This window comes from Lysobacter antibioticus (assembly GCF_000731095.1).
Classification (GTDB): domain Bacteria; phylum Pseudomonadota; class Gammaproteobacteria; order Xanthomonadales; family Xanthomonadaceae; genus Lysobacter; species Lysobacter antibioticus_B.
Genome location: NZ_JMTZ01000003.1, coordinates 57,672 through 109,022 on the forward strand (window position 1 = coordinate 57,672; position 51,351 = coordinate 109,022).

The window sequence follows — 51,351 nt, forward strand, 5'->3', positions numbered from 1 at the left end:
CTCTGCGGGGCGCCAGCGAGTAAGGGATGCGGCGGCCGGCGATGGCCTCGGCCGCGCGTATCACCTGCAGCACGCTGAAGCCCTGGCCGTTGCCGAGATTGAAACGATGCGCGCCCGGCGTGCTGTCGAGCCAACGCAAGGCGCGGATGTGCGCGTCGGCGAGGTCGATCACGTGGATGTAGTCGCGCACGCAGGTACCGTCGACGGTGTCGTAGTCGTCGCCGAACACCTGCAGCGCCTGCGCTTCGCCGAGGGCCGCGCGCAACACGTTCGGGATCAGATGGGTTTCCGGATAATGCGATTCGCCGATGCCGGCATGGGCCGCGGCGCCGGCGGCGTTGAAGTAACGCAGCGACACCGAACGCAAGCCGTAGGCCTGCGCGGCGTCGGCGAGCATGCGCTCGACCATGAGCTTGCTGGCGCCGTAAGGATTGATCGGGTCGGTCCGATGCGCCTCGTCGATCGATACCGAGTCCGGCTCGCCATAGACCGCGGCTGTCGAGGAAAACACCAGGCGACCGACGCCATGACGCTGCATGGCCTGCAACAGATTGAGGCTGCCTACCACGTTGTGCCGGTAGTAGTCGTACGGCGCGGCGACCGATTCGCCGACCAGCGAGCGCGCGGCGAAATGCATCACCGCATCGACCGGACGCTCGAACGCGGCATCCAGCGTTTCGGGTTTGAGCAAGTCGGCGGCGATCCAGCGGCCCCAACGCAAGGCCTCGCGATGACCGGTGCTGAGGTTATCGAGCACGCTGACTTCGAAACCTTGATGAGCGAGCGCGTAAGCCGCGTGCGCACCGATATAACCGGCGCCGCCGCAGACCAGGACGTGACAGGAATCGTGTGAGGGAGCAGTGAACGGAACCGGTGCGACGCCTGGGGGATGAGTCACGAAAGCCTCTGGAAACTGAAGGTTTTTCCTGGCCTGCCCTTGTGGCTCCGAGCATGCCGTGGGAGTATGCGTCGGACTAAAACTGTGATGCAAATCACTTAATTATCTTCATATTTATGAATGAACTGGTCGGATAAGGAATCGAATCGGCCGGCTTCCAAGCTCGCGCGATTCCAGCGCGCGGCTCGTGTAGTTGCAGCCTGCAAGGACGCGTCGTGCTGATTCGCCAGACCCTGCTGTACCTGCCCGCACAACTGCTCGGCCCGCTCGCGCAGTTGGCGGCGATCGTGTTGTGGACGCATTGGCTCGATCCGAACGAGTTCGGCCTGTTCACCCTGGCCCTGGCGATGCAGGAAGCGGTGTATCTGCTGTTCCTGGCTTTCTGGTCGTATTTCCTGCTGCGTTTCCTGCCCGGCGCCGATGCGCTTCTGCGCGAACGCATGGACGTGATCGAGAGTTGGGTGTTCTTCGCCAACGGCGTGCTGCAGGCGGCGGTCCTGCTGATCCTGTTGCGTTATGTCTCGCACGATTGGCCGTCGCCGGCCCTGTGGACGACGTTGTTCGTGTTCACCTTGACTCGCTCCTACTGCACGCACCTGGCCGAGCGCGCCAAGGTCGCCGACGCCATCGGCGTCTACACCGCTTTGCAGAGCGTCGGCCCGGTCGCCGGCCTGGCGATCGGCTGGATCTGGGCCAGCCTGGCGGCGAAAGGCCCGGCTCAGATCGGCCCGCTCGAAGTGCTGGCCTCTTACGCGATCGCGCAAAGCCTGTCCTTGCTGTACGCGGTGTCGCGCCTGCGCATGCGCCTGCAACTGCGCAAGCCGGACCGGACCACCTGGCGCCGCATCTGCCTCTACGGTCTGCCGCTGGCGATCAGCGGCGTGCTCGCGTGGGTGCCCGGCAACGGCATTCGCTTCGTCGTCGAGCACGGCATGGGCCTCGCAGCGGTCGGCCTGTTCTCGGTCGGCTGGACATTGGGACAACGCGCCTGCGCGTTCGCGGCGATGCTGGTCACCGCCGCCGCGTTCCCGATCGCCTTGCGCCTGGAAGCCCAGGGCGAGAAGCATCGGGCGCTGGAACAGGTCGCCCTTAACGGCGCCCTGCTCTGCTCGGTGCTGGTGCCGACCGCAGCCGGCCTGATCCTGCTCGTCGAGCCGCTGTCGCGTGCCGCGGTCTCGGCGCCGTACATCGCGACGACCTTGAGCATCCTGCCGCTCGCGACCCTGGCCGGGCTGATCAAGAACCTGCGCAGCCACTTCGCCAACCAGCCCTTCCTGCTCGCGCAGAAGACAGCTTGGACGCTGGCGATCGACGTACTCGAAACCGCCCTGTTCCTCGCCGCCGCCGCCATCGGCCTGCGCACGATGGGCCTGGTCGGCGCCGCCGCCGGCGCGCTCGCCGCGGTGAGCGTCGGCGCGCTGGTCTCGTTCGTCATCGCCGTGCGCAAACTCGGCATGCCGATGCCCATCGCTCACCTGGCCCGCATCGCGCTGGCGAGCGCAGTCATGGCCGCAAGCCTGTCGGCCTTGCCGCCGCTCGCCGGCTGGACCGAACTCATCGCCACCGTCGCACTCGGTGCGACGGTGTATGCCGCAGCGCTCGCGCTGACCTATCGCGGTCAGCTCGGCCAGTTGCGCAGCGCGCTTCGTCCCAACTCCCCTTAGCGGAACGCCGTCATGCTCGAACCCACCACGCATCCCTTGAGCGATCTCGGCCCGCAGTCGCCGGCGCAATGGCAAGCCGCGCCGCTGCTGTTCGAGCACCGCCTGCACCTCGACCCGCGTTTCAGCCGCGAGGCCATCGCCCGCACCATCGAGCGTTATCCGCGCCGTCATTACTCGATCGTGCACATGGGCGAACAAGGCGCGAACGGCAAGCGGGTCTGGCGCGAAGGCGAGTTCGGCGGGCTCGACGGCGAGCGCGTACTGGAAGCGATCGAACGCGGCCGCCTGTGGCTGAACCTGCGCAACGGCCAGGACCTGGAACCGCACTGCCTCGAAGTGCTGATGGGCCTATTCGGCGAAGCCGGCACGCTGGCGCCGCCGCTGTCGAGTTACGACCACCGCATGGGCTTGCTGGTGTCCTCGCCCGGCGCGCAGGTGTATTACCACGCCGACCTGCCCGGCCAGGGCCTGTTGCAGTTGCACGGCCGCAAACGCATCTACGTCTATCCGCCGCGCCTGCCGTTCCTGAGTGCAGAAGGCCTGGAAAACATCGCCCTGAGCCAGCTCGAAGTCGGCCTGCACTACGACCCGGCCTTCGATGCGCAAGCCGCGGTGTTCGACCTGGAACCCGGGCAAGGCCTGTTCTGGCCGCTCAACTCGCCGCACAGGATCGAGAACCACGACTGCCTCAACATCTCCATGACCCTGGAGTACTGGACCGAGGAGATCCGCCGCAATCACATGATCAACCTCGCCAACGCCATCCTGCGCCGGCATCTGGGCTACACGCCGCATACGCGCAAACTCAGCGGGCCTTCGTTTTATGCCAAGGCCGCACTGCAGGCGGCGTGGCGCCGCAGCGGGCGCCTGGATGCCTTGCGGCGTACGGCGCGGCCGGTCGATTTCCGGCTCGATGCCGAAGTGCCCGGCCGCATCGTCGATCTGGCGGAGCCGGCACGGTGACGGCGAGTGCGCAGGCGATCGGTCGGGCGAGGCAAGACTATGTCGCGACGATCGAGACCGATGTGGCGACCGCCCTACAGCGCTGGCGCGAATGGATCGACGACGGCGCCTCGACCACCGTGTTCCAGAGCGAGCGTTGGCTGTCGGCCTGGTACGCCACCCTCGGTGCGCAGACCGGGCGCAAGCCCTTGCTGGCGAGCATCGCGCGGCGCCGCGACGGATGCGTGCTGATGGCCCTGCCCCTGGTCGCCGAACATCGCGGCGGCCTGCAGCGGATCGGGCTCGCCGATCTCGGCGTCAGCGACTATGCCGCACCGCTGCTGATGCCCGCTTGCCCCGACGATGCGCCGCAAGTCCGCGCGATGTTCGCCGCCCTGCGCAAGGCCTTGCCGCACGCCGATCTGCTGGCGATCGAGAAAATGCCCGAAACGGTCGGCGCGCGCGCCAACCCGTTGCTGCATCTGCCCGGCGTGCGCGCATCGGCCTTGTTCGGCAACCCGGCCACGGTCGGCGACGACTTCGACGCCTGGCGCTTCAGCCGCGAGAAAACCCATCGCAAGGAACTGGAACGCTCCTGGCGGGTGTTCACCCGTCACCCGGAGGCACGTTTCGAGCAAGTGTCCGACGCCGTCCAGGCGCAGCGGGTCATGGACGCATTGGAACAACAGCAACGCAGCGCGATCTCCGGCAAGGGCTGGGCCTATATCCTCGATGAGCCCGGCTATCGCGATTTCTACCGCAAGCTGGTCGACGACGGCCTCGCCTGCGGCGAGGTGGTGCTGACCGCGCTGATGGCCGGCGACGAAGTCGTGGCCGCCCTGCTCGGCCTGCGTCGCGGCGGCGAGTACGCGATGATCCGCATCGGCAGCGCCGCCGGCGAATGGCGCAGTTGCTCGCCCGGGCGCCTGATCATCGAACGCACCATGGCCGCCCTGCATGCGCAGGGCGTGCGCCGTTTCGATTTCACCATCGGCGACTACGCCTACAAGAAAGGCTTCATGCCCGAGCAACTGGACTTGTTCGATCTGGCCGTGCCGCTGTCATGGAAGGGCCGTCCGCATACCCTGTGGATCGGGCTTCGCCATCGCCTCAGGCAATGGTCGCACGCGCATCCGCGCCTGCACCGCGGGCTGGCGCAAGCGCGCGATGCCTGGACGCGCGCCCGCGCCGGGCGCAAGGCTGCGTCTTAAGCCGAACCGGTCGGGGCGATCCGCGCGAACAAGGCGAGGTATTCCTCGACGCTGCGTTCGACGGTGAACTCCAGGGCCCGCCGCGTCGCTTCGGCCTGATCGCCCGGGCGTTGCAAGCGGCTTTCGATGGCCGCGGTCATCGCCGAAACGTCGCCGACCGCGACCAGGGCGCCATAACGGCCGTCGCCGAGAATCTCGCGCGGGCCGACCGGGCAGTCGCTGCTGATCACCGGCGTGCCGCAAGCCATCGCCTCGATCAATACGTTGCCGAAACCTTCGAACAACGAAGCCAGCACGAACACGCGCGCCTGCCGCATATAGGCATAGGGATTGGCGCGCTGGCCGAGCAGGCGCACCCGCCGGCCCAGCCCGAGTTCGTCGATCAAGGCCTGCAAGGCCGACCGCTCCGGTCCTTCGCCGATGATCGCCAGGCGTGTCTGCATCGGCATGCGCACGCCGGCGAAGGCGCGGATCAGGCCGGCGAAATTCTTCTCCGGGCTCAGGCGCCCGACCGACAGCACCAGCGGGGCGGCATCGACGCCGAACCAGGGGTCGTCGACCGCCTGATGGGCGAGCGAGTTCCAGTCGCGGCGCAACACCGGGTTGGGAATGACTTCCAGCCGAGCCCGCGTGCCCTTGGCCAGGCGCGGCGCGAAGTCGTCGCGCACGCCCCGCGAGACCGCGACCACCGCGTCGGCGAGGCGATAAGCCCAGGGCATCAGGCGCAGGGTCGCGCGATAACGCGCAGAAGGATCGAGCTGCCGCATCGACGACACCGGCGCGTGCTCGGTGAGCACGACCCGGGTCGCCCCGCCCGCCCATCGCGCCGCGACCGCAGCGACGATATTGCTATGAGTCAGGGCGGATACCAGGACGTCGGGACGGCGCCGGCGCAACAGCCGAGCCAGCCGGGTCGCCGCCGACAAGGTGCGATCGGCGTCGAGCGAGATCAGCTCGATATCGCCGGCCAGCGCCCTCGCCTCGGTGTCGCCGCGATGGACGACGAAGGCCACCTCCATGCCGCGCGTGCGCAGGCCCTGGGCCAGGCGCAGCAGCGAGATCTCGGCGCCGCCGACCTTGAGCTGGGGCAGATACAGCAGCGCGGTGCGCATGCGCGAGGCGCCGGCAGCGTGCGGGCTCATTCGCCGGCCCCGTCCGGCGAGCGCCAACCGCGGCAGCGCAGCTTGCGGCCGAGCTCGTGCAGATTGAACACGTAACGTTTGCCGTCGACGAGCGTGCGTTCGCCCCAGGACGACACGGTGTGCAAGCCATGCGGATTCGGCCCGCGCGGATCGGGACGGCAACGGCGTACCACCTGTTCGCGATAGCGCCGCGGCGTACACACCTCGATGCGGTTGATCGCGATGGCCGCACCGTAGCCCGCGCTGCAGTCCTGCGCCGGCCGATACAGCGCGCCTTGGTGCAAGAACGGCGTGCCGGCCGGGCGCGAGCTGCAATGATCGAGCTTGACCGGATGCAGCGCATGCGGATGCCACGGCCCGCTCAGGTCTTCGGCGTAACTCAGGCACAGATTGTCGAAGGCGCCCAGGCCGAGATCGGTATAGGCCAGCCAGAACAGGCCCTCGTGCCGAAACAAGCTGGCATCGGCGGCGGCGACACCGTCCAGCAACACCGCCACCGGCCGCCATTCGCCGTCGGCCTCGATCCGGTACAGCTCGCAACGGCGGTTCGCCGAGGTTTCCGGGATCGCGTACAGGCCGCCGTCGTGCTCGAACAGATACGGATAGGACAGATGCATCGGCAACTGCAGCCGCGCCGGCCCGGCCCGGACGATGCGGTCGCCGCGATCGAGTTCGATCGCCTCGATGCGGCCGAGTCCGTCGCGATAGTCGTAGACCTCGCAGTACAGACGGTGGCGGTCGCCGGGAATGCCGAAAGGATCGGCGCGGTAGTGGGTCGAGCCGCGTCGGCCGAGCCAGCGGATCTTCGAGGCCAGCGGCGTCTGGATCAGCTCGTGGATCGGCGCATCGATCACTCCGATCATCCAGCTTTCGCTGAGCCAACGCGCCACCAGCCGGCGCCGCCAGGCCAAGGCCCTGCCGCGCAAGCCGCGCACCGCTCGCCGCAACGGCGTCGGCGCAGGCTGCGGTGCGAATGCCGCCGTCGTGGGCAGTGCCGCGCCGACGATCAGTTCCTGCACCGCGCCGCGCAGCAGGGTCGCCACTTCGCCATAGATGCGCTCGAACGAACGCGGATAGTCCGGGTCGGCGAAAAAGCGTACGGCATCGAGCACGCTGGCGCCGTCGCGCACCAGCAACAGTTCCCCGCCGAGACCGGCGCTGATCGCCGCGTGACAGGGCCAGGCCGCGGCGAGATGGATGCCCTGCGCATCCAGCGGCTGCCACACGCCATGCCGACTGGCGGCGCGCCAGGCCTGCCATTGATCGCCCGCAGCCGAATCGATGCCGGCCAGGTCGATCACCGCGTCCCAGCACGAATCGCCGGGCGATTGCAGGTCCGCCGACGGTGCCGGCGTCTCGGCGAGCATCGCGGTCGCGCGTTCGAGCCGGCTCCAATCGGGCCGATAACAATCCGCCACGCGGACACGGCGCACGTCGACCTGCACGCCGGGAATGCTGCCGAGGGCGGCGCGCGCCAGCTTCTGCCAGGCGCGATGACGATCCGCCGGCAGCAGCACCGCGATCCGCAACCTTGCCGCAGCCTGGGCGGAGTCGGCTTCGAGCGGGTCCGGGCGCCGATTGACCGGACGGCCCGCCGACTCGCTCGCCGGCCTGGATTCAGAGTCGATCATGCAAGGCGCGTGGCAGATGAGAGCGATGTTTGTTGAGGATGGAGCCGAACACCTGGGCGTTGACCGCGGCGAGATCGTCGAGCAGCTTGCGGATCGCCGAAGCGCGCGTGACCTCGGCTTCGACCACCACGATCACGCCGCTGGCGCGGGCCGCTGCGACCAGGCCGAACGCCGGCTTGGCGTCGACCACGATCTCGTCGAAGCGCTCGCACAGACCGCTCCACACCGAGGCGTCTTCGATCGCCGCGTAATTGTCCTGATAGCCACGGGCGTCGCTGGACAGCCGGGCATGGGTGACATCGCCGTTCGCATCGTCGTCGTAAGCGGCCGTAATCGAAGCGCCGGCGCGATCCAGCGCTTCCTCGACCAGGCAGGGCCAGGCGCGCTCGCGGTCGAGGTCGTCGGACAACAGCAGGACCTTGCGCTTGCGCAGGCGTGCCGAGGCTTCGGCGTAGGCCCGCGCCAGCGAGCTGACGCCCTCGCCCGGGCGCGCGGCGATGAATTGCACGATGCGCCGGCCGCCGCCCGCCATCTGCGCATCGAGGCGCTGCACCAGGCCGGCCATGCGTTGCTGGGGCTGCGCAAACAAGGGCTCGGCATCGAAGGACATGGACGAGCACTCCCTGGGATTTCCATCGGTATCGACGCCGAGCGCAGCCGCGCCCAAGGTTTCGCGTACGTCGCCGCTGTCGCAGGCCAGGCGCAGCACCCGCCACAGGAACCGACCGCCGCCGAGCACGTAGCGACGCCATAACCGGCGCGGCTCCTTGAGCAATCGGTACAGCCATTCCAGGCCGATGCGCCGCAGCCATCGCGGTGCGCGAGGGAAACGTCCGGCCATGAAATCGAGGATCGCGCCGCCGTTGACGATCAGCGCCGGCTGTTCGAGTTCGCCGGCCAGGCGCGCGGCGATGCGTTCCTGGCGCGGCATGCCCATGCCGAGAATCACCAGGTCCGGACGCGCGGCGGCGATGGTCGCCACGCAACGGTCCTCGCCGCCGAAGCCGTCGATCGAGCAGACCACGTCCAGGCCCTGCTCGCGCAGTCGCTGCACGGCGCGTTCCAGATACGGCTGGTCGGTGCCCGCCACCGCGACGCGTCGGCCGGCAAAGGCCGCGACCAGTTGCGGAATCAGGTCGGTGCCGTTCATGTTCAAGCCCGGTGCGCGCGCGAGCAGGCGCAGGCAAGCGGCCATGCCGACCCCGTCGCGCAGCAACAGCTCGCTGCGCAGCAAATCCTCGCAAAAGGCCGGATCGGTCCAGGCCAGATTGAAGGCGTGCTGGTTGAGGAACGACACCACGGTGGTGCGCTTGGGCCGGCGCAGTTCGTCGATCAAGCGCCGCTGCCGGCGCGAGTCGGCGACGATGTCGAGACGATCGAGCAATGCCCGGATGCGCGGCATCGCCGCGACGGAGTCGTGTTTGTCTGTCATGCGAAGGCGCCTTCCGCGCGTAATTCTTCATAGACCGCGGCGACCTCGCGGGCCATCGCCAGGTCGGAGTAGCGTTCGCGCTGGCGTTGCAGGCCGATCCGCGCCATCGCCTGGGCGCGCCGCGGTTGCTCGATCAAGCTGGCCACGGCGTAGGCGAAAGCGCCGGCATCGCCTGGCTCTACCAACAGGCCGGCGCGGCCGTTGCCCAACACTTCCGGAATGCCTTCGTTGTCGGTGGCGACCACCGGCAGCCCGACCGCGAGCGCTTCGATCAAGACCATCGGCAGGCCTTCGCCGTACAGGCTCGGCAAGGCGAACAGATCGATCCGCGCCAGCTCGGCGCCGATGTCGCGGGTAAAACCGGTCCAGACGATGTGCTCGGCCACGCCCTGGGCCTTGGCGTACGCCAGCACCTGCTGCCGGTAGGCCTCGCTCTCGAAACCGCCGACCGCGCGCAAGCTCACCGGCCGGCCGGCGGCGCGCAAACTCGCCAAGGCCTCGATCAAGACCTCGATGCCCTTGCGCGGGCGGAACAAGGCGACCATGCCGAGTACCCATTGCGATTCCGGCGGCCGCCACTCGCGCGCCTCGGCGACCGCCGGCACGCCGTTGGCGACGGTGCGGATCAGACCGTCCTCGTAACCGATCCGGCGCAAATAGTCGCGGGTGCTGTCGGAGACCGCGATCAGACGGTCGGCGCGCCGCAGGCTGAAGTGCTGGATCGCGCTGTTGATGCGGTTGCGCACGGCGCTCTCGGTGTCGCGGTCGGTGCGGCTGTGGACGTGGTGCACCATCGGCTTGGCGGCGCGGTGGGCGGCGAAACGGCCGATCAGCGCCGAGCGCGCGGTATGCGTATGCAGCAGGTCGTAGCCGCCCTCGCGCAACAGCCGCGCCACCTCGCGGGCCGGCTTGAAATCCAGGCGCGAACGCATCGGCACGGTCGTCAACGCGCTGCCGCTCGATTCGCGCACCCGTTCGAAGGCGCCGGCCTTTAGGCAGGCGAAATCGACCTGCCAGCCGAACCTGGGCAATTGCTGGGCGAGCAGATCCTGCACGCGTTCGGCGCCGGCGTAATGCTCGCCGTTGATCAAGTACAAGGCCCGGCCCGGGCGCGGCGTTGCGTTGACGATGCCGCTCATGCGCGGACTCCGATACGTGAGAATGCTTGCCGCGGCGCGATGCGGCGTTCGGCTGCGGCAGCGTGTGCGCCGAGCGCGCGATAACCGGCGACGCCGCACAGCACCGCGAACAACAAGGTCAGGGCGCTGGTCTTGGAGGCCAACGAGTTGGTGGTCGAGGCGGTGACGAGAAACACCAGCAAGGTCCAGCGGCCCCCGCTGCCGGCGCGTCGCCACAGCAGCCACAGCGCGCAGAGCAGGCCGAGCGCGAACACGGCGAAACCGAACACGCCCAGTTGCAGCAGCATGAACAGCCAGAAATTCTCGATCGCCTCCAGGTTGGCGCTGAGACCGACCCGCGCCGAAACCGCGTGGATCTGCGCCGGCGAGATCCCGAACAAGACATCGAAGCGGTCGAGATGATCGAAGACGCTGAAGATGCGCAGGCGCACCGTGGCGCTGTCGTCCAGGTACAGTCCCTCGAAGATGCGCGCGCCCAAGCCGCTGCGCCAGACCAGGGCCATCGCCATCGGCAAGGCCAACAGCACCGTGATCGACGCGCCGACGACGTGCAGATAGCCATAGCGCCCGGCACGCAGGCCGTGCAACGCACCCCAAGCGGTATAAGCCAGCAAGGCCAGCGTGGTCAGCACGAAACTGGTGCGTCCGCCGAAGGCGAGCAAGGCCAGCACCAGGAACGCGATCAGCGAGGCGCGCCACAGCGGCGACATCGGCCGGTCGAGCGAGGCCAACAGGACGATGCTGGTGATCAGCGCGTTCTCGAGCGGATGGCCCAGCAACGCGGTGGCGCGGAATTTGTCCTCGATAACCGGTACGCCGCCGGCGACCGTATACGGCACCAGGTGATGTTGCACGACGGCTTCGGCCAGGCCGAGCGCGGCATTGGCGATCGCCACGATCAGGATCAGGCGGAACAGGCCGCGCAGTTGCGCGGCGTCCAGGCGCAGCAGGATCAGGGCGATCGCCGCCGGCATCATCAAGGTGTCGATGAAGAAGGCCGAACCGGAGGCGCCGTAACGCAGCAGCGAATAGACGAAGCCCGACAGCATCGCGAGCAGGTACAGGCCCAGCAGAGGCTGCCCGGCGAGGCGGCGCAGCAAGGCGGCGAGCGGATTGCCCTGCCCGGCCAGCGACAAGGCCAGCGCGATCGTCAGCAGATAGCTGCCGGGATGCAGCTTGAACACGAAGCTGCCATAGGGCGCGTCGTAAGGAATGCCCAGCACCGTCAACAAGGCCGGCGACAGGCACAGGTAGGCCAGCAGGCTCAGGACCAGGAACACGCGGCTGGCACGGTCGAAGGCGCTTCCTTGGCCGTCGTACGCCTTCATCGTGCGCGCCGGCCCTGTTCCAACCGGCCCTGCTCCAGCCTGCCCAGTCCCAGTGCGCGCAACGCCGGCGCTTCGAGCTCGCCGCGCTCGCGGCCTTCGGTGTTGCTGCCGCTGGCGATGCCGAAATCGTCGGCATAGTTCCACAGCGACCAGCCCCAGCCGTTGCTCTCGGCGAGGGCCCGCACGTCGCCGATCCAGGCATAGCGCGACGCCGGGTCGACGCCGTCGCGGATCACCCCGAACTCGCCGCAATGCACGCGCACTCCGTGCTCGCGCGCCCAGGCCGTCAGCGGCCGCCATTGCGCGGCGATGCGCCGGCGGTTCCAACCGCTCCGGAAATACTCGGCGAGCTCGTCGGTGGCGCGTTCGGCCGCAACCTTGCCGTCGCTGCGCGGCAGCTTGAGCCGCGCCTGCAGCGCCGGATAGCGCACGCCGCGCCAGTGTCCGGCGGTGGTCCAACGGTCGCCTTGCATCCAGCTCGCACCCTGGTGGGTGAAGATGTAAGGCAGGTAGTAATGGAAGCTGTAGATCAGGTTCGGATCGTCGAGCGGATCGAGTTCGACCAGGCCTTCCAGGCTGCCGCCCTTGCGGCCGCTGACGATCAGCGCATGCGCCGGCAACACCTCGCGCACCGCGCCGACCAGGCGCTGCTGATAACGGCTCCACAGATAGCCGCCGGCGATACCGTAATAGCCCGGTTCGTTGAAGAGCTCGAAGACGACCCGCTTGGTCGGCGTGCGCTTGAGCTCGCCGGCCAGGGTTCGCCACATCGCGATATAGCCGTCCGACCACTGCGACTCGGCTTCGATCGCCTGCTTGGTCTGCTCGTTCGGATGCAGGTCGACGATCACGTCGAGCCTCGCCTCCAGCGCCGCGTCGACCGCGCTGCGCAAGCGCGCCAGCCCGCTCAGCTGGGGCCCGCGCTGCGGCGCCCAACCCAGCGCGACCGGATCGACCGGCAGGCGCACGTGGTCGAAGCCGGCCTCGTGCAGCTTGCGCAGCTCCTGCGCCGTCACCGGCGGCCCGCCGCTGGCTTCGAGCCAACGGCTCAGGTTGATGCCGCGTTGCAGCGACTGAGCATTCGTCGCCGTGGCGATCATCAGCCCGACCACCAGACATGCGAGACGGAACGCCCGTCCCGGGGCCGTATGGCGGTGTCGATGCCGCGTCGGCGCGCTCGCCGCGCTCATCCGCGTTCCACCATGGGCACGGTCGCCAGCACCGGCAGGCCGAAGCTGCGTTCCAGCTTCTCCGGCGAAAGGAAGCTCGAACGCAGCGCTTCCGACAGGAAGGCGACGATCAGGGCCACGCCGAGGCTGAGAAAGAAGCCGATCGCCAGGATCGGCAAGCGCACGCTCTTGGGTTTGAGCGGCCAGCTCGCGGCCTGCAACACGCTGACGCTGGTGCGCTGTTTCCGGTCGCGCGCCTCGGCGATGCGCGCGCTTTCGAGCTTGCGCGCGTAGTTGGCGTAGCTGTCTTCGAGCAGTTTCTGCTCGCGGGCGAGGCCGGCGAATTCGGATTGCTGGCGGGTCAGTTCGGCGGCGCGGCGTTTGAGCTGGTCCAGGCGTTCCTGCAAGGCTTTGCGGCTGCCGGCGAGCGCGGACTCGTCCGAGGTCGCGCGCAGCAGATCCAGTTCGGCGGCTTCGCGCACCGGGTTGCGCCCGGTGCGTACCGTGGTCGGCGGCGTGCGGCGCTGCTGTTGGATGAAGGACTCGGCCTTGGACACGTCCTTGCGCGCATTCACCACCAGCGGATTGTCGTCGAGATAGCGCGAACTCAGCCCCTGCTCTTTCAACTGCAGGTCGAGCAACTGGCGCGGGATCTGCGGGTCGCCGAGGGTTTCGCTGAACTGGACCAGGTTGGCCGGGGTCTTGCTGGCGATCTGCTTGAGGGTCTTGGCGCGCGCATTGGCGGTGCCGGCCTGCTGGCTGGTCTCGTTGAGGCGGGTTTCCAGGTCGTTGCCCTGCTGCACCATCAGGCCGAGCTGCTGCTCGTAATTGACGATGCCGTGCGCCTGCTTGAACTCGGCCAGGCGCTTCTCCGCATCTTTCAAGCGCAGCTCGACCCCTGCGACCTGGCCTTCGAGGAAACGCACCTGGTCGTCGGAGAAGATCGCGCGGCGGCGGTCGAGATAGGTCGCGACCAGGGTGCGCAGCGCCGACTGGGCGATGGCCGGGTCGGGATGGGTGAAGCGCAACTGGATCACCGTCGCGCCCTTGAGCAATTGCGCGTCGAGATTCTCGCGGAACAGTTCGACCGCCTGGTCGAGCTTCGGCCGGCGCGCGTCGTCTTTCTGCTGGGCGATCGAGGGATACAAGCGTCCCATCCCGATCCGCACGACCACTTCGCGGATCAGATCGCGGCTGGCCAGGATTTCGTTCTCGGCGCTCAGCGCTTCGCTGCGGTCGAACATCAGCGGCGTGGCGCCGCCGCTGCCGTTGCCTTCGGAGGTGTCGGCGACGTAGACGTATTCATGCCCGAGCCGGACCAGGAGGCTGGCATCGGAGACGTAACGCGTGGTCGGCAGCAAGGAGGCGATCAGCACCAGGGCGAAGCTGATCGCGAACGCGAGCCCGATCCGGCGCCGGTCCCTGAAGGCGGTGCCGAGCAACTCGCGCAGCGAAAACGCCGAGGAAGGCCGCGAATGGGATGGGACTGCGAAGGCGTCCTGCGGTGCGCTGTCCATTCAGTAGCCCGAGCGATTGTCGTTGAGGTCGTAGGAGAAGCCGACGTTCACCGGCAGGTTCCGGCGGATGTACTGGTCGATCCACTTGTTCAGGCGCGACACGTGCGAGGGCACCGCCAACACCACGTCGAAGGGCTGCAGCAGCGGGTCGTTGGCGGCGTCGGCGCCCTGGCGGGACTGCGAGGCGACATCGACCCGGATCACTTGGGCGCGGCCGTCGTCGCCGCGGCGCAGGATCACCACGCGGTTCGCTGCGGCGGTGTCGCGCAGGCCCTGGGCGACGATCAAGGCCCGCATCACCGTCAGCGACGGCAACAGCGGCTGTGCACCGGGACGCCCGACTTCGCCGCCGACGAAGACCTGCTGGCGGGCGAAGCCCTTCTCCACTTCCACCGACACCTCCGGCTGGCGCAGGCTGCCGGCATAAGCCCGTTTGAGCGCCACGGCGAGTTCGGCCGGAGTGAGATCAGCGGCCGGCACTTCGCCGACCAGTTGCAGGTGGATGCGGCCGTCGGGCCGCACCGTCACGTTCTCGTTGAGCTCGGGCACATAGAAGAACTTGAGCGCGAGTTCGTCGCCCGGCGCGATGCGGTAGGCGGCCGAGTTCGATGCTGCGCCCGGCGAGGACACGGTGCCGGGCGTTGCGTGCTCGGCGACTTGCGCGGCCGCCGACAGCGGCAGAATCAGCAACAACAGCGCAAGACACACCCGATGAAACCCCAACACCGGCCGCGATAGTGTGTAACGAAGCACATCTGCATACGCCACGACGGCCTGCATCCCTGCCCTGTTTCCGTGTTCGATCGGCGCTGGTCGGCCGGTCTTCCGGAAGCGTTTGCTCATGCCTTTAATCCTGACCTGACAACATTCATTGCGAAAGCTCAGTAAAACGCTGATTATTAATTGATATATGCCGAAATCCGTCGCGATATGGGACTTCGTTGTTGAATTAATTATGTGACTTACGTCACGAATATGCGGACCTTAGCATCCCGGCGTAGAGATGGGGCGAAGACTGTCGGGCGCGATGTTCGATCGCCGATCAGGCTGCTGAACGAGCAACCGTTCGATGCCGGTCTTCGATACCCGATCTTCGGTGCAGGGTTTCAATAAGCCGCTTCGGCCGAGAGCACCGCCGGCACGGTGCGCAGCAGGATCGACAGGTCCAGCCACAGAGACCAGTTCTCGATGTATTCCAGGTCGTACTCGACGCGCTTCTGGATCTTTTCGAGGGTGTCGGTTTCGCCGCGATAGCCGTTGATCTGGGCCAGACCGGTGATGCCGGGCTTGACCCGATGGCGAGCGACGTACTCCTCCACCGCGTCCTCGAACAGCACGTTCGCCGCCTTGGTCGCGGTGGCGTGCGGGCGCGGCCCGACCAGGGACATGCTGCCGCCGAGCACGTTGAACAGCTGCGGCAGTTCGTCGAGGCTGGTCTTACGGATGAAACGGCCGACCCGGGTCACGCGCGGATCGCCGCGACCGGTCTGGCGCTCGGCGTGCGCGTCGCGCAGGTGGTGATGCATCGAACGGAACTTGTAGACCTCGATCAGGCGCTGGTTGTAGCCGTAGCGCTTCTGTCGGAACAGCACCGGCCCAGGCGAATCGAGCTTGACCGCGACCGCGACCAACAGCAGCAAGGGCGACAAGGCGAGCAACGCCAGCGAGGACAGGATCAGGTCTTCGCACCGCTTATAGACCGGCGACCAACCCTGCAGCGGCGGCTCGGCGACGACGAACATCGGCACCCCGCCGACCGGCACCATGCTGCGATGGGCGAAGCGGAAGGTGCTCATGTCGGGGATCAGCAGCACCTGCACCGACAAGCGGCGCAGACGCTGGGCCAGGGCCTCGTTGCGGCCCTGCGCACCGGCCGGCAAGGCCACCAGGATCTGGTCGACGCGGCCGTCCCGGACCAGGCCTTCCAGCGCATCCAGGCCGCCCAGGTGCGGCAGCGACGGCGGCGGCGCTTCGCGCAGGCGATGCACGGCGCGATCGTCGATGTAGCCGATCAGGCCCGAGACCACGTCCGGGCGGTGATGGACATGATCGGCCAGACGCATGGCGTTGTCGGTCATGCCCAGGATCACCGAGCGCTGGATGAAATGGCCCTGGCGAATGCGCCGCTGGAAGAAGGCCAGCATCGCCATCCGGCTCAGCAGGAAGCCGGCCAGGCTCAGCCCGTACCACAGCGACAGCAGCTCCAGCGGCACCTCGGCGATAAAGCGGAACAGCAGGTGCAGCAGCACCATCAGGCCGAACGAAGCGCTCCAGGCGATGAAGGTGCGGCGGATCAGCAACAGGTTGCTGAACATGTCGCGGCCATACATGTCGAAGCTGTTGAACACCAGCAGGCACAACAGCCCGGAGAGCATCGACATTGCCAGATAGCTGCGCACCGCGACGGCCTGATCGACCTGCAGCAAGGCCACCACCAGCACGCTGGGCGCCGCGGCGACGACGAAATGGATCAGCCGCGCCATCGCTACCGTGTAGCGGATCGCCGTCGGCTTGGCGAAGGCGAATATGGCGTTGGAAAACGGAAGTCGCATCTTGAATCGCAATGCCCACTGCAGACGGGAACAGGGGCATACGGCGGTCGACGTCCCTGCCAATGTGCTCCAGGCTCGGATTCTGTGGGGCCGATGTGTGACGAGATCGCGAAGAAATTGCCGAGATTCGTCACGTTCTAATGTGCTTCGAAATACATTGATCGATGCAGCACGCACCCGATACGGCGCGGCCTCGCCAATGAATACGCTGAACTCGCCGCGAGTGTTCGCGTCGTCGCCGAGCGCATCGCGATGCGGATGTGCTTAGCCACACGCCTGCCATATGCGGACGTTAGGGTTTCGCCACCTCGTGCCGAGCCAGCGCCATGCACGCCAACGATCCGCATCGTCGTCGTTTCCTCGTCCGTACCGGCAACGCCCTCGGGCTCGCCGCCGCCAGTTGGGCCCTGCCCGCCGGCGCCGCGCCGGCCATCCTCACCGCCGAGTCTGCGCGTCCGCGCCTCGACTACGGCATCCAGTTCGGCGACGTCGGCACACGCCAAGCGACGGTCTGGGCGCGCAGCGACCGCGCCTCGCGCATGTGGGTGGAAGTCGCCGACAACGAAGCTTTCCGTCGCGCCCGTTCGTTGCGCGGGCCGCTCGCGAGCGCCGCCTCCGACTACACCGCCCGCCTCGACCTGCCCTTGACCCACGGGCCCGCGCAACGCTTCGTGCGGGTCGCCTTCGAGGACGCACGCAGCGGCATACGCAGCGCCTGGACCGAAGGCCGGCTGCGCAGCGCGCCGCAAGGACGCGCCGATGCGCGCCCGATCCGCTTCGTCTGGGGCGGCGACGTCGCCGGGCAGGGCTGGGGTATCAACCGCGAATTCGGCGGCATGCGCATCTTCGAAGCGATGCGCTTGCGCGACCCCGACTTCTTCCTGAACTCGGGCGACACGGTCTATGCCGACGGCCCGATCCAGGCCGAAGTCGCGGCCGAGGACGGCCGCGTGTGGCGCAACCTGGTCGCCGAAGGCGTGCACAAGGTCGCCGAGACGCTCGACGAATACCGCGGCCGCTATCGCTACAACCTGCACGACGACAACCTGCGCCGCTTCGCCGCGCAGGTGCCGCAGCTGTGGCAGTGGGACGACCACGAAGTCGTCAACAACTGGTCGGCGTCGAAGGACCTTAGCGCCGACGCCCGCTACACGGTCAAGGACGTCGCGGTGCTGGCGCGCCGCGCCCGCCAGGCCTTCCTGGAGTATTCGCCGCTGCGCCTGGACTGCGGCAGCGAACGCACGCGTATCGACCGCGTGGTCCGTTACGGCCCGCAGCTCGACGTGTTCATGCTCGACATGCGCAGCTATCGCGGGCCCAACACCGCCAACCTGCAGCCCGGGCCGGACGCCGACACCGCCTTCCTCGGCCGGCGCCAGTTGCGCGAGCTCGCCCAGGGCCTGCGCCAATCGCGCGCGACCTGGAAGATCGTCGCCGCCGACATGCCGCTGGGCTTGCTGGTGCCCGACGGCGTCGACGCGCAGGGACGTGCGCGCTGGGAAGCCGTGGCCAACGGCGACGACGGCCTGCCGCGCGGACGCGAACTCGAATTCGCCGAACTGCTGCGCGCCATCCGCGAGGTGCGCAACGTGGTCTGGCTGACCGCCGACGTCCACTACTGCGCCGCGCACTACTACGATCCGGGGCACGCCGCGTTCCAGGACTTCTCGCCGTTCTGGGAGTTCGTCGCCGGGCCGCTCAATGCCGGCTCGTTCGGCCCGAATGGATTGGACGGCACGTTCGGCCCGCAGGTGGTGTTCCAGCGCGCCGCCCCTAAGGCGAACGCCTCGCCTTTCGCCGGCTACCAGTTCTTCGGCGAAGTGAACATCGATGCCGATAGCTCGGCATTGACCGTGGACCTGCGCGGGCTCGACGGCGTCAGCGTGTTCAGCAAGCGCCTGCAGGCGCAGTGACCGGCGCCCGCACGGCTTAGGCGCCGCTCGCACGCGCGAGCGCGCGCCCGGATGCGGCGGCCGCGGGTTGGAACGCAGCGATGCGCCGGCCGCCGTGGCGGCGGAGGAAGGCTGCGCTTAGGATGCTTGGCCAGCTTCCGGAGCCGAGCCCGCCATGACCGACTTGCGTGTGTACCAGATCGACGCCTTCACCCGGCAGCGCTACCAAGGCAACCCGGCCGGCGTGGTCGCCAACGCCGAAGGGCTCAGCGACGAACACATGCAGTTGATCGCGCGCGAACTCAACAACTCCGAGACCGCCTTCATCCTGCCGGCCGAAGCCGCCGACCACGACCTGCGCGTGCGTTTCTTCACGCCGACCACCGAAGTGCCGGTCTGCGGCCATGCCACCGTCGCCGCCCACTTCGTCCTCGCTCTCGAACGCGGCCTGCCGGCGAAGCCCTGTCGGCAACTGACCGGCGCCGGCATCCAGGTCATCGAGACCCTGCGCAGCGACGACGGCTTTCGCATCGCCATCGAACAGAACCGGCCGAGCTTCGAGCCGAAACTGTCGCGCACGCTCGCCGCCGAAGTCGCGGCGGCCCTCGGCGTCGACGCCCGCGCCCTCGACCCGCGTTGCCCGGTGCAGTTCGTCTCCACCGGCCACGGCAAGTTGCTGGTCGGCCTGCGCGAGCTCCGGCAATTGCAGGCGCTGGTACCGGACGCCGCGCAGTTGATCGCGCTCGGCCCCAAGGTCGGCGCCAAGGGTTTTTTCGTCTTCAGTTTGGACAGTGAAGACGATGCCCTGACTCATGGCCGCATGTTCGCGCCGGCGATCGGCATCGCCGAAGACCCGGTCACCGGCAATGCCAACGGCCCGCTCGGCGCCTATCTGGTCAAGCACGGTTTGCTCGAAGCCCGCGACGGCGTCGCCCGGTTCCGCGCACGCCAACAAGCCGGCAACGGCCGCGGCGGCCAGATGGACGTGACCGTCCGGGTCGAACGCGGCGAGCCGAGCGGCGTGCGCATCGAGGGCGATGCGGTGACCTGCTTCTGGGCGACCTTGCCGCGCACGTTCTGAGGCGCGTCGATAGCGTCTTTCGGGTTGCTCCGCCATAGCCGGCGGCGAAAGAACCCGGCAAAGCAAATCCCCCCAGCCCCCTCTTTCAAAGGGGGGAGCAGTCATGCAGCTTGGACCAGACCGGATATCGCCCCTCTCGCCGAATTACCCCCGTTTGGAAAAGGGGGGCTGGGGGGATTTGCTCTTGTCGCCATAAAGTCGCCCTGGAGCAGATCGCCTCAGCTTTCATCGGCGAGCGGATCGATGCCCCGCCAATCGATGGTCGCGCAGGACCTCCATAGCCTACGCCGCAAACCGCGATGGTTTCGACATATCGAGCGATCCGAAATCGACTGATCCGAATGGGCGCTGCCGCCATCGAAACGACTCGGCGTGCACTTGCAATCGGAAACTGAGACGCAGCGCGTGAAGGCCGTCGCTTCTCGACCATCGCGCTTCGCGATTTTCCATGTCCTTATTGCCGACGTCGGTCACGGATCGATAATTGGCGAATTTCCCCGGTAAAAAAGCAATTTCCGCATACTCGATAAAGCCGTCGAAAGGCATTCACGCGGCAATCACGATCCGGATTCTGTGACCATGCACGAACGATAATGCGATATGCATCGCTACTTCGATCGACAAACTCGCTGAGTCGTTGACCGCCCTGACAACAGGACGTAACACTGTCTGGGCAAGATGCAATCCAAGGTTTCGTCGAACAACGCCTCGCGCACTAAAAACAACAACAGCGAGCCGTTCCATTCCGATCCGTCCGCACTCCGCCGCATGGAATGCGCGACGATATTATTCGTGACACGGAGCAAGTCGATTGAAAAACCCCAGCGCTATCGCCGCGGGATCGGTCCTACCCACGATCCCATCGATTCGGATCCTTCCACCGCAGGCGCCCATGCGCTCGGCCCGGTCGAACGGCACCGTGCCCGAACCTTGTCCGGGATGATCTGTCCGGAATGATCTGTCCGGAATGATCGGCAGGCCATAGCGCGGCGGCAGCGTCGATTCGCATCGAATCCGCTGCCGATCAAACCCTGAGCGACACAACGTGCCGATCGGCATGCGTTATGCGCGTGCCGCAAGAGTTCATCGCGCCGATTCGGTGCGCGATCGTCTGTGGCCGCAGTCCGGCCGGGCGAAGAAGACCAGCCGAAGAAAAACCAGTGCAGTCACCTCACCGCCGTCCTTTCGTGGAGTTCGCATGAGCAGTTCCTACAGCGACTTGTGGCGCCTGATCCGCACCGGCAAACCGTCCCTCGCGCTGCTGTCGCTGGCGGCGCTGACGGCGATGGCCTCGGTCGCCGGCACGCTCTGGTTTCCGATTCAGACCAAGCAACTGATCGACGATTTCGGCAACGGCGGCATCGACCCGAGCCGCATCGCGATCCTCGCCGGGATCCTGATCGCGGCCAACCTGGTCGGCGCGATTTCCGCCTATCTGCTGGCGCGGGTCGGGTACCAACTCGTCGCGCGCCTGCGCGCATCGTTGGTCGACAAACTGCTGAGGCTGCCGATCGCGTCCTTCGACAGCGAAAGCAGCGGCGAGCGGGTCAGCCGGGTGGTCCGCGATTGCGAGTCGATCTCCGAGCTGACCACGCGCCAGGCGATCAATCTGCTGACCGGCGTGCTGCTGCTCGGCGGCTCCATCGTGGTCCTGCTGCTGCTCGACGTGCGCCTCACCCTGACCTTGCTCGGCTCGATCGGCGCGGCCTTCGTGGTGATGATCCCGATCGCCTTCCTGCTCGACGGCCTGTCGCGCCGCATCCAGGACCGCACCGCGCGGCTCAGCGGCATCCTCACCCACGTGTTCCAGGAGATCCGCCTGGTCAAGGCCTTCACCGCCGAACCGCGCGAACGCGAGCGCAGCGAAGAAGAGATCGAAGGCCTCAAGCAACTCGGCTGGCGCGTGGCGCGGGTCAACGCCGCGCTGGAACCGCTGATGAGCCTGGCGATGACCCTGGCGATCATCGTGATCCTGGTCTACGGCGCTTCGCGCGTCGCCGCCGGCGAGATCACCATGGGCACGCTGACCGCCTTCATCCTATACATCTTCAACGTCGCCAACCCGCTGGTCCAACTGACCAACTTCACCGCCGAGCTGCAGAAGGCGAAAGGCGCGTCGGGGCGGATCAGCGCGATCCTCGCCGAGCCCGAGGAAGAACCCCACCCCGGCCGCGCCGAGCGCCGCAGCGGCGGCATGCTGGAATTCCGCAACGTCTCTTTCGGCTACGCCGGCCGCGACACCACCGTGCTGCACGGCATCGACCTGCAGTTCGCGCCGGGCACCACCACCGCCCTGGTCGGTACCAGCGGCAGCGGCAAGACCACGATCCTGTCGCTGATCGAACGCTTCTACGAGCCCAGCGGCGGCGAGATCCTCTACGACGGCCAGCCGATCTCCGGCTTCCCGCTGGTCGACTGGCGCGGCAGCATCGGCTACGTCGCCCAGAACGCGCCGATCATGCCCGGCAGCGTGCGCGACAACATCGCCTACGGCCTGGCCGGCGAATTCTCCGACGAAGCCATGCGTTCGGCCGCCGAGCGCGCCGGTGCGCTCGACTTCATCGAACGCATGCCGCAGGGCTTCGACACCGTGTTGATCGAACAGGGCAACAACCTGTCCGGCGGTCAACGCCAGCGCATCGCCATCGCACGCATGTTCCTGCGCGACCCGGACTTGCTGATTCTCGACGAGGCCACCTCCAACCTCGACAGCGAAACCGAACACCAGGTCAAGTTGGCCCTGGAATCGCTGATGCAGGGGCGCACCAACATCATCGTCGCCCATCGCCTGTCCACGGTCATGCACGCCGACCGCATCTGCTTCCTCGACAGCGGCCGGATCTCCGGCGTCGGCAGCCACGGCGAACTGATCGCCACCCACCCCTATTACGCCCGCCTGGTCGAGCGCCAGTTCCAGCGGGCGCCGGAGCCGGCCTTGCTCGAAGCCGACTGACCCGAGCCGTACGACTCCGCCGACGGCCCTCGCGCCGTGCGGCTATGCCGCGCCCGGCCCGCCGGTGCGGCGCACCGAACGAAACGACATCCAGCGCTCCATCTTCAGCCCATCGGTGAGTTCATGAGCAAGGCAAATCCGCGCCCCCTGTCGGCACCGCAGTCGGAAATGTGGTTCGCTCAGGCGTTCGACCCGGACAACGCGTACTACGACACGCGCGGTTACGTCGACATTCGCGGTCCGCTCGACGTCGAGGCCTTGAGCCGCGCGGTAGACGCCTTCGCCGCCGAGGCCGACACCTTGCGCCTGCGTTTCGAGCACGGTGTCGACGGACCGGTGCAATGCCTCGGCGAGAGCCGAGCGTCGATCCTGCAGATCGTCGACCTGTCGATGCACGCCGACCCGATTGCCGAGGCGCATACGCGGATGCTCGCGGACGCCGGCCAGGTCTACGACCTCGCCGCGACACCGTTCAAGCAGATCCTGTTCACCCAAATCCTGTTCAAGCTGGGCCCGGCGCATCACCAGTGGTACCAGCGTTATCACCACATCGTCATGGACGGCTACGGCTATTCGCTGGCGACCGCGCGCATCTGCGAGCGCTACAACGCCCTGCGCCAGGGCCTCGAACCGGCCGGCGAACTCGCCAGCGTCATGGAGCTGGTCGACGACGACCTGCGCTATCGGCAATCCGAACGTCACGCCAAGGACGCACAGCACTGGCAGGACTATCTGCTCGACGCCCCGGAGCGGGTCGGCCTGGACGGCCGCACGCCGCGGCCGTCGGCACGCTTCCATCGCCGCAGCGCGCCGATCCCGCAAGCCTTGGTCGACCGCTTGTTCGAAGCCGAGCAACGCACCGGGGTCAAATGGCCGCAGTTGATGACCGCGGCGGTCGCCGCGTATCTGCAGCGGATCGCCGGCCGCGACGAGATGCTGTTCGATTTCCCGGTGGCGGGACGTTCCAAGGCCGCTCGCGGAATTCCCGGGACCGTCGCCAACGTCCTGCCGCTGCGCCTGTCGTTCGCCAAGACCACCACCTTGCAGGAACTGGCGAGCGCGACCGGCCGCGAAATCGGCAAGAGCCTGCGCCACCAGAACTACCGCGGCAAGGACATCCTGCAGTCGCTCGCCGACGGCGGCCAACAGCGCTGCTTCGGGCCGCGCATCAACATCATCCCCTTCGACTACGCCTTCGATTTCGACGGCCAGACCGGCATCCTGCATTCGCTGGCCAACGGCGTGGTCAACGATGTCGCGGTGAACCTGGAAGGCCAAATCGGCCGCGACGGTTGCCTGCTGCATTTCGACGGCAATGCCGAGAGCTACGACGAGGACGAGATCGCCGCGCATCTGCAGCGCCTGCTGGCCTTCGTCGCCGCCGCCGCGGCCGACCCGCAGCGGCCGCTCGCCGCGATCGAGTTGCTCGATGCGGCCGAGCACCAGCGCCTGCTGCTGGACTGGAACGACACCGCGCATGAGGTCGAGCCCGAATCGGTCGCAGCCGCATTCGAGCGCCAGGCCCTGGCGACGCCGGATGCCATCGCCGTGGTCGGCGAGCACGGCGCGCTCAGCTATGCCGAACTCGACCGCCGCGCCGACGCGCTCGCCCACGAACTGCTGCAACGCGGCGCCGTGGCCGAGCGCGGCATCGGCCTGTTGCTGCGCCGTTCGCCCGACCTGGTCGTCGCGGTGCTCGCCGTGCTCAAGACCGGCGCGTATTACGTGCCGCTGCACGAGCAGCATCCCGATGAGCGCCTGGCCCAGGTGCTGGCCGAGACCGACGCGACGATACTGATCGCCGATGCCAGCCTCGATGCGCGCGCCCTGTCGCATCCGAACCTGCTGCGGCTGGATCTGATGGAGCCGGACCTGATGGGGCCGGACCTAATGGGGCTGGATCGTTTCGATTCCGTCGAACGCGCCGAGCGCATCGATCGCCGCCTGATCAAGACCGAGATCCATCCCGAACAGCTCGCCTACACGATGTTCACCTCGGGCTCGACCGGCGTGCCCAAGGGTGTCGCCGTGCGCCAACGCGACATCGTCGAGTTCGCCCGCGACCGTCGTTTCGGCGACGGCCACGAGGTCGTGTTGCTGCATTCGACCCACGCCTTCGATGCATCGACCTACGAGTTGTGGGTGCCGTTGTTGAACGGCGGGCGCATCGTCGTGGCGCCGACCGAGGCCGCCGACGGCCGCGATTTCCAACGCCTGATCGAGCGCTTCGCGGTGCGCAGCCTGTGGCTGACCGCGGGCCTGTTCCATGAATTCGCCGAGTCGGCGCCGGAACTGTTCGCCTCGCTGCGGCAAGTCTGGGCCGGCGGCGACGTGCTGTCGGCCGATGCGATCCGTCGCTTGCAGGCGCGCCATCCGCGGCTGCGCATCGTCAACGGCTATGGCCCGACCGAAACGACGACCTTTGCCCTGACCTGCGAAGTACCGGCGTTGGCGGCCGACGCCGAACGCGTGCCGATCGGCGTACCGCTCGACAATATGCGCGTGTACGTGCTCGACGCCTCGTTGCGGCCGGTGCCGGTGGGCGTACCGGGCGAGCTGTATATCGCCGGCGCCGGCGTCGCCCGCGGCTATCTCAAGCGACCTGCCCTGAGCGCCGAGCGCTTCGTCGCCAACCCGTTCGAGCACGGCGGCCGCATGTACCGTTCCGGCGACCGGGTGCGTTGGCGCGGCGACGGCCGCATCGATTACCTCGGCCGCGCCGACCAGCAGATCAAACTGCGCGGCTTCCGCATCGAGCTGGGCGAGATCGAAGCCGCCCTGGCCCGCGCCGGCCATGCGCAGAGCGCGGCGATCCTGCGCGAGGACCGGTCCGGCCAACCGCAACTGGTCGCCTACGTGGTCGGCGACGCCGTCGACGGCGTCGCGCTGCGCGGCGCCCTCGCCGCCCGCCTGCCCGAGTACATGCTGCCGAGCGCCTTCGTCGCCGTGCCGGCCTTGCCGCTGACCGGCAACGGCAAGCTCGATCGCAAGGCCTTGCCCGCGCCGGAAATCGAAGGTCGCAGCCATCGCGAACCGCGCGATGAGCGCGAGCGCGTGCTGTGCGAGTTGTTCGCGCAGGTGCTGGGGGTGGAACGCGTCGGTATCGACGATCATTTCTTCGCTCTCGGCGGGCATTCGCTGCTCGCGACCCGGCTGATCGGCCGGGTCCGCGCCGCGCTCGAGGTCGAGCTCAGTCTGCGCATGGTGTTCGAGGCGCCGACGGTCGAAGCCCTGGCCCGTCGCTTGAACGAAAGCGCACCGGCGCGACCGGCACTGACCCGGCGGACGCGTCCGCTGCAGTTGCCGCTGTCGTTCGCCCAACAGCGCCTGTGGTTCCTGCACCAAATCGAGGGGCCGAGCCCAACCTACAACATTCCGCTGGCCCTGCGCCTGGACGGCGAGCTCGACCGCGGAGCCTTGCGCCTGGCGATCGCCGATCTGCTCGAACGCCACGAGAGCCTGCGCACCGTGTTCCCGGACGGCGACACGCCGCAACAGCGCGTGCTCGATGCGGCGGTAGCGCCGTTCGAGGTCGTCGACTGCGACGAGGCCGAGCTCGACGAGGCGCTCGCCCGTGCGGCGAGTCACGGCTTCGACCTGAGCCGCGAAATTCCCTTGCGCGCGAGCCTGTTCCAAATTGGGCCGCAACGTCAGGCCGTGTTGTTGCTGATGCATCACATCGCCGCCGACGGCGCTTCGCTGGCGCCGCTGGCCGACGACCTCGCTCAGGCCTATACCGCCCGTTGCGAGGGCCGCGCGCCGACTTGGTTGCCGCTCCCGGTGCAGTACGCCGATTACAGCTTGTGGCAGCGCCGACTGCTCGGCGACCTGGACGATGCCGCGAGCCTCGCCGCACGCCAACTCGCTCACTGGACCGAGGCCCTGGTCGAGCTGCCCGAACGCATCGAACTGCCGACCGACCGGCAACCGCCGCAGACCCCAAGCCACCACGGCCACAGCCTGCGTTTCGCCATCGATGACGAAACCTGCGCGGCCCTGCAGGCCTTGGCCCGGCGCCACGGCGTCAGCTTGTTCATGCTGTTGCAGAGCGCGCTCGCCGCGACCCTGAGCCGGCTCGGCGCCGGCAGCGACATCGCCATCGGCACCCCGGCGATCGGCCGCGACGATCCGGCGCTGGAGCGCCTGGTCGGCATGTTCGTCAACACCCTAGTGCTGCGCACCGACACCTCCGGCAACCCGAGTTTCGCCGAGTTGATCGAGCGCGTGCGCCGCTTCGACCTGGCCGCCTACGCACAGCAGGACCTGCCGTTCGAGCAATTGGTCGATGCTCTCAACCCGGTCCGCAGCCTCGGCCGTCATCCGCTGTTCCAGGTGATGTTGTCGCTGCAAACGGCCGCACCCGCGTTGCCGGCCCTGCCCGGCCTGCGCAGCGAACTGCTGGCTTTCGACGCGCCGGTCGCCAAGTTCGATCTCAGCTTCGATTTCACCGAGCACCACGCCGACGGCGCCTCGCGCCTGAGCGGCCTGCTGGAATACGCAACCGACCTGTTCGACGAAGCCACGGCGCGATCGATCGGCGACGGCCTGATCCAGGTTCTCGCGGCGATGGCCGCCGATCCGCAACAGCGCATCGGCGACGCGGGCCTGTTCGATGCCGCGCAACGCCAGCGCCTGCTCGAAGCCTCGCGCGGCGACAGCGTCGAAGTGGAAGCGACCGCCTTGCCGCAGTGGTTCGAACGTCAGGCCGCGGCCACGCCGGACGCGATCGCCCTGGTCTGCGGCGACGACGAACTCGACTACGCCACCCTCGAACGGCGCGCGAACCGTCTCGCCCATCTGCTGATCGGCGAAGGCGTCGGCGCCGAAAACATCGTCGCCCTGGCCCTGAACCGTTCCGCCGACAGCGTCGTGGCGATGCTGGCCGTGCTCAAGGCCGGTGCCGCCTATCTGCCGCTCGACCTCGAACATCTCGGCCCGCGCCAGCGCGAGATGCTGCTGGATGCGGCGCCGACGCGGGTGCTCGCCCATGCTGACATCGCCGCCCGCCTCGGCTCCGACCTGCCGCTGCTGGTGCTCGACGAGGCCGCGTTCGAGGCGCGCCTGCAGTCCATGCCCACGCAGGCACCGACCGATCTCGAACGGGTGCGGCCGCTGCATCCGCAACACCCGGCCTATCTGATCTACACCTCGGGCTCGACCGGCAAGCCCAAGGGCGTGCTGGTGGCCCACGCTACGTTGTCGCATCTGTTCCAGCACCAACGCAGCACCCTCTACAGCGCGGTCGCGGGCGACAACGACACCACGCGGGTGCGCTTCGCCCTGACCGCGACCTTCGCCTTCGACACCGCCGTCGAAGGCCTGCTGTGGCTGTGCGCCGGCCATCAGTTGGAACTGATCGACGACGACACCCGCCGCGACGGCGAACTGCTGATCGCGCGCCTGCGCGAGCGCCGCATCCATGCCGTCGACCTGACCCCGTCGCACTTCGAACCGCTGCGCCAGCGCGGCCTGCTCGATGCCGCGCATTGGCACCCGCGCAGCGTGATCCTCGGCGGCGAAGCCATCGCCCCGGCGCAATGGCAGGCCTTTGCCGAACGCGACGACGTGCGCGGCTACAACGCCTACGGCCCCACCGAGTACGGCGTCGATGCCGCATTCACCGCGATCTCGCGCGAGGCCACGGCGCCCTCGGTCGGCCGTGCGATCTGGAACACCCGCGCCTACGTGCTGGATGCCTGGCTGCAGCCGGCGCCCGAGGGCGTGGCCGGCGAGTTGTACCTGGCCGGCCCCGGCCTGGCGCGCGGCTATCGCGAGCGCGCCGCACTCACCGCCGAACGCTTCGTCGCCGACCCCTTCCATGCCGGCGAACGCATGTACCGCAGCGGCGACCGCGCACGGCGCCGTCGCGATGGCCGCCTGGAAGTGCTCGGCCGCGCCGACGATCAAGTCAAGATCCGCGGCTTCCGCATCGAACTCGGCGAAGTGCAGGCCGCGCTCGCCGAACTCGGCTACGCCGGCAACGCGGTGATCGCACGCGAGGACACCCCCGGCCATAAGCGCCTGGTCGCCTATGTGGTCGGCGACGCCATCGATACCCAGGCCGTGCTGCGGCAACTGGGCGAGCGTCTGCCCGACTATCTGCGCCCAGCCGCAGTGGTCGCCCTCGACGCCCTGCCGCTCACCCGCAACGGCAAACTCGATCGCCGCGCCTTGCCGGCGCCGAGCATCGAGACAGTGCGCGGCGCGGCGCCGGAATCGGCGCAGGAGCGTTTGCTCGCTCGCCTGTTCGCGCAGGTGCTCGGTCTGGCCGAGGTCGGTGTCGACGACGGCTTCTTCGCGCTCGGTGGCGACAGCATCAGTTCGATCCAGTTGGTCGGCCGTGCCCGTCAGGCCGGGCTGCGCCTGAGCGCCCGCGACGTGTTCCAGCACCAGAGCGTGCGCTCGCTGGCCGCGGTCGCGACGCCGCTCGACCCGGCGGCGACGCCGGCGCAGCCGACGGTCGACCCGGTCGGCGAGCTGCCGGCCACCCCGATCGTGCGCGACCTGTTCGAGCAGGACGGCCCGTTCGGGCAGTTCCAGCAGTCGATGCTGCTGCGCGTGCCGGCCCTGCGCGAGGCGCCCTTGCTGAGCGCGCTGCAGTGCCTGATCGATCATCACGATGCGCTGCGTCTGCGCCTCGATCCCGGCTTAACCTTGCACGTCGGCGCCGCCGGCAGTGTCCAGGCGCGCGAGTTGCTGCGGCGCATCGACATCGATATCGACGGGTTCGATGCCGCCGCGCGCAAGCGGCTCATCGAAACCGAGGCCCAGGCTGCGCAAGCCCGGCTCGATCCTCGCGACGGCCGCATCCTGCAGGCAGTCTGGTTCGACGGCGGCGACGATTCGCGTCTGCTGTTGACTATCCACCACCTCGCCGTCGACGGCGTGTCCTGGCGCATCCTGGTGCCCGACCTGCGTGCGGCCTGGGAGGCCTGCGCCGGGGACCGTCCCACGTCGCTGGCGCCGGTGCCGACCTCGTTGCGGCAATGGACGCTGGCCTTGCCGGCCGCCGCCGAACGCCGCCGCGCGGAGCTGCCGTTCTGGCGCGCGATGCTCGACGGCGATGCCGGCGCGGTCGCCGCGCGTCCGCTCGACCCGCAACGCGACACCCTCGCCGGCCAGCGCGGCCTGAGCCTGCGCCTGGACAGCGAGAGCACGCGCTTGTTGTTGACCCGCGCGCCCGAGCTGATCCATGGCCGCATCAACGACGTCCTGCTGACCGCGTTCGCGCTGGCCCTGTCGGCTTGGCGCGGTGCGAGCCACGGCAACGGCGGCGAGGCTTCGGTGCTGTTCGACCTCGAAGGCCACGGTCGCGAAGCCGGCCTGCTCGACGGCGCCGATCTGTCGCGCACGGTCGGCTGGTTCACCAGCCTGTTCCCGCTGCGCCTGCACCTGCCCGAAAGCGGTGCGCAGGCCGCGCTGCGCGGCGGCAAGCCGCTGGAACGCGCACTCAAGTCGATCAAGGAGCAACTGCGTGCGCTGCCGGACAACGGCATCGGCTACGGCCTGTTGCGCCATCTGGACGACGAGGGCCGCTACGCACTGGCCGGTTGGCCGTCGCCGCAGGTCGGCTTCAACTATCTGGGCCGCTTCGATCTCGACGCCGGCAGCGACGCTCTGTGGAGCGCCGCCGAGCCGAGCCTCGCGCTCGGCAGCGGCGGCGATGCGGCAATGCCGCTCGCGCATGCGCTCGAACTCAATGCCCTGACCCTGGCCGGCGACCACGGCCCGGAGCTGTGCGCGAACTGGAGCTGGGCCGGCGAACTGCTGCGGCAAGACGAAGTCGAAGCCTTGGCGGAGCATTGGTTCGCGGCGCTGCGCGCGATCGCCGTCCATGCCGCCGCCAGCGACATGCGCCGGCTGACGCCGTCGGACCTGGAGCTGGTCGCGCTCGACCAGGACACGATCGAACGCCTGGAGTCGAGCCAGGCCCTGGCCGAGGTGCTGCCGCTGTCGCCGCTGCAACAGGGCCTGCTGTTCCACACCTTGTACGACCGCTCCGCGCCCGACGCCTATCTGACCCAGATGGTGTTCGAGCTCGACGGCACCCTCGACGGCGATCGCCTGGAACGCGCCGCACGCGACCTGCTCGCCCGCCATCCGCATCTGCGTGCGGCCTTCGTCCACGACGGCCTCGACCAGCCCTTGCAGCTGATCCCATGCGACAGCCTGCTGCCGTGGGAAGTGATCGACCTGACCCCGCTGACCGCGGAACGCCGCGACAGCGAACTCGAACGGCTGCTCGCCGACGACGCCCAGCGCAATTTCGACCCGGCGCAGTCGCCGCTGCTGCGCTTCACCCTGCTGCGCTGCGCCCGCGACCGCCACCTGTTGGCGTTCACCAGCCACCACCTGCTGCTCGACGGCTGGTCCTCGCCGATCCTGATGCGCGAGCTGTTCGCGCTGTATCGCGACGGTGCCGAGGCCGCGCTGCCTCGGGTCACGCCTTATCGCGACTACCTGCGCTGGCTCGCCGGCCGCGATGCCGCCGGCGCCCACGAAGCCTGGCGCACGGCATTCGCCGGCTTCGAGGAACCCACCCGCATCGCCGCGGCCACGACTGCCACAGCGACCGCGCCGGAAGTGCGCCGCTACTTCGCCGATGCCGCGCTCACCGCGCGCCTGGAAACGCAGTCCCGCAAGCTCGGCGTGACCCTGGCCAGCTTCGTCCAGGCCGCCTGGGGCCTGGTGCTGGCGCAGCTCGCCCATCGCGACGACATCGTGTTCGGCGCCACCGTGTCCGGACGCCCGCCCGAGCTGGCCGGCGTCGAGGACATGATCGGTCTGTTCATCAATACCCTGCCGCTGCGCTTGCGACTGCAGCGCGACGAAACCGTCGGCGCCTTGTTGCAGCGCCTGCAGCGGGAACAATCGGCGCTGCTCGACCACCAACACCTCAGCCTGACCGAGATCCAACAGTCGGCCGGTCATGCCGAATTGTTCGACACCCTGGTGGTGTTCGAGAACTTCCCGATCGGCGCCGACGCCACCGGCACGCTCGAAGTCGGCCCGCAATTGAGTGCGCGTTTCCACGGCCACCGGGGCGGCGATGCTTCGCATTACCCGCTCGGCCTGGTCGCCGTGCCCGGGCGCGAACTCGCGCTCAAACTGAGCTATCGCCCGGATCTGTTCGACGCCGCGACCATCGACCGCATCGCTTCGCGTTGCCTGCTCGCGCTCGACGCGCTGGCCGGCGATCCGCAGGCGCGGGTCGGCGCCATCGAGCTGTTGCCGAGCGAGGAACGCCGGCAAGTCCTGCAGCAGTGGAACGACACCGCCCATGCCTTCCCGGCACTGCCGCTGCCGGCCCTATTCGAGCGACAGGTCGCGCGTACGCCCGACGCTGTCGCCGTGGTGTTCGAGGGCGAGCGCCTGAGCTATGCCGAACTCGATGCCCGCGCCAACCGCCTCGCCCACCGCCTGATCGCCGACGGCATCGGCCCGGAGAGCATCGTCGGCGTGGCCCTGCCGCGTTCGGTCGAGCTGATCGTCGCCCTGTACGCGGTCAGCAAGGCCGGCGCGGCCTATCTGCCCCTGGATACCGATTATCCGGCCGAGCGCCTGGCCTACATGATCGGCCACGCCGCACCGGTGCGCGTGCTGACGCGTTCGGACGTCGCCGCGAAACTGCCGGCGCAGGCCGCGCTGTTATCGCTCGACGATGCCGCGCTGCTCGCCGCCCTCGCGCAGACCAGCGACCGCGCGCCGACCGATGCCGAACGGGTCCGCCCGCTCGAACTCGATCACCCGGCCTACGTGATCTACACCTCCGGCTCGACCGGACGCCCCAAGGGCGTGGTCAACTCGCACCGCGGCATCGTCAACCGCCTGGCCTGGATGCAGGCCGAGTACGGCTTGCGCGGCGACGATGCGGTGCTGCAGAAGACCCCGTCGAGCTTCGACGTGTCGGTATGGGAGTTCTTCTGGCCGCTGCTGGAAGGCGCGCGCCTGGTGGTCGCCCGACCCGACGGCCATCGCGACCCGGCCTACCTGGCCGAACTGATCGAGCGCGAAGCCATCACCACCGTGCACTTCGTGCCGTCGATGCTCGACGTGTTCCTGTCGGAACTGGCCATGCGCGGCGCCGATGGTGCGGCCGGCTGCGCCGGCTTGCGCCGCATCCTGTGCAGCGGCGAAGCCTTGTCGGGCGAGCTGCGCAACCGCGTGCGCGAGCAACTGGCGCGGCCGCTGCACAACCTCTACGGCCCGACCGAAGCTGCGGTCGACGTCAGCGCCTGGGCCTGCCGCGACGACGAGACCGGCGCGCAGGTGCCGATCGGCGCGCCGATCTGGAACACCCGGCTGTACGTGCTCGATGCCGCGCTGCGGCCGGTGCCGGTCGGCGTCGCCGGCGAGCTGTACCTGGCCGGCGTCGGCCTCGCCCGCGGTTATCTGGCCAATCCGGCGCTCACCGCCGAACGCTTCGTCGCCGATCCGCATGCGGCCGACGGTTCGCGCCTGTACCGCACCGGCGATCTGGCGCGCTGGCGCGCGGACGGCCAGGTCGAGTACCTCGGCCGCGTCGACCATCAGGTCAAGCTGCGCGGCCTGCGCATCGAACTCGGCGAGATCGAAGCGGCGCTGGCCCAACTCGGCTATGCCCAGCACGCGGTGATCGCGCGCGAGGACCGGCCCGGCGACAGGCAATTGGTCGCCTATGTCGCGGCCGAGTCGATCGACGTCGAAGCGTTGCGCCAAGGCCTGGCTGCGCGCCTACCCGAGTACATGCTGCCGAGCGCCTTCGTGCGCCTGGACACCCTGCCACTGTCGCCGAACGGCAAGCTCGACCGCAAGGCGCTGCCGGCGCCGGACTATGCCCCGCATGCGCATTCTCGCGGGCCGCGCGACGCCACCGAAGCCCTGCTGTGCGCGCTGTTCGCACAAGTGTTGGGACGCGAGCGCGTCGGCATCGACGACAGTTTCTTCGCCCTCGGCGGGCATTCGCTGCTGGCCACGCGCCTGATCGGCCGGGTCCGCGCCACCTTCGACGTCGAACTGCCGATCCGCGCCTTGTTCGAGGCGCCGAGCGTGGAAGCCTTCGCCCGCCGCCTCGGCGAGGGCGGGCGTGCGCGCCTGCCGCTGTCGGTGCAGGAGCGTCCGCAACCGCTGCCGCTGTCGTTCGCCCAGCAGCGCCTCTGGTTCCTGCATCAGTACGAAGGCGCCAGCGCCCTCTACAACCTGCCGCTGGCGTTGCGCCTGCAAGGCGAGTTGGACGCCACTGCGTTGCACACCGCTATCGCCGACTTGGTTGAACGCCACGAAAGCCTGCGCACCGTGTTCCCCGGCGGCGACACGCCGCAGCAACAGGTGTTGACGAAGGTCGCAGTCGAACTGCATGCGTTCGACTGCAGCGAAAGCGACTTGCCCGAACGTCTGAGCGCGGCCGCGGCCCATGCCTTCGATCTCGAACGCGAGATTCCGTTGCGCGCGAGCCTGTTCAAACTGGGCACGCAGGATCACGTGCTGCTGCTGTTGCTGCACCACATCGCCGCCGACGGCGCCTCGCTGGTGCCGCTGAGCGAGGACCTGGCCGAAGCCTACGCTGCACGTCTGCAAGGGCTGACGCCGGCCTGGGCGCCGCTGCCGGTGCAGTACGCCGACTACAGCCTGTGGCAACGGCGCGTGCTCGGCGCCGGCCCGGCCTCGGGCGCCACCGACGACGACAGCGTGTACGCGCGCCAGCTGGCCTGGTGGACCCGTCGTCTCGCCGCCCTGCCCGATCAGCTGAGTCTGCCAAGCGAGCGCCCGCGTCCGCAGGTCGCGAGCTACCGCGGCGCATCGCTGTCCCTCGCGATCCCGGTCGATCTGCATCGCAGCCTGGCCACACTCGCCCAGCGCCGCGGCGCGACCTTGTTCATGGTGCTGCAATCGGCGCTGGCTACGATGTTGACCTGCCTCGGCGCCGGCACCGACATCCCGATCGGCAGCCCGGTCGCGGGCCGTACCGATGCCGCGCTCGACGACCTGGTCGGGCTGTTCCTCAACACCCTGGTGCTGCGCACCGACACCTCCGGCAACCCGGCCTTCGAGCAGTTGCTCGAACGCGTGCGCGACGCCGACCTGGCCGCCTACGAACACCAGGACCTGCCGTTCGAGCAACTGGTCGAAGCGCTGAACCCGGTGCGCTCGCTGGCCCATCACCCGCTGTTCCAGGTGATGCTGGTGCTGCAGAACAACCCGCCGCCGCAAGCGGCGCTGGCCGGCCTGCGTTGCACGCCGCAGCCGATGGCGCTGGCCTCGTCGAAGTTCGACCTGAGCTTCGATTTCAACGAATGCTTCGATGGCGACGGCGCCCCCGCCGGCATCGACGGCACCCTCGAATACGCCCTCGATCTGTTCGACGAGGACGGCGCGCAAGCGCTGGCGCAGCGCCTGCTGCGCGTGTTGGCCGCGGTCGCGGCCGATCCGTCGCTGCCCTTGGACCGCATCGAGCTGCTCGATACCGCCGAGCATCGGCGCTTGCTGGTCGAGGCCAACGCCACCGCACGCGCGCAGCCGGGTCTGACCCTGCCGGCGCTGTTCGAGGCCCAGGTCGAACGCACCCCGGATGCGACCGCCGCGGTTTGCGCCGAGGCCCGCCTGAGTTACGCCGAACTCGACGCGCGCGCCAATCGCCTCGCCCACCTGTTGATCGCGCAAGGCATCGGCCCGGAGGACATCGTGGCGATCGCCCTGCCGCGTTCGCTCGACATGCTGGTGGCCTTGCTGGCCACACTGAAGGCCGGCGCCGCTTATTTGCCGCTGGACCCGGACTATCCGGCCGAACGCCTGGCCTATATGGTCGAAGACGCCGGCCCGGCCTGTCTGATCGGCGACGACGACACGCTCTCGTTGCTCGCCGAGGCCGAGGTCGCCTTACGCTGGTCGCTCGACGCGGCCGACCTGCGCGAGCGTCTCGCCGGCGCCCCGGCGCACGGCCCGCGCCAGCACGAACGTGTACGCGCCCTGCATCCGCGCCACCCGGCCTACGTGATCTACACCTCCGGCTCGACCGGCCGTCCCAAGGGCGTGGCGATCGAACACCGCGCGCTCGAGAACTTCCTATGCGCAATGCAGCGCGAGCCCGGCCTCGACGCCGGCGACCGCCTGCTGGCGCTGACCCCGATCTCGTTCGACATCGCCGGGCTCGAGTTGTACCTGCCCTTGCTGTGCGGCGCCGAACTGCACATCGCGCCGCGCGAGGTCGCGACCGACGGCGAGCGCCTGCGCGAGCACATCGCCGCGATCGCGCCGAGCACGATCCAGGCCACCCCGGCCACCTGGCAGATGCTGCGCGCCGCCGGCTGGGCGCCGCCCGCCAACCTGCGCGTGCTGTGCGGCGGCGAAGCGCTGCCGGCGGAACTCGCCGACTTCCTCGCCGCCGATGCCGCGGCGCTGTGGAATCTGTACGGCCCCACCGAAACCACGGTCTGGTCGCTCGCCAGCCGCGTCGCCGCCGGCGAGGCGGTGCGCATCGGCGCGCCGATCGACAACACCCGCGTCTATGTCCTCGATGCCGCGCTGCGGCCGGTACCGAGCGGCGTCGCCGGCGAGTTGTACCTGGCCGGAGACGGTCTGGCGCGCGGCTACTTCCGCCGGCCCTCGCTGAGCGCCGAACGTTTCGTCGCCGACCCGTTCCAGAACGGACGGCGCATGTACCGCACCGGCGACCTGGCACGCTGGGGCTTCGATGGCCGTCTGGACTTCCTCGGCCGCCTCGACCATCAGGTCAAGATCCGCGGCTTCCGCATCGAACTCGGCGAAATCGAAGCGGCCCTGGCCCAGCTCGGTCACGCCCGTAACGTCGTGGTCGCGCGCGAGGACCGCGAAGGCCTCAAGCGCTTGGTCGCCTATGTCGTCGCCGATGGCCTCGACGGCGGCGCCCTGCGTCAGGCGTTGGGCGAGCGCCTGCCCGAGTACATGCTGCCCTCGGCCTTCGTTGCCCTGGACGCGCTGCCGCTGACGCCGAACGGCAAGATCGACCGCAAGGCCCTGCCGGAACCCGGCGAGGGCGATCGCGCCGCGGAAACCTATCGCGCTCCGCAGACGCCGCAGCAAAGCCTGCTGTGCGAGCTGTTCGGCGAGGTGCTCGGGGTCGAACGGGTCGGCCTCGACGATCACTTCTTCACCCTCGGCGGCCACTCGCTGCTGGCCACCCGTCTGGTCAGCCGGATCCGCGCCGCACTCGGCATCGAACTGCCCTTGCGCGCCCTGTTCGAGGCGCCGACCGTGGCGAGCCTCGCCGCGCGTTTGCCGCAGGCCGAGTTGGCCCGCCCGGCGCTGCGTCCGCAAGCGCGTCCGGCGCTGCTGCCGCTGTCGTACGCGCAGCGTCGTCTGTGGTTCATCCAGAAGTTCGAACAACACGCGGGCACGGGCGACAGTGGCGCCGCCTACAACATCCCGATGCCGCTGCGCCTGTCGGGGCGGCTGGATCTGGACGCCTTGCGCGCCGCGCTGAGCGATGTGGTCGCGCGTCACGAAAGCCTGCGCACGATCTTCCCCGAAGCCGATGGCACGCCTTACCAGCAGGTGCTGTCGATCGCCGAGAGCGCTCCGCAGTGGTCGCTGGTCGAAGCCGACGCCGACACCCTGGCCGAGCTGCTGCATGCCGACGCCATGCACGTGTTCGATCTCGCCCACGAGACGCCGCTGCGCAGCAGCCTGTTCCGTCTTCGCGAGCAGGAGCACGTGCTGCTGGTGGTGCTGCATCACATCGCCGGCGACGGTTCCTCGCTGGCGCCGCTGGCGCGCGACCTCGGCCAGGCCTATGCCGCGCGTCTGCAGGGACATTCGCCGACCTGGGCGCCGCTGCCGGTGCAGTACGCCGATTACACCCTGTGGCAGCAACGCCTGCTCGGCAGCGAGCAGGACCCGGACAGCCTGATCTCGCAGCAGTTCGGTTACTGGAAGGCGCAACTGGCCGACCTGCCCGAACGCATCGAGTTGCCGACCGACCGGCCGCGTCCGCTGGTCGCGAGCTATCGCGGCCGGCAATGGGCGCTGAGCATAGATCCCGAACTGCACGCGCGCCTGCTCGACCTCGCTCATCGCCACGAAGCCAGCTTGTTCATGGTGTTGCAAGCCGGCCTCGCCGCGCTGCTGCACCGCCTCGGCGCCGGCGACGACATCGCTATCGGCAGCGCCATCGCCGGGCGCAACGATCAGGCCCTCGACGATCTGGTCGGCTTCTTCGTCAACACCCTGGTGCTGCGCGCCGATCTGTCCGGGCAGCCGAGCTTCGAGACCTTGCTCGGCCGGGTCCGCGCCACTGCGCTCGCGGCCTACACCCACCAGGACGCGCCGTTCGAGCGCCTGGTGGAACTGCTCAACCCGACCCGCTCGACTTCGCACCATGCGCTGTTCCAGGTCGGCATGGTCCTGCAGAACGTCAGCGAAGCCGAGCTGCGCCTGCCCGGCCTGACCGTGTCGATGCATAGCGCCGACTTCCGCAGCGCCAAGTTCGATCTGTTCTTCAACCTCGGCGAACGCCTCGCCGCCGACGGCGTGCCGGCCGGCCTCGACGGCGTCATCGAGTACGCCACCGATCTGTTCGACGAAGCCTCGATCGAACGCCTGTGGCAGCGTTTGCTGCGCCTGCTCGATGCCGCCGCCCGCGACCCGCGGCGCAGCATCGCCGCCATCGACCTGCTCGATAGCGACGAACGCCAGCGCTTGCTCGGCGACGCGAACCGCACTGTGCTCGGCGACGCGCACGGCGCCATCGCCGACGCCACCATTCCGGCCCTGTTCGAGCGCCAGGTCGCGCGCGATCCGGAAGCGCCGGCCTTGCTGTTCGGCGACGCCTGTATCAGCTACGGCGAACTCGACCGCCGCGCCAACCGTTATGCGCACGCGCTGATCGCCCTGGGCATCGGCCGCGAAGACCGCGTCGCCATCGCCTTGCCGCGTTCGCCCGAGATGGTCGTCGCCGTGCTCGGCATCCTCAAAGCCGGCGCGGCCTATCTGCCGCTGGACCCGGACTACCCGCCGGAACGCCTGGCCTACATGCTCGCCGACGCGAAACCGGCGCGATTGATCAGCCGGCGCGAGATCGAAGCGCGCCTGCCCGAACACGGCGTGCCGACCTGGCTGCTGGATCTGCCGGAAACCTTGCAGACCCTCGCCGCGCAAGCGACCGACGCGCCGCAGCTCGCCGCCGCGTCGCCGGCCGATGCCGCCTACGTCATCTACACCTCCGGTTCGACCGGGCGCCCCAAGGGCGTGGTCGTCACCCATGCCGGCGTACCGAGCCTGCTCGCCAGCCAGATCGCCGCCTTCGAGGTCGGCCCGGGTTCGCGCGTGCTGCAGTTCGCCTCGTTGAGCTTCGACGCGGCGTTCTGGGAACTGTGCATGGCGCTGCTGTCGGGCGCGGCCCTGGTCGTCGCCGAGGCCGACCGGCTGTTGCCGGGCGAGGCCCTGGTCGAGACCATGCAACGCCACCGCATCACCCATGCGACCTTGCCGCCGGCCGCGTTGTCGGTGCTTGGCGCCGATGCGCTCGCGACCTGCAGCGACCTGATCGTCGCCGGCGAGGCCACCGCGCCGCAGTTGGTCAAGACCTGGTCGCAGGGCCGGCGCATGACCAATGCCTACGGTCCCACCGAAACTACGGTGTGCGCGACCATGAGCGCGCCGCTGGCGGGCGCCTCGGTGCCGCCGATCGGCACGCCGATCCTCGGCAGCCGCGTCTACCTGCTCGACGCCGGCCTGCAGCCGGTGCCGGTCGGCGTACCGGGCGAGTTGTACCTGGCCGGCAAGGGCCTGGCGCGCGGCTATCTGCATCGCCCCGCACTGAGCGCCGAGCGCTTCGTCGCCGATCCTTACCTCGCCGGCGAGCGCATGTACCGCAGCGGCGACCTGGCGCGCTGGCGCGACGACGGCCAACTCGAATTCATCGGCCGGGTCGATCATCAGGTCAAGCTGCGCGGCTTCCGCATCGAACTCGGCGAGATCGAGGACGTGCTGCAGCGCCACGCCGCGGTCGCGCAATCGATCGTGGTCGCACGCGAAGACGTGCCGGGCCATAAGCAACTGGTCGCCTATGTCGTGCTCGAACACGAACGCGACGCCGACCGCGACCAGGGCCAGGAATCGCGCCTGATCGGCGAGTGGGAAACCATCTACGAGACCCTGTACGGCGAAGAACCGCCGCAAGCGGTCGAGTTCGGCGAAAACTTCCACGGCTGGAACAGCAGCTACGACGGCTCCGAGATCGCTCTCGAACAGATGCGCGAGTGGCGTGCGGCCACGGTCGAACGCATCCTCGAACTGCAGCCGCGGCGCGTGCTCGAAATCGGCGTCGGCAGCGGCCTGATCCTGTCGCAGGTGGCGCCGCACGTCGAGGCCTACCACGGCACCGATCTGTCGGCGGCGACCATCGAACGCCTGCGCGGCGAGATCGAACGGCAACCGCAACTGGCCGGCAAGATCGAACTGCATGCGCGGCCGGCGCACGAGATGCACGGCCTCGGCGACAGCCTGGCGAGCGACGGCCAGGACGGCCGCTTCGACACCATCGTCATCAACTCGGTGCTGCAGTACTTCCCGAACGGCGACTATCTGCTGGAAGTGATCCGCCAGGCGATGGACTTGCTGACGCCGGGCGGCTCGCTGTTCCTCGGCGACGTGCGCAACCTGCACCTGCAACGCAGCTTCGCCACCGCGATCCAGTTGCACCAGGCCGATGCCGACACCGACGCGGCGGCCCTGCAGCGGCGCATCGAGCAGATCCTGCTGGCCGAGAAGGAACTGCTGGTCGCACCGGAGTTCTTCAGCCAACTGCCGCAGCGCCTCGACGGCATCGCCGCGGTCGACATCCAGACCAAGCGCAGCGCCTACGGCAACGAACTTAGCCGCCACCGCTACGAGGTGGTGCTGCGCAAGGGCCCGCTGCCGCTGCGCTCGCTGGCGTCCTTGCCGGTGCGCGCCTGGGGCGCGGATTTCGACGGCTTCGATGCCGTCGCCACCCATCTGCTCGACCACCAGCCCGCCGGCCTGCGCCTGCGCGGCGTGCCCAATGCGCATCTGCAACCCGAGCTGGACGCGCTGCAGGCCCTGGCCTCCGGCATCGCCATCGCCGAGGTGCGTGCGCAGCTGATCGCCGCGGGCAGCGCCATCGAGGCGGCCAGCGAAGCGCTGGTGCAACTCGGCCGCCGCCTCGGTTACCGGGTCGCGACGACCTGGTCCGGCGGCGCCATCGGCGACGGGCTCGACCTGCTGTTCGTGCGCGCTGAAGACGCCGCCGCGCCGGCGGTGTGGACCGATCTGTACCTGGCGAACGCACCGCGCGAGCTCGCCGTCTGCACCAACAACCCGGCCAGCTTCGACCAGTTCAGCGACCTGCGCCGCCATGTCGCCGCGCAACTGCCGGACTACATGCAGCCGGTGATGGTGTTGCTGCCGTCGATGCCGCTGACCCCGAACGGCAAGATCGACCGCAAGGCGCTGCCGGCTCCCGATTTCACCCCGGCCCACCACCGCGCCGCGCGCAACGACCGCGAGCAGATCCTCGCCGAGCTGTATGCGCAAGTGCTCGGTCTGCCGCGGGTCAGCATCGACGACAGCTTCTTCGATCTCGGCGGCGACAGCATCATCTCCATCCAACTGGTCAGCCAGGCGCGCAAGGCCGGTCTGCTGATCACCCCGCGCGACGTGTTCCAGCACCAGAGCGTCGCTGCGCTGGCCTTGGTCGCCCGCGATGCCGACGAGGCCGCACCGGCCCTGCTCGACGAACCGCTCGGCGAACTGCCGGCGCTGCCGATCCTGCGTTGGTTCCTCGAGCGCGAGGTCGCCCTCGACGGTTTCAACCAATCGGTGCTGCTGCGGGTGCCGGCCAGCCTCGCCGAAGCCGAGCTGCGCGATGCGCTCGCCGCCCTGCTCGATCACCACGACGCCCTGCGCCTGCGCCTGGGCCGCGACGACGCCCAGGCCTGGCGCCTGCATGTGCCCGAACCAGGCAGCCTCGGCGCCGCAGCCTGCCTGCGGCGCATCGACGTCGCCGGTCTCGATGGCACGGCGCTGAAGGCCCGCATCGACGCGGCTGCCGCCGAATCGGCGCAGGCCTTGTCCTGCGAGCGCGGCGATTTGCTGCGTGCGGTCTGGTTCGACGCCGGCGAGCACGGCGGCCGCCTGTTGTTGACGATTCACCACCTCGCCGTCGACGGCGTGTCCTGGCGCATCCTGATCCCGGACCTGCGCGACGCGGTCGAGGCGATCCGTGCCGGCCGTGCGCCGGCGTTCGCGCCGCGCAGCCATTCGCTGCGCACCTGGTCGCAACAGTTGTCCGACGACGCGCATTCGCCGCAGCGCCTGGCCGAGCTGGCGCATTGGTCGGCGACGACCGATGGGTCCGACCCGCCGCTGTCGCCGGTCGCGCTCGATCCCGCACGCGACACTGGCGCCAACAGCGAGCACTTCAGCCTCAGCCTGCCGAGCGAAGTCACCGCGGCCCTGCTGACGGCGTTGCCGGCGCGCTTCCACGCCCGAATCAACGACGTGCTGCTGAGCGGCTTCGCCCTCGCCGTGAGCGACTGGCGCCGCCGCCACACCGGCGCCGCGGTCGATGCACTGCTGCTCGACCTGGAAGGCCACGGCCGCGAGAGCGATCGCAACGGGCTCGACCTGTCGCGCACGGTCGGCTGGTTCACCAGCCTGTATCCGCTGCGCCTGTCGCTGGACGAGATCGACCTGGAGCGCGCCTTCGCCGGCGACGGCGAGCTCGAACGCTTGCTCAAGCGGGTCAAGGAGCAATTGCGCGCGGTGCCCGACCACGGCCTCGGCTACGGTCTGCTGCGTCATCTCAACGCCGATACCGGCGCGCTGCTCGCCGCGCAGCCGGCCGCGCAGATCAGCTTCAACTACCTCGGCCGCTTCGGCGTCTCGGAAACCCGCGATTGGGAACAGGCCGAGGAAGAGGTCGCCAATGCCGGCGGCGATGCGATGCCGATCGCCCACGCGATCGAACTCAACGCCCTCACCCAGGACCGCGCCGACGGCCCCGAGTTCGTCGCCACCTGGTCGTGGCCGCGGGCCTTGTTCGACCGCGCCCAGATCGTCGACCTGGCCGAAACCTATGCGCGCGCCCTCGGTGCGCTGGCGTCGCTGCTCGAACGCGACGACGCCGGTGGTCTGACCCCGTCCGACCTGCCGCTGGTCGCGCTCGACCAGACCACCATCGAAACCCTAGAACGCGAACACGGCGGCGCCCATGCGGTCGCCGACATCCTGCCGCTGACGCCGTTGCAGCAAGGCCTGCTGTTCCACGCCCTATACGACCACGAAGGGCCGGACCCCTATGTGGTGCAGGTGCATTTCGATCTCAACGGCCCGCTCGACGAAGCGCGCCTGCGCGACGCCGCACGCCGGCTGATGCAGCGCCATCCGCACCTCGGCGCGGCCTTCGTCCATCGCGGGCTGGAAACGCCGGTGCAGCTGATTCCGCGCGAAGTGCCGCTGGACTGGCGACGGGTCGATCTCGACACGGTGCCGGCCGCGCAACGCGAAGCCGAAGCAGCACGGGTCGCCGAGACCGAGCACCTGCGCCGCTTCGAGCTCGATCGTGCGCCCTTGCTGCGTTTCACCTTGGTACGCCTCGCCGATGCGCACCACCGTCTGCTGATCACCAACCATCACATCCTGCTCGACGGCTGGTCGCTGCCGGTGCTGGTGCAGGAGTTGTTCGCGCTGTATGGCGGCGCCGAGCTGGCGCGTGCCACGCCGTACCGCGACTACCTGGCGTGGCTGGGCCAGCGCGATCCGGCCGCGGCCGAACAGGCCTGGCGCGAAGTGCTCGCCGACATCGAAGAGCCGACCTTGTTGCTGCCGTCGCGTCCAGCGGCGTCGGGCGAGCAATCGCATCACGCCCTCGATCTGCCCGAGCCGTTGTCGCGCACCCTGGCCCAGTTGGCGCGCCGCCACGGCCTGACCCTGAACACCCTGGTGCAGGGCGCCTGGGCGTTGTTGCTCGGGCGCATGCTCGGCCGCGACGACATCGTCCTCGGCACCACGGTCTCGGCTCGTCCGCCGGAGCTACGCGACGTCGCCCAGATGATCGGCCTGTTCATCAACACCGTGCCCTCGCGCGTGCGCCTGCAGGCCGGCCAGAGCTTCATCGACCTGCTGCTGCACCTGCAGGCGCAGCAGGCCGGGCTGATCGAACACCAGCACCTGAATCTGTCCGAGCTGCAACGCCTGGCCGGTTTCGAGCGTCTGTTCGACAGCCTGTACGTGTTCGAGAACTACCCGATCGATCACGACGGCCTGGAGTCGGCGCTCGGCGAGCTGCGCATCAGCGGCTTCCACAGCAGCGACGCCACCCACTATCCGCTGAGCCTGCTGGTCACGCCGGGCGCGCGCCTGTCGTTCCGTTTCAACTACGACCCGGCGCGGTTCGACGCGCTCAGCATCGAGCGCCTGGCCGAGCGTCTGTCGCGTCTGCTCGACGCGATCGCTGCGCATCCGCAGCGCGCCCTCGAACAGTTCGACCTGCTCGACGACCGCGAACGCCGCCGCGTGCTCTACGACTGGAACGGCAACGAAGTCGAGCTGCCCGTGCAGACCGTGCCGCAATGGTTCCAGCAACGTGTCGCCGCCGCGCCCGAGGCGGTCGCCGCGGTCTGCGCCGGCCACGAGTACAGCTATGCCGAACTCAACCGCCGCGCCAACCGCTGCGCGCATGCGCTGATCGCGCACGGCGTCGGCCCCGAGGACCGCATCGCCATCGCCGTGCCGCGCTCGCTCGACACCGTGGTCGCCGTGCTCGGGATTCTCAAGGCCGGCGCGGCCTACCTGCCGCTCGACGCCGACCACCCGGCCGAGCGCCTGGCCTGGACCCTCGCCGATGCGCGCCCGCGCAAAGTGATCGCCACCCGCGCCAGCGCGGCGCGCCTGCCCGCCGACGCCGAGTTGCTGTTGATCGACGACGCCCACGGCTTCGGTGCCGAACTGGTGCACGCGCCGAGCCACGACCCGGACGACCGCGAACGCATGCGCGCGCTCGATCCGCGCCATCCTGCCTACGTCATCTACACCTCCGGTTCGACCGGGCGGCCGAAGGGCGTGGTCGTCACTCACGCTGGCATCCCCAGCCTGACCCACAGCCAGATCGAACGCTTCGGCCTCGACGCCGACAGCCGCGTGCTGCAGTTCGCCTCGATGAGCTTCGACGCGGCGGCGATGGAGATGCTGATGTGTTTCGCCGCCGGCGCGACCTTGGTGTTGCCGCCGCCGGGTCTGCTACTCGGCGACGCGCTCGCCCGCACCCTCGACGAACAACGCATCAGCCACACCCTGATTCCGCCGAGCGCGCTCAGCAGCCTCGACCCGAGTGTGCAGACCTGGCCGAGCACCCTGATCGTCGGCGGCGAAGCCTGCCCGCCGCACGTCGCCGCGGCCTGGTCGGCCGGCCGGCGCCTGGTCAATGCCTACGGCCCGACCGAAATCACCGTCTGCGCGGCGATGAGCGGGGTGTTGTCGCCGGCCTCGCTGGCCGGCGCGGCGCCGCCGCTCGGTACGCCGATCGCCAACACCCGCTTGTACGTGCTCGACGCCATGCTGCGTCCGGTGCCGGCGGGCGTGGCCGGCGAGTTGTACATCGCCGGCGCCGGCCTGGCCCGCGGTTATCTCGACCGCCCGGGCCTGAGCGCGGAACGTTTCGTCGCCGACCCGTTCGTGATCGGCGAGCGCATGTACCGCAGCGGCGACCGCGCCCGTTGGCGCGAGGACGGCCAGCTCGACTACCTCGGCCGCGCCGACCAGCAGATCAAGCTGCGCGGTTTCCGCATCGAGCTGGGCGAGATCGAAGCCGCGCTGGCGCAATGCGGCCATGCCGGCAACGCGGTGATCGTGCGCGAGGACCGGCCCGGCCATCCGCTGCTGGTCGCTTATCTGGTCACCCACGAAGCCATCGACGAGGACGGCCTGCGCCGGCGCCTCGGCGAACGCCTGCCCGAGTACATGGTGCCGTCGGCTTTCGTCGCCCTGCCCGCGCTGCCGCTGACCGCCAACGGCAGCAAGCTCGACCGCAAGGCCTTGCCGGCGCCGGAGTTCGCCGCGCAGCCGGCCTCGCGCGGCCCGCGCAACGCCGCCGAGGCGCTCCTGTGCGCCTTGTATGCGGAAGTGCTCGGCCTGGAACGGGTCGGCGTCGGCGACAGCTTCTTCGCCCTCGGCGGCCATTCGCTGCTCGCCACCCGTCTGATCGGCCGCATCCGCGCGACCTTCGACGTCGAACTGTCGATCCGCACTCTGTTCGATGCACCGACCGTGGAAGCACTGGCGCGGGCCTTGCCCTCGGGCGGCGGCCGGCGTGCGCCGCTGATCGCGCAACCGCGGCCGCAGCGTCTGCCGTTGTCGTTCGCTCAGCAACGCCTGTGGTTCCTGCATCAGTTCGAGGGGCCCAGCGCGACCTACAACATCCCGCTGGCCCTGCATCTGGACGGCGAACTCGACCGCGATGCCCTGCGCGCCGCGCTCGCCGACTTGGTCGCGCGCCACGAAAGCCTGCGCACGGTGTTCCCCGCGACCACCGTCGCGGGCGAAGCGCCGAGCCAATGCGTACTGGCCCAGGCCGAGGCTCCGCTGTCGATCGCGAACACGGACGACGAACGCCTGCGCGCCGACCTGTCGCAGACGGCCGCCTACGCTTTCGATCTCAGCCGCGAATTGCCTTTGCGCGCGCATCTGTTCGCGCTCGACGCGCAGCGCCACGTGCTGTTGTTGCTGCTGCACCACATCGCCGGCGACGGCGCCTCGCTGGCGCCGCTGTCGCGCGACCTCGCCCAGGCCTATGCCGCGCGCCTGCGCGGCCGTGCCCCGGACTGGTCGCCGCTGCCGGTGCAGTACGCCGATTTCAGCCTCTGGCAACGCCAAGTGCTCGGCGACGAGGGCGACGCCGCCAGCCTGCTCGCGCAACAAGCCGAGTACTGGAAGCGCACCCTCGCCGATCTGCCGGAACTGATCTCGCTGCCGAGCGACCGGCCGCGGCCGCCGACCTCGAGCTACCGCGGCGGTCACCTGTCGCTGCCGCTCGACGCCGCCCTGCATGCGCGCCTGGCCGCGCTTGCCGGGCGCCACGGAGCGACTGTGTTCATGGTCCTGCAGGCCGCGCTCGCCGCCACCTTGAGCCGGCTCGGCGCGGGCGACGACATCGCCCTCGGGACGCCGATCGCCGGCCGCTCCGACGCCGCGCTCGACGATCTGGTCGGCGTGTTCCTCAACACCCTGGTGCTGCGCAACGACACCTCGGGCAACCCGAGCTTCGCCGCACTGCTCGGCCGCGTGCGCGAGACCGACCTGGCCGCCTACGAGCACCAGGACCTGCCGTTCGAGCGTCTGGTCGATGCGCTCAAGCCCACCCGCTCGATGGCCCATCACCCGCTGTTCCAGGTGATGCTGTCGCTGCAGAACCACGCCCAGGCCGAGCTGGAATTGCCCGGCCTGCGCAGCCGCAGCGCCGAGTTCGACCTCGACATCGCCCAGTTCGACCTCAGCTTCGACTTCACCGAACTGCACGACGAACGCGGCGCTGCGGCCGGCCTGCACGGCATGATCGAGTATGCCGTCGACCTGTTCGACGCCGACACCGCCCGCCGCATCGGCGTCTACCTGGAACGCATGCTGCGTGCGGTCGCCGCCGACGCCGGCCGCGCCATCGGCGATATCGAGCTGCTCGATGCCGACGAACGCGAATGCCTGCTGGTCGGCTGGAACGGCGCCCGCACCACAGCGTCCGGGCGCTCGTTACCGCAGTGGTTCGAGCATCAGGTCGCGGCGACGCCCGACGCGATCGCCGCGGTCTGCGGCGAACTCTCGCTGAGCTATGCCGAACTCAACCGCCGCGCCAATCGCATCGCCCACGGCCTGATCGCCGCCGGCATCGGCGCCGAGGACCGGATCGCCCTGGCCTTGCCGCGTTCGCTCGACACCGTCGTCGCCATGCTCGGCGTGCTCAAGGCCGGTGCGGCCTATTTGCCGATGGACACCGAGCACCTCGGCCCGCGTCTGCGCGAACTGCTCGCCGAAGCCGCGCCGCGCCTGCTGCTCGCTCACGGCGCCATCGCCGATGCGCTTATCGACGATGCCCCGCTCGCGGTCGACATGCCGGTCTGGCGCCTGGACGACGTCGAGGGCTTGCAACGCCTGTCCGACGCGCCGGACTACGACCCGACCGACGCAGACCGCTCAGTGCCGCTGCACCCGCTGCATCCGGCCTACGTCATCCACACCTCGGGCTCGACCGGCAAACCCAAGGGCGTGGTCGTGACCCATGCCGGCGTCGCCAACCTGTTCGAGGAACATCGCGAGCGCCTGTTCGCCGATGTCGTGCGCCATTCCGGCGAGGCGCGCATCCGCTTCGCCCTGACCGCGACCTTCGCCTTCGACACCTCGCTGGAAGGTCTGTTGTGGTTGTGCGCCGGCCAGGAACTGCACCTGATCGACGACGACACCCGCCGCGAAGGCGAGGCCCTGCTCGACTACATCGCCAACCGGCGTATCGACGCGGTCGACCTGACCCCGGCGCATTTCGAGCAGTTGCGCGCTATCGGCCTGCTCGACGAAGGCCGCACTCACCCGAGCACGGTCGTACTCGGCGGCGAAACCGTCGGCGAATCGCAGTGGAAGACGCTGCGCGAGCATCCGGTGCGCGGCTACAACTGTTACGGCCCGACCGAATGCACGGTCGACTCCAGTTACGTCGCCATCGACGAGATCGAAGAAGGCGACCGACCCAGCATCGGCACGGCGCTGCGCAACACCCGTTTGTACGTGCTCGATGCGCGCCTGCGGCCGGTGCCGGTCGGCGTGGCCGGCGAGCTGTATATCGGTGGCGCCGGCCTGGCCCGCGGCTATCTCGGCCGTCCCGACCTCAGCGCCGAGCGCTTCGTCGCCGATCCTTACCTCGTCGGCGAACGCATGTACCGCTCCGGCGACCTGGTGCGCTGGCGTCGCGACGGCCGCCTCGAACACCTCGGCCGCGCCGATCACCAGCTCAAGATCCGCGGTTTCCGCATCGAACCGGACGAGATCGAAACCGCCCTGGCGGCAGTCGGTTATGCCGCCAATACGGTGATCGCACGCGAAGACCGGCCCGGCCAGCGCCAGTTGGTCGCGTATGTCGTGGCGCCGCAGATCGATGCCGCGCAGCTGCGGCGCGAACTCGCCGAACGCTTGCCCGAGTACATGCTGCCGGCGGCCTTCGTCGCCGTTCCCGCCCTGCCGTTGACCGCCAACGGCAAGCTCGACCGCAAGGCGCTGCCGGCGCCGCAAGTGCAGGTCGACGTCTCGGCCGCGCCCGGCAGCGAGCTCGAACAGCGCTTGTCGCTGTTGTTCGCCGAAGTCCTGGGGTTGACCGCGGTCGGTATCGACGACGGCTTCTTCGCCCTCGGCGGCGACAGCATCAGTTCGATCCAGTTGGTCAGCCGCGCCCGCCAGGCCGGCCTGCGCCTGAGCGCGCGCGAGGTGTTCCAGCACCAGACCGTGCGTGCACTCGCCACTGTCGCCACTGCGCTCGAACAAGCCGTTCGACTGCCGGCGGTGGCGTCGACCGGGCCGTTGCCGGCGACGCCGATCCTGCGCGACTTGTTCGAACAACCGGGGCCGTTCAAGCAGTATCAACAGTCGATGCTGCTGCGGGTGCCTGCGCTCGACGCCGCGCCCTTGTTGCACGCAATCCAGGCCCTGCTCGACCACCACGATGCGCTGCGCATGAGCGTGTCGCCGACCCATGAGCTGGAGATCGCCGAGCCCGGCCGCATCCGCGCCGACGACTGCGTGCTCGCGGTGTCGCTGCACGGGCTCGATGCGGCCGCACGCGAAGCCGAGATCGCCGCCCAGGCCCAGGCCGCGCAGGAACGCCTCGACCCGCAAGCCGGACGCCTGCTGCAAGCGGTCTGGTTCGACCACGGCGAACGCTCGCGCCTGCTGCTGGTCCTGCACCATCTGGTGGTCGACGGCGTGTCCTGGCGCATCCTCGTGCCCGACCTGCAATCCGCCTACCAACAGGCCGCCGGCGACGTCGAGGCGATCGTGCTCGAGCCGGTGCCGACCTCGTTGCGCGAATGGGCGCTGGCCCTGCCCGAGGCGGCGCAGCGGCGCAGCGCGGAACTGCCGTTCTGGCGTTCGATGCTCGAAGACGCCTCGCCGTCGTGGTTCGCGCGCCCGCTCGATCCGCAGCGCGACACCCATGCCAGCCTGCGCAGCCTCAGCCTGAGCCTCGACGTCGCCACCACCGAGCGCTTGCTGATCCAGGCGCCGGAGCGCATCAACGGCCGCGTCAACGACGTCCTGCTGACCGGGTTCGCGCTGGCCGCGTTCGCCTGGCGGCGCCAGCGCGGCAACGCGCCCGATGCGGATAGCCTGCGCTTCGACCTCGAAGGCCACGGCCGCGAGACCGCGATCGTCGACGGCCTGATCGACCGCGCCGACCTGTCGCGCACCGTCGGTTGGTTCACCAGCCTGTTCCCGGTGCGCCTGGATGCCTCGCAGTTCGACCCGGTCGAGGCGATGACCGGCGGCAAGGCCATGGAACGCGCGCTCAAGTCGGTCAAGGAACAACTGCGGCAAGTGCCCGACCAGGGTATCGGCTATGGCCTGTTGCGGCATCTGCACGACGAGGCCGGGCGCGAACTCGCCGCGTTCGCGGCGCCGAGCATCGGTTTCAACTACCTCGGCCGCTTCGCGGTCGGCGCTTCCGACGACGCCGCGGTATGGAGCGTGGCCGACGACCCCGGCGCCTTCGGCGGCGGCAGCGACGAGGCCCAGCCCTTGCCGCACGCGATCGACCTCAACGCCCTGGTCCAGGACGGCCCCGACGGTCCGCGCCTGTGCGCGAACTGGAGCTGGGCCGGCGAACTGCTCGACGAAAGCGAGGTGCGTGCCTTTGCCGAGGCCTGGTTCGACGCGCTCACCCGCATCGCCGACTTCGCCGCGGCCGCCGACACGTCGACCCTGACCCCTTCGGACGTCCCCATGGTCGCGCTCGACCAGTCCGACATCGAACTTCTGGAATCGATTTATGCGCAACTCTCAGATTGAAGACCTGCTGCCGCTGTCGCCGTTGCAGCACGGCTTCCTGTTCCACGCCCTCTAACAAGCGGCAGCGCAAGCGCTGTTGCGGCGCCATGCCAGCCTGCGCGCGGCCTTCGTCCACCACAAGATCAAGGAGCCGGTGCAGGTCATCCAGCGCGAGGTCGAGCTGCCCTGGCGCGAGATCGATATCAGTGGTTTGCCCGCGGATGAGCGTGCCGATGCGCTAACCCAGACGATCGCCGACGACCAACAGCAACGCTTCGAACTGACCCGTGCCCCGCTGCTGCGCTTCGTGCTGGTGCGCGAGTCGGCGACCCGGCATTACCTGGTGTTCACCAGCCATCACATCCTGCTCGACGGCTGGTCTTCGCCGATCCTGCTGCAAGAGTTGTTCGCGCTGTACCGCAACGGCGCCGACGCGCAGGCGCTGCCGCGGGTCACGCCCTACCGCGACTACATGCGTTGGCTGACCTCGCGCGATGCGGCCGCGGCGCGCAGCGCCTGGCGCGACGCCTTCGCCGGCTTCGAGGAGCCGAGCCGGATCGCAGCGGCCACGACTGCAGCGGCGGTACCCGACACCTTGCGCATCGACCTGCCCGATGCGCTGGTGCAATCGTTGACCCGACTTACGCGTGGCCTCGGTGTGACCCTCAACACCGTAGTGCAGGCGGCGTGGGGGCTGTTGCTCGGCCGGCTTACGCATCGCCGCGACGTCGCCTTCGGCACCACGGTTTCGGGCCGCCCGCCGGAGCTGGCCGGCGTCGAGCAGATGGTCGGTTTGTTCATCAACACCTTGCC

Annotated in this window: 19 protein-coding genes (1 of these 19 cut by a window edge); 9 read left to right on the top strand and 10 right to left on the bottom strand. The window is 69.0% G+C overall.

Annotation, left to right across the window (positions count from 1 at the left end; all coding sequences use genetic code 11):
• Window positions 1-898, bottom strand: partial view of a UDP-glucose 4-epimerase GalE gene (galE, locus tag EX88_RS0100925; RefSeq protein ID WP_051884280.1) — the 5' portion only. It extends 131 nt beyond the left edge of the window; only the first 898 of its 1,029 coding nucleotides appear in the window; it begins with the start codon at window positions 896-898; the stop codon falls past the left edge of the window.
• A gap of 215 nt (window positions 899-1,113) precedes the next feature.
• On the opposite strand from galE, the gene EX88_RS0100930 reads away from it, so the two are divergent.
• The 3 genes from EX88_RS0100930 to EX88_RS0100940 all read left to right on the top strand — a co-directional run bounded on the left by EX88_RS0100930 (window position 1,114) and on the right by EX88_RS0100940 (window position 4,715).
• A complete protein-coding gene (locus EX88_RS0100930; protein WP_031370153.1) occupies window positions 1,114-2,562 on the top strand; it encodes a lipopolysaccharide biosynthesis protein in 1,449 nt (482 codons plus the stop codon).
• Window positions 2,563-2,574: 12 nt separating this feature from the next.
• Entirely contained in the window at window positions 2,575-3,525 is a 951-nt protein-coding gene (locus EX88_RS0100935) for a hypothetical protein (protein WP_051884281.1), read from the top strand.
• Window positions 3,526-3,587: 62 nt separating this feature from the next.
• Window positions 3,588-4,715 (top strand): GNAT family N-acetyltransferase, encoded by a 1,128-nt coding sequence (locus EX88_RS0100940; protein ID WP_152566011.1) that lies wholly within the window; start codon window positions 3,588-3,590, stop codon window positions 4,713-4,715.
• On the opposite strand, the gene EX88_RS26390 is transcribed toward EX88_RS0100940, so the two are convergent.
• From EX88_RS26390 to EX88_RS0100985, 9 genes are all read right to left on the bottom strand, one after another.
• Window positions 4,712-5,857, bottom strand: a complete 1,146-nt coding sequence (locus EX88_RS26390) for a glycosyltransferase (RefSeq protein ID WP_051884283.1) — start codon at window positions 5,855-5,857, stop codon at window positions 4,712-4,714. The genes EX88_RS0100940 and EX88_RS26390 overlap by 4 nt on opposite strands.
• Window positions 5,854-7,488 (bottom strand): glucosamine inositolphosphorylceramide transferase family protein, encoded by a 1,635-nt coding sequence (locus tag EX88_RS23350; protein WP_152566012.1) that lies wholly within the window; start codon window positions 7,486-7,488, stop codon window positions 5,854-5,856. The genes EX88_RS26390 and EX88_RS23350 overlap by 4 nt, the downstream gene beginning before the upstream one ends.
• Window positions 7,475-8,920: a WecB/TagA/CpsF family glycosyltransferase gene (locus tag EX88_RS26725; protein WP_200875781.1), complete on the bottom strand. Its 1,446-nt coding sequence runs from the start codon at window positions 8,918-8,920 to the stop codon at window positions 7,475-7,477. The genes EX88_RS23350 and EX88_RS26725 overlap by 14 nt, the downstream gene beginning before the upstream one ends.
• Complete coding sequence (locus EX88_RS0100960) at window positions 8,917-10,059, bottom strand: glycosyltransferase (RefSeq protein WP_051884285.1); 1,143 nt, start codon at window positions 10,057-10,059, stop codon at window positions 8,917-8,919. Before EX88_RS0100960 ends, EX88_RS26725 begins: the two co-directional genes overlap by 4 nt.
• Complete coding sequence (locus EX88_RS0100965) at window positions 10,056-11,387, bottom strand: VpsF family polysaccharide biosynthesis protein (protein WP_031370160.1); 1,332 nt, start codon at window positions 11,385-11,387, stop codon at window positions 10,056-10,058. The genes EX88_RS0100960 and EX88_RS0100965 overlap by 4 nt, the downstream gene beginning before the upstream one ends.
• On the bottom strand, window positions 11,384-12,487 hold the full coding sequence (locus EX88_RS0100970) for a glycoside hydrolase family 5 protein (RefSeq protein WP_031370161.1): 1,104 nt from the start codon (window positions 12,485-12,487) through the stop codon (window positions 11,384-11,386). The genes EX88_RS0100965 and EX88_RS0100970 overlap by 4 nt, the downstream gene beginning before the upstream one ends.
• 86 nt (window positions 12,488-12,573) lie before the next feature.
• The gene (locus EX88_RS0100975) at window positions 12,574-14,073 is read right to left on the bottom strand and encodes a GumC family protein (protein WP_031370162.1); all 1,500 of its coding nucleotides are present in this window, start codon (window positions 14,071-14,073) and stop codon (window positions 12,574-12,576) included.
• Window positions 14,074-14,841: a polysaccharide biosynthesis/export family protein gene (locus EX88_RS0100980; RefSeq protein WP_161786056.1), complete on the bottom strand. Its 768-nt coding sequence runs from the start codon at window positions 14,839-14,841 to the stop codon at window positions 14,074-14,076.
• 338 nt (window positions 14,842-15,179) lie between these two features.
• Entirely contained in the window at window positions 15,180-16,625 is a 1,446-nt protein-coding gene (locus EX88_RS0100985) for an undecaprenyl-phosphate glucose phosphotransferase (protein WP_031370164.1), read from the bottom strand.
• Between the two features lie 326 nt (window positions 16,626-16,951).
• Here EX88_RS0100985 and EX88_RS0100990 point away from each other — a divergent pair, with 326 nt between their 5' ends.
• The 6 genes from EX88_RS0100990 to EX88_RS0101015 all read left to right on the top strand — a co-directional run.
• The gene (locus tag EX88_RS0100990; protein WP_031370165.1) at window positions 16,952-18,538 is read left to right on the top strand and encodes an alkaline phosphatase D family protein; all 1,587 of its coding nucleotides are present in this window, start codon (window positions 16,952-16,954) and stop codon (window positions 18,536-18,538) included.
• A gap of 154 nt (window positions 18,539-18,692) precedes the next feature.
• The gene (locus EX88_RS0100995) at window positions 18,693-19,598 is read left to right on the top strand and encodes a PhzF family phenazine biosynthesis isomerase (RefSeq protein WP_031370166.1); all 906 of its coding nucleotides are present in this window, start codon (window positions 18,693-18,695) and stop codon (window positions 19,596-19,598) included.
• A gap of 678 nt (window positions 19,599-20,276) precedes the next feature.
• A complete protein-coding gene (locus tag EX88_RS25585) occupies window positions 20,277-20,555 on the top strand; it encodes a hypothetical protein (protein ID WP_152566013.1) in 279 nt (92 codons plus the stop codon).
• Window positions 20,556-20,796: 241 nt separating this feature from the next.
• On the top strand, window positions 20,797-22,551 hold the full coding sequence (locus EX88_RS0101000; protein WP_051884287.1) for an ABC transporter ATP-binding protein: 1,755 nt from the start codon (window positions 20,797-20,799) through the stop codon (window positions 22,549-22,551).
• Window positions 22,552-22,674: 123 nt separating this feature from the next.
• Entirely contained in the window at window positions 22,675-50,559 is a 27,885-nt protein-coding gene (locus EX88_RS24190) for a non-ribosomal peptide synthase/polyketide synthase (protein WP_051884288.1), read from the top strand.
• Window positions 50,560-50,635: 76 nt separating this feature from the next.
• Window positions 50,636-51,351: condensation domain-containing protein (locus tag EX88_RS0101015; RefSeq protein ID WP_031370169.1), on the top strand; the 716-nt coding region annotated here is incomplete at its 3' end.

Coding starts and splice junctions, on each gene's coding strand:
- EX88_RS0100960 (WP_051884285.1), bottom strand. CDS start 10,059: ATGAGCGGCATCGTCAACGCAACGCCGCGCCCGGGCCGGGCCTTGTAC.
- EX88_RS23350 (WP_152566012.1), bottom strand. CDS start 7,488: ATGATCGACTCTGAATCCAGGCCGGCGAGCGAGTCGGCGGGCCGTCCG.
- EX88_RS26390 (WP_051884283.1), bottom strand. CDS start 5,857: ATGAGCCCGCACGCTGCCGGCGCCTCGCGCATGCGCACCGCGCTGCTG.
- EX88_RS0100995 (WP_031370166.1), top strand. CDS start 18,693: ATGACCGACTTGCGTGTGTACCAGATCGACGCCTTCACCCGGCAGCGC.
- EX88_RS0100970 (WP_031370161.1), bottom strand. CDS start 12,487: ATGATCGCCACGGCGACGAATGCTCAGTCGCTGCAACGCGGCATCAAC.
- EX88_RS0101000 (WP_051884287.1), top strand. CDS start 20,797: ATGAGCAGTTCCTACAGCGACTTGTGGCGCCTGATCCGCACCGGCAAA.
- EX88_RS24190 (WP_051884288.1), top strand. CDS start 22,675: ATGAGCAAGGCAAATCCGCGCCCCCTGTCGGCACCGCAGTCGGAAATG.
- EX88_RS0100985 (WP_031370164.1), bottom strand. CDS start 16,625: ATGCGACTTCCGTTTTCCAACGCCATATTCGCCTTCGCCAAGCCGACG.
- EX88_RS0100965 (WP_031370160.1), bottom strand. CDS start 11,387: ATGAAGGCGTACGACGGCCAAGGAAGCGCCTTCGACCGTGCCAGCCGC.
- EX88_RS26725 (WP_200875781.1), bottom strand. CDS start 8,920: ATGACAGACAAACACGACTCCGTCGCGGCGATGCCGCGCATCCGGGCA.
- EX88_RS0100935 (WP_051884281.1), top strand. CDS start 2,575: ATGCTCGAACCCACCACGCATCCCTTGAGCGATCTCGGCCCGCAGTCG.
- EX88_RS0100975 (WP_031370162.1), bottom strand. CDS start 14,073: ATGGACAGCGCACCGCAGGACGCCTTCGCAGTCCCATCCCATTCGCGG.
- EX88_RS0100990 (WP_031370165.1), top strand. CDS start 16,952: ATGCACGCCAACGATCCGCATCGTCGTCGTTTCCTCGTCCGTACCGGC.
- EX88_RS25585 (WP_152566013.1), top strand. CDS start 20,277: ATGCAATCCAAGGTTTCGTCGAACAACGCCTCGCGCACTAAAAACAAC.